General features: G+C 61.1%; 36 protein-coding genes and 4 pseudogenes. 26 read left to right on the forward strand and 14 right to left on the reverse strand.

Features of this window, described 5'->3' with window-relative positions:
* Positions 1 to 107: 107 nt before the first annotated feature.
* Positions 108 to 275 (reverse strand): annotated as a pseudogene (locus tag AC3WLT_RS31930) (ATP-binding protein); the annotation flags it as partial.
* 123 nt (positions 276 to 398) lie between these two features.
* Here AC3WLT_RS31930 and AC3WLT_RS31935 point away from each other — a divergent pair.
* From AC3WLT_RS31935 to AC3WLT_RS31990, 12 genes are all read left to right on the forward strand, one after another.
* Complete coding sequence (locus AC3WLT_RS31935) at positions 399 to 1,094, forward strand: DNA alkylation repair protein (protein WP_492595619.1); 696 nt, start codon at positions 399 to 401, stop codon at positions 1,092 to 1,094.
* 427 nt (positions 1,095 to 1,521) lie between these two features.
* A complete protein-coding gene (locus AC3WLT_RS31940) occupies positions 1,522 to 3,909 on the forward strand; it encodes a HAMP domain-containing protein (protein ID WP_492595620.1) in 2,388 nt (795 codons plus the stop codon).
* Positions 3,910 to 3,939: 30 nt separating this feature from the next.
* Positions 3,940 to 4,674: a methyl-accepting chemotaxis protein gene (locus AC3WLT_RS31945; protein WP_492595621.1), complete on the forward strand. Its 735-nt coding sequence runs from the start codon at positions 3,940 to 3,942 to the stop codon at positions 4,672 to 4,674.
* On the forward strand, positions 4,671 to 5,210 hold the full coding sequence (locus tag AC3WLT_RS31950) for a hypothetical protein (protein WP_492595622.1): 540 nt from the start codon (positions 4,671 to 4,673) through the stop codon (positions 5,208 to 5,210). The genes AC3WLT_RS31945 and AC3WLT_RS31950 overlap by 4 nt, the downstream gene beginning before the upstream one ends.
* 37 nt (positions 5,211 to 5,247) lie before the next feature.
* Complete coding sequence (locus AC3WLT_RS31955) at positions 5,248 to 6,219, forward strand: chemotaxis protein CheX (protein ID WP_492595623.1); 972 nt, start codon at positions 5,248 to 5,250, stop codon at positions 6,217 to 6,219.
* Between the two features lie 21 nt (positions 6,220 to 6,240).
* The gene (locus AC3WLT_RS31960) at positions 6,241 to 6,606 is read left to right on the forward strand and encodes a response regulator (RefSeq protein ID WP_492595624.1); all 366 of its coding nucleotides are present in this window, start codon (positions 6,241 to 6,243) and stop codon (positions 6,604 to 6,606) included.
* 778 nt (positions 6,607 to 7,384) lie between these two features.
* Entirely contained in the window at positions 7,385 to 8,326 is a 942-nt protein-coding gene (locus tag AC3WLT_RS31965; RefSeq protein ID WP_492595625.1) for a LysR family transcriptional regulator, read from the forward strand.
* Between the two features lie 105 nt (positions 8,327 to 8,431).
* Positions 8,432 to 9,625, forward strand: coding sequence for a CaiB/BaiF CoA transferase family protein (locus tag AC3WLT_RS31970; RefSeq protein ID WP_492595626.1), 1,194 nt, complete (start codon positions 8,432 to 8,434; stop codon positions 9,623 to 9,625).
* Complete coding sequence (locus AC3WLT_RS31975) at positions 9,622 to 10,575, forward strand: hydroxymethylglutaryl-CoA lyase (protein ID WP_492595627.1); 954 nt, start codon at positions 9,622 to 9,624, stop codon at positions 10,573 to 10,575. Before AC3WLT_RS31970 ends, AC3WLT_RS31975 begins: the two co-directional genes overlap by 4 nt.
* A gap of 60 nt (positions 10,576 to 10,635) precedes the next feature.
* Complete coding sequence (locus AC3WLT_RS31980; RefSeq protein WP_492595628.1) at positions 10,636 to 11,967, forward strand: MFS transporter; 1,332 nt, start codon at positions 10,636 to 10,638, stop codon at positions 11,965 to 11,967.
* Positions 11,968 to 12,212: 245 nt separating this feature from the next.
* Complete coding sequence (locus AC3WLT_RS31985; RefSeq protein WP_492595629.1) at positions 12,213 to 12,506, forward strand: hypothetical protein; 294 nt, start codon at positions 12,213 to 12,215, stop codon at positions 12,504 to 12,506.
* A 213-nt stretch (positions 12,507 to 12,719) separates the two neighbouring features.
* The gene (locus AC3WLT_RS31990; RefSeq protein ID WP_492595630.1) at positions 12,720 to 13,634 is read left to right on the forward strand and encodes a patatin-like phospholipase family protein; all 915 of its coding nucleotides are present in this window, start codon (positions 12,720 to 12,722) and stop codon (positions 13,632 to 13,634) included.
* 93 nt (positions 13,635 to 13,727) lie between these two features.
* Here the strand turns inward: AC3WLT_RS31990 and AC3WLT_RS31995 are convergent, their stop codons facing one another.
* The gene (locus tag AC3WLT_RS31995) at positions 13,728 to 14,621 is read right to left on the reverse strand and encodes a helix-turn-helix domain-containing protein (RefSeq protein WP_492595631.1); all 894 of its coding nucleotides are present in this window, start codon (positions 14,619 to 14,621) and stop codon (positions 13,728 to 13,730) included.
* 188 nt (positions 14,622 to 14,809) lie between these two features.
* On the opposite strand from AC3WLT_RS31995, the gene AC3WLT_RS32000 reads away from it, so the two are divergent.
* Positions 14,810 to 15,709 (forward strand): DMT family transporter, encoded by a 900-nt coding sequence (locus AC3WLT_RS32000; protein ID WP_492595632.1) that lies wholly within the window; start codon positions 14,810 to 14,812, stop codon positions 15,707 to 15,709.
* A 37-nt stretch (positions 15,710 to 15,746) separates the two neighbouring features.
* On the opposite strand, the gene AC3WLT_RS32005 is transcribed toward AC3WLT_RS32000, so the two are convergent.
* A complete protein-coding gene (locus AC3WLT_RS32005) occupies positions 15,747 to 16,346 on the reverse strand; it encodes a hypothetical protein (protein ID WP_492595653.1) in 600 nt (199 codons plus the stop codon).
* A gap of 151 nt (positions 16,347 to 16,497) precedes the next feature.
* On the opposite strand from AC3WLT_RS32005, the gene AC3WLT_RS32010 reads away from it, so the two are divergent.
* From AC3WLT_RS32010 to AC3WLT_RS32030, 5 genes and pseudogenes are all read left to right on the forward strand, one after another.
* Complete coding sequence (locus AC3WLT_RS32010) at positions 16,498 to 17,196, forward strand: PAAR domain-containing protein (protein WP_492595633.1); 699 nt, start codon at positions 16,498 to 16,500, stop codon at positions 17,194 to 17,196.
* A gap of 4 nt (positions 17,197 to 17,200) precedes the next feature.
* Entirely contained in the window at positions 17,201 to 17,785 is a 585-nt protein-coding gene (locus tag AC3WLT_RS32015) for a PAAR domain-containing protein (protein WP_492595634.1), read from the forward strand.
* On the forward strand, positions 17,778 to 18,452 hold the full coding sequence (locus AC3WLT_RS32020) for a M35 family metalloendopeptidase (RefSeq protein ID WP_492595635.1): 675 nt from the start codon (positions 17,778 to 17,780) through the stop codon (positions 18,450 to 18,452). Before AC3WLT_RS32015 ends, AC3WLT_RS32020 begins: the two co-directional genes overlap by 8 nt.
* A complete protein-coding gene (locus tag AC3WLT_RS32025) occupies positions 18,445 to 18,864 on the forward strand; it encodes a hypothetical protein (protein WP_492595636.1) in 420 nt (139 codons plus the stop codon). The genes AC3WLT_RS32020 and AC3WLT_RS32025 overlap by 8 nt, the downstream gene beginning before the upstream one ends.
* Positions 18,865 to 18,908: 44 nt before the next feature.
* Positions 18,909 to 19,234: pseudogene (locus AC3WLT_RS32030) on the forward strand (CBS domain-containing protein); the annotation flags it as partial.
* On the opposite strand, the gene AC3WLT_RS32035 reads toward AC3WLT_RS32030, so the two are convergent.
* The gene (locus tag AC3WLT_RS32035) at positions 19,231 to 20,658 is read right to left on the reverse strand and encodes a DHA2 family efflux MFS transporter permease subunit (protein ID WP_492595637.1); all 1,428 of its coding nucleotides are present in this window, start codon (positions 20,656 to 20,658) and stop codon (positions 19,231 to 19,233) included. The pseudogene AC3WLT_RS32030 and the gene AC3WLT_RS32035 overlap by 4 nt on opposite strands.
* 125 nt (positions 20,659 to 20,783) lie before the next feature.
* Here AC3WLT_RS32035 and AC3WLT_RS32040 point away from each other — a divergent pair, with 125 nt between their 5' ends.
* The 4 genes from AC3WLT_RS32040 to AC3WLT_RS32055 all read left to right on the forward strand — a co-directional run bounded on the left by AC3WLT_RS32040 (position 20,784) and on the right by AC3WLT_RS32055 (position 25,282).
* Complete coding sequence (locus AC3WLT_RS32040) at positions 20,784 to 21,653, forward strand: LysR family transcriptional regulator (protein WP_492595652.1); 870 nt, start codon at positions 20,784 to 20,786, stop codon at positions 21,651 to 21,653.
* A gap of 338 nt (positions 21,654 to 21,991) precedes the next feature.
* Complete coding sequence (locus AC3WLT_RS32045; protein WP_492595638.1) at positions 21,992 to 24,175, forward strand: NHL repeat-containing protein; 2,184 nt, start codon at positions 21,992 to 21,994, stop codon at positions 24,173 to 24,175.
* 110 nt (positions 24,176 to 24,285) lie between these two features.
* Complete coding sequence (locus AC3WLT_RS32050; protein ID WP_492595639.1) at positions 24,286 to 24,543, forward strand: hypothetical protein; 258 nt, start codon at positions 24,286 to 24,288, stop codon at positions 24,541 to 24,543.
* A gap of 139 nt (positions 24,544 to 24,682) precedes the next feature.
* Positions 24,683 to 25,282 (forward strand): LysE family translocator, encoded by a 600-nt coding sequence (locus tag AC3WLT_RS32055; RefSeq protein WP_492595640.1) that lies wholly within the window; start codon positions 24,683 to 24,685, stop codon positions 25,280 to 25,282.
* 22 nt (positions 25,283 to 25,304) lie between these two features.
* On the opposite strand, the gene AC3WLT_RS32060 is transcribed toward AC3WLT_RS32055, so the two are convergent.
* From AC3WLT_RS32060 to AC3WLT_RS32095, 8 genes are all read right to left on the reverse strand, one after another.
* On the reverse strand, positions 25,305 to 26,528 hold the full coding sequence (locus tag AC3WLT_RS32060; protein ID WP_492595641.1) for a winged helix-turn-helix domain-containing protein: 1,224 nt from the start codon (positions 26,526 to 26,528) through the stop codon (positions 25,305 to 25,307).
* 189 nt (positions 26,529 to 26,717) lie between these two features.
* Positions 26,718 to 28,430 carry an FAD-dependent oxidoreductase gene (locus AC3WLT_RS32065; RefSeq protein WP_492595642.1) on the reverse strand — a complete coding sequence of 571 codons (1,713 nt, stop codon included), beginning with the start codon at positions 28,428 to 28,430 and terminating at the stop codon, positions 26,718 to 26,720.
* 93 nt (positions 28,431 to 28,523) lie between these two features.
* Positions 28,524 to 29,516 (reverse strand): DedA family protein/thiosulfate sulfurtransferase GlpE, encoded by a 993-nt coding sequence (locus AC3WLT_RS32070; protein ID WP_492595643.1) that lies wholly within the window; start codon positions 29,514 to 29,516, stop codon positions 28,524 to 28,526.
* A 412-nt stretch (positions 29,517 to 29,928) separates the two neighbouring features.
* Positions 29,929 to 30,180, reverse strand: coding sequence for a hypothetical protein (locus AC3WLT_RS32075; RefSeq protein WP_007178686.1), 252 nt, complete (start codon positions 30,178 to 30,180; stop codon positions 29,929 to 29,931).
* A gap of 294 nt (positions 30,181 to 30,474) precedes the next feature.
* Positions 30,475 to 31,068: a DinB family protein gene (locus tag AC3WLT_RS32080; protein WP_492595644.1), complete on the reverse strand. Its 594-nt coding sequence runs from the start codon at positions 31,066 to 31,068 to the stop codon at positions 30,475 to 30,477.
* 512 nt (positions 31,069 to 31,580) lie between these two features.
* The gene (locus AC3WLT_RS32085) at positions 31,581 to 33,278 is read right to left on the reverse strand and encodes a methyl-accepting chemotaxis protein (RefSeq protein ID WP_492595645.1); all 1,698 of its coding nucleotides are present in this window, start codon (positions 33,276 to 33,278) and stop codon (positions 31,581 to 31,583) included.
* A 234-nt stretch (positions 33,279 to 33,512) separates the two neighbouring features.
* A complete protein-coding gene (locus tag AC3WLT_RS32090) occupies positions 33,513 to 34,121 on the reverse strand; it encodes a ParB-like protein (RefSeq protein ID WP_492595646.1) in 609 nt (202 codons plus the stop codon).
* Between the two features lie 723 nt (positions 34,122 to 34,844).
* The gene (locus tag AC3WLT_RS32095) at positions 34,845 to 36,530 is read right to left on the reverse strand and encodes a Mu transposase C-terminal domain-containing protein (protein WP_492595647.1); all 1,686 of its coding nucleotides are present in this window, start codon (positions 36,528 to 36,530) and stop codon (positions 34,845 to 34,847) included.
* A gap of 47 nt (positions 36,531 to 36,577) precedes the next feature.
* Between AC3WLT_RS32095 and AC3WLT_RS32100 the strand changes: the two are divergent.
* A pseudogene (locus tag AC3WLT_RS32100) lies at positions 36,578 to 37,537 on the forward strand (DNA polymerase Y subunit UmuC family protein); the annotation flags it as partial.
* Between the two features lie 6 nt (positions 37,538 to 37,543).
* Positions 37,544 to 40,680 (forward strand): annotated as a pseudogene (locus tag AC3WLT_RS32105) (error-prone DNA polymerase).
* A 535-nt stretch (positions 40,681 to 41,215) separates the two neighbouring features.
* On the opposite strand, the gene AC3WLT_RS32110 reads toward AC3WLT_RS32105, so the two are convergent.
* Positions 41,216 to 42,214: a dienelactone hydrolase family protein gene (locus AC3WLT_RS32110; protein WP_492595648.1), complete on the reverse strand. Its 999-nt coding sequence runs from the start codon at positions 42,212 to 42,214 to the stop codon at positions 41,216 to 41,218.
* Between the two features lie 546 nt (positions 42,215 to 42,760).
* On the opposite strand from AC3WLT_RS32110, the gene AC3WLT_RS32115 reads away from it, so the two are divergent.
* On the forward strand, positions 42,761 to 43,885 hold the full coding sequence (locus tag AC3WLT_RS32115; RefSeq protein ID WP_492595649.1) for an NHL repeat-containing protein: 1,125 nt from the start codon (positions 42,761 to 42,763) through the stop codon (positions 43,883 to 43,885).
* Positions 43,886 to 45,925: 2,040 nt separating this feature from the next.
* The gene (locus AC3WLT_RS32120) at positions 45,926 to 46,441 is read left to right on the forward strand and encodes a hypothetical protein (protein WP_492595650.1); all 516 of its coding nucleotides are present in this window, start codon (positions 45,926 to 45,928) and stop codon (positions 46,439 to 46,441) included.
* Between the two features lie 1,290 nt (positions 46,442 to 47,731).
* Here the strand turns inward: AC3WLT_RS32120 and AC3WLT_RS32125 are convergent.
* Positions 47,732 to 48,475: a hypothetical protein gene (locus AC3WLT_RS32125; protein ID WP_492595651.1), complete on the reverse strand. Its 744-nt coding sequence runs from the start codon at positions 48,473 to 48,475 to the stop codon at positions 47,732 to 47,734.
* Positions 48,476 to 49,135: the final 660 nt, after the last annotated feature.

Raw genomic sequence — 49,135 nt, forward strand, 5'->3', positions numbered from 1 at the left:
GTCCGGGTGGTGGCGGGCCCGGCGGCGGTGGTCCTGGCGGCGGTGGCGGCGGCGGGCCGTACGGCGCGATCGTCGTTCCTAACAATGCTGCGCAAGGCTAACCGAGGCTAACCCGGAAACGTAAGCGACACGACGAAACCGCCATCGCTTGCGTTACCGGCATGAAAAACGCCGCCGTTATATCGCACGAGGCGCCGCACGATTGCGAGGCCCAGTCCGCAGTGAGCATCGCCGCTGCGCGCTTCGTCGAGCCGCACGAACGGCTGCAGCGCGCGAGGTGCCAGGCGAAGCACGGGAATGAGGCGAACAGCCGATAGGTGAGAAGATTCGGGAGTACACGCGGTGAGAATAACGCTACCTGTCGCCGGACTTCAAACTCAAAGGTGAGGATATTCGGGATGACACCCAACGCTTTCCGCGGCGAGATCAAGGCGGCGCTCGCACAACAGGCCGACGCCCAGCGCGCACTCGCGATGCGCGCTTACATGCGGAACCAGTTCGAGTTCACCGGAGTGCCGACGCCGCTGCGGCGGCAAGCGACATTGCCGGTCTTCAAGCGGCTCCCGGTCGAGAACGCGGAGCATCTCCTGGCATGCGCACGCGTCTTATGGTCCATGCCGCAACGCGAGTATCAATACGCCGCCACCGATCTGCTGGCGCGCAAGTGGAAGGTCCTCGGTCTTGCGGACATCGAGCATCTGCTTTCGATAGCGCAACGTAGCGCGTGGTGGGACTCGATCGATCCGCTGGCGGGCGTGGTCGGCGACGTTCTGAAATCCGCGCGGGAGCAAATCCCGAATGCGCAAATCTGCATGGACGCCGCGCTCGAGCATGAGTCGCTGTGGATTCGCCGCATCGCAATGACTCACCAACTCGGCTGGCGCGACCGTACCGATGAGGAGCGTCTATTCGGTTATGCCCGCTCACTGGCCGCGGAAACGGACTTCTTTATCCGCAAGGCCATCGGTTGGGCTTTGCGTGACTACGCGTGGCATGCGCCTCACGCAGTGAGCGGTTTTCTATCCGCTACGCGAGACGTGATCTCGCCGCTCACACTGCGCGAAGCCGCGAAGCATCTTTCAGCGATTCGCTGACGAGTGTGCTCTTATGACTTTGGTCTTTCCTTGTTTCGTTATTGGTTTATTAGCGTTGCTCCGCACAGAGGCAACGCTAATAAACCAATAAGAAAAAGAAAAGAACGGCCAAAGAAGTCAGAGCAAGGAGGCCAACGCCGCAGGCACACAGACAGAAAGCGCCGCGCACGCAAACCAGAACAGGCGCTGCCACTTCCCGCTTTAAAGCCAAATTTAAACGGACTTTATATAACGGCATTGCCGAGAAAAACTTTAGAAAAAAATTAACGCCTCGGGCCGCCGCCCCCCTTTTTTATCAGCAATTAGTCATCGCTTGGTAACATGCGCCCGGAATAATTCCCAGTGCTGCTACATCACCAGATTCCGCGAAAAAAGCGCGCGCCCCATCAGAGGGCCGACGCAAAAGGCCACACCCTCGGGGGTTCAAATGACTATCCGTCATCGCATCACGCTATTGGTTGTCTTGATGTTCGTCGCTCTATCGGCGATCGGCGGCTACGCCGTCTATCAGACCCGCGGCAGCGCGGGCGAAGTGCGGCAGGTGACCGAGGGTGTCGTGCCCAGCGCGCTCGCGTCCGCCGACCTCGTGTCGCAAGTCAAAGACGTCCAGATCGCCACAATGACGCTCGTCTACGCGCCGGACGACAACATGGTCGCCCAGGCACAGGACGAACTGAAGAAGAAAAAGGCCTCGCTGCAACAGGCGCTCGCGCTGCAAGCGAAAGATGCCGCGAGCCACGCGCAAAAAGGCCTGGTGTCGCAAGCCAGGGACAGCCTGGAAAACTACTTCTCCGCTATCGCCGAAACGGCGAAGATGAAGGCTGCTGGCAAGAACGAACTCGCGCAGGCCTATCTGTTCGCCAACGTCGCGCAGTATCGCGACGAACTCGAAGGCATCGTCGAAACCCTGCGTGTCGAAAAGAACCGCGAGAAAGACGAAGCGATCACTACGCTGAACGCCACGCTCGCCACCACCACGACGGCTATCGCCATCGTCACCGGCATCGCCATCATTCTCCTGACCTCGATCGGCTCGCTGCTCTACCGCCAGATCACGCGCCCGCTCAGCCGCATGCAGGCGATGATGAGCGAGATCGCCTCGAGCCAGGACTTCACGCGCCGCGTGCCGGTGGGCCGCCTCGACGAAATCGGCCATTCGATCGCCGCCTTCAACGGGATGATCGAAAAGATCCAGGAAAGCTCGGCGCAGCTCAAACAGAAGACCGCCGACATTCAGGCGATGTTGCAGAACATGCAGCAGGGCATTCTGACGGTGATCGATGGCGCCGTGGTTCACGCAGAATACTCGGCGTATCTGGAAGACATCTTCGAAACGAAGGATATCGCCGGCCGCAGTCTGATGAACCTGGTGTTTTCGGAAACCGATCTCGGTTCGGACGTCCTCTCGCAAGTCGATGCGGCGACGCACGCGTGCCTCGGCGAAGACTGCATCAACTTCGCTTTCAATCAGCATCTGCTGGTGGGCGAGATTTCGAAGCGCATGCCCGATGGCCGCGTGAAGATTCTCGACCTGAGCTGGTCGGCGATCACCGACGAAAACGACGTCATCGTGCGCCTGATGCTGTGCGTGCGCGACGTCACCGAGCTGCGCAAGCTCGCTGCCGAAGCCAGCGAACAACGCCGCCGCCTCGACATGATCGGCGAGATTCTCGCTGTCAGCGAAGAGAAGTTCCATCATTTCATCGAAAGCTCCGCTGGGTTCGTCAGCGAAAACGAGCGGATCATTCGCAAGCATTCCGAAGCGGACCACGCAGCGATCGCCGAGCTGTTCCGCAACATGCACACCATCAAGGGCAACGCGCGGACCTACAACCTCCAGCATCTGACCAACGTCGTCCACGAAACGGAGCAGAGCTATCACGAACTGCGCCAGCCGGACGCGGACCGTTCGTGGGATCAGGAGCATCTGATGCAGGAGTTGACACGCGTGCGCGAGGCCATTGAGAGCTACGCGAAGATCAACGAACAGAGTCTCGGCCGCAAAGGCAAGGGCCGCGTGAACGACGCCGGCAACGCGGGCCGCTACGTGATGGTCGAGAAGGAACACATCCAGCAGACCCTGAGCCTGCTGGATAAGGCGAACGCAAGCGAGCTCCAGGAATTGCAGTCGATGCGCGACACCGTGCGCCGAACCTTGCGGGCTCTGGGCAGCGAAAGCGTGCGCGATGCGCTGTCCGGCGTGCTCGACTCGCTGCCGTCGCTCGCGCACGAACTGGGCAAGCAGGCGCCGAACGTGCGCATCGACGACAACGGCTATCGCCTGCGCGGCCAGGCAGGCGGCACGCTGAACAATGTGTTCATGCATCTGCTGCGCAATTCGATGGACCACGGCATCGAAACCGCCGAGGCGCGTACCGCGCAAGGCAAGACGCCGGCCGGCACGATCGATATCGAAGCCGGGGTGGACAGCGGCGCGTTGCAGATCACGCTCAGCGACGACGGCCGCGGTCTCGCGCTCGAACGGATTCGCGGCATCGCCGTCGAGCGCGGCTGGATCGGTCGGGACGAATCGCTCAGCGACGAAGCCATCGCCGATTTCATTTTCCGGCCGGGCTTCTCGACGGCGGAAACGGTCACGGAAGTGTCGGGCCGCGGTGTCGGTATGGATGCCGTGCGCGATTTTCTCAAGCGCGAAAACGGCAGCATCGAGCTGCGTTTCACCGACGATCACAAGGGCGCATCGTTCCGCCAGTTCCAGACGATCGTGTGCCTGCCGGACAGCGTCGCGGTCGATACGTTAGGTGTGCAGGCGCGCGGCGATGCCGGCGAACTGCGACTCGACGCAATGGCGTGAGCCGGGCAAGGGTTTTTGGAAGGATCGGTTGTGATTCCACAGTATCTGATAGCAGCGGTGGCAGGCGGCGCAATCACTGCGCTGCTGGCGTTCGCCGTGCACAAGTTGCAAAGCAGGAAGACCATCGCACGGTTGCGCGCTAAAAGCGAAGCGCGAATCGACACGCTGCTGTCCGAGCACGCGGGTCATGTCGAAACGCTCCGTGAGCGCGAGCAGTTCGCGCAAGACCTGGAGGCATCGCTCACACAATTGCGCGAGGAACTGGCGCGGCAATCGGCGGCATCTGAAGATCTGCGCGCGGCGTTGCAAGCCGCCACCGACGACAAAGACCAGTGGGCACATCACGCGCAACAGATCGCGAGCGAAGCCGCGCGGCTGAAGAGCCTCGGCGCGACGTTCGAGCGTTGGCACGATCAGATGATTTCGCTGATGACGCAAAACCACGACATGCACGCAAAAAACCAGGAGCTTTCGTCGATTGTCCGGCACGTGGTGATCGTTTCGCTGAACGCTTCGATCGAAGCCGCACGAGCGGGTCCGGCCGGGCGCGGCTTCGCGGTGGTGGCGAGCGAGGTTCGCGCGCTTGCGGCGCGCTCCGAAGAACTGTCGAAGAGCTATCGCGACAGCCTGCACCGCAACGACCTGACCACGACCTCGACGTTTCAGGACATCCAGGCAGGCGGCAAGATGATCGCCGCGTCGCTGAGCAGCGTCGAGTCGCTGGCCAATCAGTTCCAGGCGAAGCTTCACCAGGTGTCGACGTGATCACCGGCCACGCGAAGGATAGCTTCGAACGCATTTTCCGCAGGGCTGTGCAAGCGCGCTTGCCGCTGCAATCGAGCGATACGTGCGAGATCGTGCCGGTCGCGCAAGCCGGCATGGGCGCGACGAGCGACACCCAGGTGGTCGTACTGACCATCTCGTCGATTGTGTTCAGACTGCTGCTGATCCTTCAGTTCGATGACAACGACAGCACCTGCAACTACTTTCTGAAAGACACCGCGGACCGGTCGTTCCAGGAAGCGTTTCTGGAAATCTGCAACCTGTGCTGCGGCGCGATGAATCACGAACTGCTGCGCTATTTCCCGGACCTCGGCATGTCGACGCCTTACGTGCTGGGCGCTCGCTGCCTGTCGCATTTGCAGGAACTGAAACCGGATTTTCTGTCTTCGTATTCGATCACGATCGAGGGTTCGGTACAGCTTGCCGCGACGATTTGCGTCTGCGCAGATGCGCCGGTCGACTTCGTGGCGGATACGAGCGCCGTCGAAGAGACCAGCGGCGAGCTGGAGATGTTTTGAACGTTATGTCGATATCGGCAATGAGCAGGAACCCGAAATGAACGTGAACAAGCCGGTCAGCAAGGTGCTGGTGCTGGATGACTGCCCGGTGCATAAAGACGCGCTGAAGCGCTTCTGCGACGAAAACAATCTGGTCGGCGTGAAGGTCGGCAAGAGCCGTCTGCCTTCGGTGTTGCGCTCGAATATCGATCTGGGCGCGATTCTGTTTGGCGAAGGATACGGCGGTTCGGCCGAGGCGAGCGCCGAGATCGCGATCAGGATCAATGCCGTGCGGCCCGAACTGCCGATCATCATGCGCCGCGAATCCGATCCGACTTTGGAGGGTCTGCCGGAGAGTCTGCGGAGGGTGGTCTGCGCTGCCTACGTCGGGCACGACATGGCGCCGCTGCGCAAGGTAATCGACGAATACATCTTCAGCCTGGATTACCCGAACGCGCTGGTGCGCGGCATCGCGGAGATGACGCAGGCGATCCTCGGCGACGTCTTCAAGGACCTGGTCGTCGCCTGCGAGACGCCCTACATCGTGCGCGACCGGATCATCTTCGGTGAGGTGTTCAGCCTGATTCCGCTGGAGAGTGCGTGGTGTCGCGGCTACATGATGATGCAGGCCGAGGAGGCGCCGATTCTCGAATTGCTGGATCGCTTCCAGATGACCCATGGCGCGCATGACGGCGAGGCCGACTTTCGCGATCTGAACGGCGTACTGGGTGAAGTGACCAACCTGATCTGGGGCTCCTTTCGGAACCGCTATGTCGGCGACGCGGACGCGTGGCTGCGCAGTCAGGTGCAGGTGCCGCTGCTGGTGAATCACAAGCACAAGTACATCTCGTTCGGCAGCGGCAATCCGCAACTGTGTTTCATGTATCGGCTGACGGACCCGCAGTCGGGGCGGTCGGTCAAGCTGCATCAACGTTTTGTGTTCAGCCTGAGCTGGTCGCCCGAGGATTTCAAGGAAGTCGAGGAAGACGTCGGCGCGATGGTCGATGCGGGCGAACTCGAGCTGTTCTGATTGTTGTCATAGGAAAAAATCATGTCGAAGATTCTCGTGGTGGACGACTCGAGCACGGTGCGCGATGAAGTGGCCGGCTTTCTGAAGAAGAACGGTCTGGACGTCGACACCGCCGTGGACGGTAAAGACGGTCTCGCCAAACTGAAGACCAACCCCGGCATCAAACTGGTGATCAGCGACGTCAACATGCCGAACATGGACGGCCTGACGATGGTCGAAAAGATTCGCGGCGAACTCGCGAACACGACCGTCAACGTGATCATGCTGACCACCGAAAGCAGCCCGGCGATGAAGGAGCGCGGCAAGGCGGCCGGCGTGAAAGGCTGGATCGTCAAGCCTTTCAAGGGCGACGCGGTGCTGGAAACGTTCCGCAAGCTGGCAGGCTGAGCGGTACGGACGCGGCAGCACGAACGCCGCGGTTCCGGCCAAAGGTGAGAACTTTCGGGAGCCGCGTGCAAAAAGTCAGGCAATGGTGGTCGTGGGCATCCTTCACACGTTGTGATTGTCGAGGCCGCGAGTGGCTGCAGGCGGCTCCCAGATGCGATCGCCGGAGCAAAGGTGAGAATATTCGGGAGCCGCGCATATGGCCACGAGCCGTAGCGGATTTTGGACCGAATTCGGTGAGCGGCAAGATCAATCCGCGTTCATCCGGCTGATGAAAGTCTGCCCCGGCGCACCGCCTCTTACCTGGGTATGCAAATTACCTGAAACACACTCAAAGGTGAGGGTTTGCGGGAGTGGCCGGTCCGGAACCACGGGTGCCCCGCCCAGCATGCCTTTGCAGCCCGCACGCAAGCGTCTGAGGTGAGCTTTTTCGGGAGCTGGCCGATGCGCATCTTGCGTCTCGCTGATGTCTGATGCGCCATCACCCGTATGGGTTTCGGGAGAAGCGTCGGGCGCGACGCGATAGCGGCGCCCGACGTGTGATTCATCGGCGTGTCAGCCGAAAGGTGAGGGTTTTCGGGAGCAGAGACAACATTGCATGCTTGCGGCGGCGCCGGTCAGCGGGCCTTCGTCAGGCGGAGCGAAAGCGCTCCCGATACTGCATCGGCGTCACGATGATTCTTGGCTCGGCGTGGACGGATTAGAGGTTTGGCGGGGGCGTACCTATTTTCCGTGTCTGGCGTCAGAATAGGCGCATTGCTCAACGACGCGGCGCCCCGTCATGGTAATCAAAAACCTTCTACGAAGGCTCGACCTCACCACGCTCCAACTCTTTCTCGCCGTCTATGAAGAAGGCACGCTCACGCGTGCCGCCGAGCGCGAGGCGATTGCCGTATCGGCGGCGAGCAAACGTCTGCTCGAACTCGAACAGGCGATCGGCGCCACCTTGTTCCAGCGCAACGCGCGCGGCATGACGCTCACGCCGGCCGGCGAAACGCTGCTGCATCACGCGCGCCGCGTGATGCGCGACATCGAAAACATCGGCATCGAATTGGCTGGGCACGCGAGCGGCGTGCGCGGCTACGTGCGCATGATGGCCAACCTGTCGGCGATCGTCGAATTCCTGCCTGAAGATTTACGCGCGTTCCAGTTGCAGCACGAGCGCGTCAAACTCGATCTCGAGGAGCGGCCGAGCGGCGGCGTGGTCGAAGCCGTCGACGACAGCCTCGCCGACCTCGGCATCTGTTCCGGCGACGCCGACACGCGCGATCTGCACGTCGCGCACTATCGGCACGACTCGCTGGTGCTCGTGATGCGCGACGATCATCCGCTGGCCGGCCGCAGCAGTATCGTTTTTGCCGAAACGCTCGACGGCGATCACGTCGGCCTGCACGCAGCCAGTTCGATCAATGCCCGCACGCACATGGCCGCGCGCCAGGCCGGCAAGCCCTTGCGCTTGCGTATCCACGTGCCGGGCTTCGACGCGGTGTGCCGGATGGTGCAGGCCGGCATGGGCGTCGGCGTTCTGCCGCTCAAGGTCTATCAGATCATGGGCCGCCCGCTCGGCCTCGTCGGCGTGCCGCTGGAAGACGAATGGTCCGAGCGCAGCCTGGTGCTGGTGGTGCGCGACGTCGACGCGCTGTCGCCGGTGAGCCGTCTGCTGTTCGACCACCTGCGCTCGATCGAGGCGTCGGAAGCCCCGCTGGCCGCGGCCGGGACCTGAGCGTTCGCCGTTCGCGAACGGTCGTTGGCGAATTGCGGTTGGACGCCGCCGCGGCGCCGCTTCTAAGCTGTCTCCCAACACGAAACCCGCTTCGGAGACAGCATCATGGGTGGTCCCCTGCAGGGTATCCGCGTCGTCGAGATCGGAACCCTCATCGCCGCGCCGTTTGCCGCGCGCCTTATGGCCGAGTTCGGCGCCGAGGTCATCAAGATCGAGGCGCCGGAAACCGGCGATCCCCTGCGCAAATGGCGCAAGCTGCATGAGGGCACCTCGCTCTGGTGGTATCTGCAGTCGCGCAACAAGAAATCCATCTGCGTGAATCTGAAGTCGGCGGACGGGATCGATATCGTCAAACGGCTCGCCGCCGACGCCGACGTCGTGATCGAAAATCTCCGTCCCGGCGCGCTCGAAAAGCTCGGCCTCGGCTGGGACGTGCTGCACGCGATCAACCCCAAGCTGACGATGGTCCGCATCTCCGGCTACGGCCAGTCCGGCCCGTACCGCGACCGGCCGGGCTTCGGCGCAATCGGCGAAGCGATGGGCGGCATCCGCTATACGACCGGCGAAGTGGACGGCGCACCGGCGCGCGTCGGCGTGAGTCTTGGCGATTCGCTCGCTTCGCTGCACGGCGTGATCGGCGCGTTGATGTCGCTGCTGCGCGTGAAAACTGGGCAGGGCGAGGGCCAGGTCGTCGATGTTTCGCTAGTCGAAAGCGTATTCAATCTGATGGAGAGCCTCGTGCCCGAATACGATCTGCTCGGTCATGTGCGTGAGCGCAGCGGCGGCGCGTTGCCGGGCATCGCGCCATCGAATACCTATCCGACCGAAGACGATGGCTATGTCGTGATCGCTGGCAACAGCGATCCGATCTTCAAACGCCTGATGCAGGTGATCGGCCGCGCCGATCTTGCCGACGACCCCGCTCTCGCCCGCAACGACGGCCGCGCGAAGCAATGCGCGCTGCTCGATCAGGCGATCGCCGCGTGGACCTCGCACCATTCCACCGACGACGTGCTGGCCGCGCTCGAACGCGCCGAAGTGCCGGCCGGACGCATCTATTCAGTGGCCGATATCGTCGCCGATCCGCACTACCAGGCGCGTGGCATGTTGCTGCAAGCGAACCTGCCTGGCGGCGCCTCGGTGAAGATGCCGGGCATCGTGCCGAAGCTCTCGGACACGCCGGGCGAAGTGCGCTGGCAAGGTCCGGCGCTGGGCGAGCATACGGGCAGCGTGCTGCGCGAACTGGGTTTTGCCAACGACGATATCGAGCGGCTGCGCCGCGAAGGAGCAGTGCAATGAGCGAGCCGAACTTTGACAAGCTGATCGTGCAGGAAGTCGCGCCGCGCGACGGCTTGCAGATCGAACCCACATGGGTCGAAACCGCCGACAAGATCGCGTTGATCAACGCGCTTTCGACCGCGGGTTTCACACGCATCGAGGCGGGTTCGTTCGTCTCACCGAAAGCGATTCCGGCATTGCGTGACGGCGAGGCCGTTTTCCAGCAGATCGAGCGGCATCCGGGCGTGATCTACGTCGCGCTCGTGCCGAACCTGAAGGGCGCTGAACGCGCGCTGGCCTCGCGCGCCGATGAGCTGAATCTGGTGATGTCGGCGAGCCAGACGCACAACCGCGCCAACATGCGCATGCGCTGCGAGGCGTCGTTGATGGCGTTCGGCGACATCGTGCGGTTTTTACAGCACTCGCATGAGGGTAGCCAGGTCACGCTGAACGCGACTGTAGCGACCGCGTTCGGTTGTCCGTTCGAAGGCAGGATCGACGAAGACCGCGTGATCGGCATTGTCGATACGTATCGCGAGATGGGCATGCAGGGCATCACGCTGGCCGACACGACCGGCATGGCGAATCCGCGCCAGGTCGCGCGGCTCGTGACGCGCGTGCTCGAACGTCTGCCGGCTGCCGCGCTGACGCTGCACTTTCACGACACGCGCGGCCTGGGCCTCGCCAACGTGCTGGCCGCGTACGAAGCCGGCGCGCGCCGCTTCGACGCGGCGCTGGGCGGCCTCGGCGGGTGCCCGTTCGCGCCGGGCGCGTCCGGCAACATCTGCACGGAAGACCTCGTGAACATGTGCGACGAAATGGGTATTCCGACGGAGATCGAGCTGGAAAAGCTGCTCGCGTTGTCGCGCGGGTTGCCTGCTTTGCTCGGTCACGAAGTGCCCGGGCAACTGGCGAAGGCCGGCCGCAATCGCGACCTGCATCCCGTGCCGGAATACGTTCTGCAAATCTGATACCCCCTTGACCGACTATACGACCGGACGGCACTGCCGAATCCGGCATCGGAGACAACCATGAGTGACCTCGGCGCAGTCGCAACCGGCAGCCGTCAGCACAGCGGGCACGACGCCGCGACCCTCATCCGCAAAGTGGCGTGGCGGTTGATGCCGCTGATCATGATCTGCTACCTGTTCGCGTTTTTCGACCGCATCAATATCAGCTTCGCGAAGTTTCAGCTGCAGAGCGACCTTGGCTTGTCCGATACCGCATACGGCCTTGGCGCGAGTCTGTTTGTGATCGGCTACGTGTTGTTCGAAGTACCAAGCAACCTGTTTTTGTACAAGGTCGGTGCGCGCCGCTGGATTGCCCGGATCATGATTTCATGGGGGTTGGCGACGGCGGCGATGGTATTCGTCCATAACGAATGGCAGTTCTATGGGCTGCGATTCCTGATCGGCGCGATGGAAGCGGGCTTTGCGCCGGGCGTGCTGTATTACCTGACGCTGTGGTTTCCGCCGAGCTACCGCGGGCGCATCACTTCGATGCTGTTTCTCGCCTCCGCGTTTTCGGGCCTGGTCGGGGCGCCGGTTGCGGGTCTGGTGATCGGGCATATGAACGGCGTGCTCGGCATGCCGGGCTGGCATTGGCTGTTTCTGCTGGGCGGCTTGCCGTGCGTCGCGCTTGGCTTTCTCGTGATGAAGCTGCTGAAGGATCGTATCGAGGACGCAGGATGGCTGTCGGCGGCGGAGAAGTCGTATCTGTCGAGCCAGATCGCACAACAGAGCCGGCAGCCCAGCACCGGACATTCGCTGGCGGGTGCAATCAGAACGCCTGGCTTTCTGACGCTCGCGCTGGTCTACTTCATGATTCAGGTTGCGTCGTACGGACTCAACTTCTGGGCGCCGCATCTGATCCGCGTCGCCGGCACCCACAATCCGACGGTAATCGGCCTGCTCACGGCAGTGCCTTATATCGCCGGTGCGATCTGCATGGTGGCGGTGGGCCGGATGTCGGATGCCACGGGCGAACGGCGCAAGTTCGTCTGCGGTCTGCTCGTGATGGCGGCGCTCGGCTTCTTTGCCGCAGGCTTGTTCGACAGGCAAACCGCGCTGCTGGTCGTTGCGCTGGCCGTGATGGGCGCGGGCGTGGTCGCTTCCATTCCGGCGTTCTGGGCGCTGCCGCCGAAACTCCTGACCGGCGCGGGCGCGGCAGGCGGGATCGCGTTGATCAACACGCTCGGGCAGGTCGGCGGCATTGTGAGTCCGGTGATGGTTGGCCGCGTGCGCGACCTGACCGGCAGCACCACGCCGGCGCTGTATGTGATCGGCGCAATGAGCCTCGTGTGCGCGCTGATCGTGTTGTACGGTCTGCCGGAATCCTTGCGTCAGAAGGATGCATCGCAATGATGCGCGTCTTTAGGTAAACGAAAGACCGCCAAGGCTATTTTCACCCCGCCTGTCATTTCCAGTCAGCGTTTGCGACTAAGTCCATGAAACACCTGGCCGGCCTTCTCGAGCGCCGGTCCGGGTGTTGTGTTCCCAGAGCCGGCGTGTGTGCGACGGATCCCCCGAAGCCAGCCATTCTGAGTGCTTGAACGTCGCTTACCTGGCGCGCCTCGACGGCCCGCTACTCGCGTAAAAGTGGAGATGACATGAAATCGATTCGAACCATCATTCTGTGCGGACTGCTGCCGTTGGCGCTCGCAGCAGGCTCGGTGCAGGCGCAGGGAATCGGGCGCGCCGGCACCTACGTCATGCCGCCGAACTACAGCATGATGATGGACAAGCTCACGCCCGAACAACGCACGCAGGCCATCGGTATTCAACAGAAGATGATGCAGATGGAAATGGAGTATCAGGACACGATGGCGCAGATGGAAATGAAGCATTCGCACGAGATGATGGCGATGCAGAACCAGTTGCTCGATCTGTTCAAGGGGCATTGAGGGGGACCGTGGCTGACGGAGACAGCGCCTGGCGAGCGTTCTGACGCCTGGGTGGGGCGCAGCTTCGTCAGCCCGCCGCGGTCAGCCCGCCGCGGTTTGAGCAGGCAGAACCCGTCAGGCATGATCCGCATTGAGCCGTCTGCCGTTTCGTGCGACTCTGCGTCAAGCAGTATCGGCGTGCGAATTCCGCGTTGTCCGGCAGGAGCGACCAACATGTCCTTCCATCATTGCGCGTTATCCGATTTATCGGTTGCGTCGGCTCGCACCGGGTTGACCGCATTTGTGTTCGCCGGCGGCGGCAGTCTGGGCGCGATCGAGGTCGGCATGTTGCGCGAACTGCTCCGCCGGGGCGAACGTCCGGGCATCGTGGTCGGCGCATCCGCCGGCGCAATCAACGCCGCCTATTTCGCGGGCCGCCCTGACGGCGACGGTGTGGCGATGCTCGAAGCGCTGTGGTGCCGTATCCGTCGGCGGGACATCATGCCGTTGACGATGTTCGGGTTTCTCGACATGGTGCTGCGGCGCCGGCCGCACCTCTTCCAGGCGACTGCGCTGCGTGTGCTGCTGGAAAAAAACTTGTCGTACGCGCGCGTGGAGCAGGCGGCGCTACCGCTGCACGTCGTGGCCACCGACATGCTGACCGGCAACGAAATCATCCTGTCGTCCGGGCCGGTGGTGGAAGCGGTGCTGGCGAGCGCGGCGATTCCTGGCGTGTTCCCGCCGGTGCGGATCGGCGGACTCGATCTGGTCGACGGCGGTGTGGCCAACAACACACCCATCTCGGTGGCGGTCGGGCTCGGCGCCACGCGCGTGATCGTGCTGCCGGCCGGCTTTGCCTGTGCGCTGCGGAAGCCGCCTTCCAGCGCGATCGCCCAGGCGATGCATGCGCTGACGCTCGTCATCGCGCGGCAACTCGTCCGCGACCTCGAGTTCTATTCGGCCCGCGCGGAGATCTTCGTCGTGCCGCCGCTGTGCCCGCTGGATGTCTCACCGTACGACTACACTCAATGCGATCGCTTGATCGACCGGGCAGCTGAAACAACGCGAACATGGTTAAACGAAGGAGGGCTTGAGAAGGCGTTTATTCCGGGCGAACTGCGTGAGCATGAACATGACGTGGTGTATTAACGTATGCGTTCTCGCAGCGGGAGGCCTCGGCGGCGCGTCCTCTGCATTTTGTTGAGTACGGCCAGCCGCGTCATCCGTGCCCATGCAACGCCGCTATGACTCGCCGACGGCCTGACGATATGCCGTCGGCGCGACGCCGACGCTTTCGCGAAACCGGTGGCTGAAATGGCTGGCGTTCGCATACCCGCAGCGCTCGGCGACTTGCGTGAGCGGCAGCGAGGTGGTGCGCAGCAGCGTGCGCGCGCGTTCGAGTCGCTGCTGCGCGATCCACGCAGCGGGCGGCAACCCGAACGACGTGCGGAACATACGCGCCAGATGAAATTCCGATAACGACGCGACGCCGGCCAGTTCGCCGAGCGTCAGCGTCTGCGCGAGATGGTTCTCGATGTAGTCACGCAAGCGCCGCCGCGTGGCGACCGACAAACCGCCTTTGAGCGACGTGTCGGTGCGGCGCACGCCTTGCGCGCGCAACAGCAGACTCAGCACCTGGTGCGCGGTTTCATTGGTGCGCAGCAGACCGTCGGGATCCTGCCAGTTTTCATTGGCAAGCGATCGGCACAGGGTGGCGATGCGCGGGTCTTCGAAATAGGTGCGATCGGCGAGCGTCAGCTCGCGGGGCTCGCGGTCGAGTTCCTGCACGGCGCGTTGCGTGAAGTGCTCCGGCAGGAAGTACAGATGCATGAAATGCATGTGGCCGCGTACCCACCAGCGCGATTCATGATCGCCGGGCAACGCGCAAAGCCGCGCCGGCGCACCGTAGCGGCCGGGCATTTTCTGTCTTTCGGTTCGATAGCCGCCATCCAGATAGCACGACAGCGTGTGATGGCCGGGCCGCTCGTAGACGGTCTCGGCTTCCTCGGTGTCGCGCGTCCACACGGCGATAGCCAATTTATCGCCGAGCCACGCGAACCGGTCGAGATTCGCGTTGGCATTGCGCAGCGTGTGGCACACCGAGTGAAGGCCGAACGGCGTTTCGGAGGAGTCCATCGCGGCGGCGGGCGGATTGGCGTTCACGGAACGAGCGGCATGCGTCTGATGAGTGGGGAAGCGTCAGTATAGGGCGAGCCATGCACCGTGGCTTGCCGCGACGAAAAAGTGCGCAATCCTGGACAAGTGCGCTCACGCGTGCCGCCGCATAGTTGAGCTTCCGCTCCACTTAATGCAGCAGGCTTGCCATGAATTTGTCGCTGTACGCCGTCACCGTTCTGATCTGGGGCACCACCTGGATCGCAATCAAGTGGCAATTGGGGGCCGTGCCGCCGCCGGTCTCCATCGCCTGGCGCTTCTGGATCGCCGCGCTGGTGCTGTTCGCGTTGCTGCGCCTGATGCGCCGCCCGATCTGGCTACCACGCGCCGCCTGGCGCTTTCTGGCCGCGCAGGGGTTGGCGCTCTTTTGCGTCAATTTCTTGTGCTTTTACTACGCCGAGCAGGTCGTGCCGAGCGGACTGGTAGCGGTGGTCTTTTCGACCGCGCCGCTGTTGAACTCGATCAACGGCCGGCTCTTCATGGGCCGTCCGCTGCAGCCTTCGGCGATTGCGGGCGCGTTGCTCGGTCTGGTCGGTATCGTGTGCCTGTTTGTCCAGCAGATGGCGGGACACCTGGGCGATCATGCTGCATGGCTGGGCCTCGCAGTCGCCTTCCTCGGAACCTTGTGTTTCTCGGCGGGTAATCTGCTGTCGAGCCGGATGCAATCGATGGGCTTGCACCCGTTCGCCACCAATAGCTGGGCGATGCTGATCGGCGCCAGCGTATTGACGGTCGGTAGCGCGTTGGCGGGCTTTTCCTTCGCCATCGAGCCGTCCGCGCGTTATCTCGGCGCGCTCGCTTACCTCGCGATATTCGGCTCGGTGATCGGCTTTACCGCGTACCTGATGCTGGTGGGGCGCATCGGGCCGGAACGCGCGGCTTACTGCACCGTGCTGTTTCCGATCGTGGCGCTGGCGGCGTCGACGGTATTCGAAGGCTATCAATGGTCAGCACTGTCCGTGGTCGGACTCGTGCTGGTGCTGGCCGGCAATCTGGTGGCGTTCGATTTGACGCGGCGCATTTTCGTGCGGCGGGTGCGCACTTCCTGAGTGCGGCGGCCGGCGGCGGCGGCTTATTGTGCGCCGCCTACTCCGGTCGTTTGCCGAGGCTGTCGAACAGTTCGAGGATGGTTGTCTTGGCCTTCTGCACGGCATTGCTGAGCAGTGCCGTGTCGTGAGGTGAGTGTTTTCGGGATCCAAAATAGCTTGAAGAAATCACCGGTGAGCTTTTCCGGGAGCCAAAGAAAGAGCGCCCAAACCGGCAGGCGGTTTTGTGAAGTACCGTTTCAGCGAGCGCGCAGCGCGAGAAGGGGTGGATGATTGCCTTGTCACGGGCACTAGTGGACCACAGTGTGGTCCAGCAGGTTTCCACTACCGGTGGTTGGCCGAGGTGCCCGCTCAAGTCCACGCGGGCAATTAGTACTTTTTTGGGGAGCCGTGGGGGAATTTCGACGGCAATCCCAAAACTGGCATGCAGGATAACTGGCGCTTCAGGGTGCGCGCGCTCCACGGTGACGATGCGTTTTGGCCGCTCAATGCGGTGAAGTTCTCGAAGGCCACGAAGTCGCCGCACCGCGCTATAAGCGGACTGCATCCGCACAGCCCTTAACATCGAGTGACAATTCCCAGGGCTCGCCATGTGCGGGCCATTTTTTACGTGCACCGCGTTTCCCATCGTTGTAGACATCACTTTCACCAGTGCTGGATAGGCGGGGCGTGATGCCAATGTCACGGACATCAACGCCCCACACATTTTTCAGATATCTCCGATTTACGTCAGTAACAGACAAAGCCAATCTCCCTTCAGAAGTTTGTTCAACCCTGAAGGAGACTGGCGCATGAAAGATAACGCACCGAACGAAACAACCTATCTGTTCGCGACAATCGGTTCGCTGACCACTCGAGGCGGACGGGTTACGACCGCAACCGGTGGCTACGCTATCGCCGGTCTGAATGTCGCACGGGTCGGAGATGTCGTGACATACCCGGACGGCAGTGAGGCGGTGATTGTGGACGGGGCAGGTTTCGCGCTGGTGATCGGCAACTGCCCTGCCGCACTGGTCGGCAGCAGCCTGAGCAATGGCGACCGGATCATCGAGACGCTGGTGAAGGACCACGGCATCGTCGTGCGTGCAGGCGAAACAATCGACGGGCTTTTCGATGCCAGCTATGTGCCGCCGCCATACATCAGGACGACATATCGTTTTGCTGTCAAAGGAGCGACAACGCGGCTCGGCGGTGTGCTGCGGGAAGCAACGAGCGACCACCCTATCCGCGAGATTCACCGTAATGCGGCCTGTGTCGGCGATTTCGTCGAATACACAGACGGCACGCGGGCGCAAATCGTCACGGGCGTTGGCCTGCCCGACAGGCCAGGTTTCCGGCCACTTGCTGTCGTTGGCAGCCTGCTCGATAACGGCGATGCGATTACCGATAGCCCCGATCGCGAAAACCAAGCCCTGAGCCTCGTTCCAGTCCGGCTCGATGTTCCGGTTCACGGATCTGACGACGCTTTAGCACGACATGCGGGAGCCTGACCCAATGGCGATTTTCTATAGCGTCGTTGAAGATGATCCGCTCGACAGTGGAGAAAATAGCCGCGTCATAGATGGGCTCGCTAACTGCACGATCGAAGGTCAGGACGGGCGCCACAGACGAATGACGTTTCTTGGCCATATGGCGTGGTGCGACCGGTGCAAGAGTGCCGGTGAGATCGTTGCGGCTGCCGGATGCCTGGACAACCGGCGCATGTTCGATGCCACCTTGGGTCGATACCAGGCGCTAGGCGGCGATAAGGTGCTCTGCAAATGCGCGACGCCCCCGCGCATCATTCCGGTCTATGGCCGTAGCTGGATGGTCTTCGACGACATGGGCGGCGTCAGCCATGCAGCCGCCGCGTTTCCGTCCGGTGCATCGTCCCAGATGGCAGGAAGCTTTGACGAGCAATACGTGTTGCGCGATGCCATGACGTCCCGCCCTCTGGCAAACATGCGCTATCGGATACGCACGACGGCTGGCAGAACGTTTGACGGTGTGACCGATGCTGAGGGTCATACGCAGCGTGTGACGACAGACGGAACGGAAACTCTCAAACTCGAAGTGAAGGAGACGAACGGAGATGCCTGATTCAGAATATGTATTGGTTCATGAAGGCGCGGTGACGAACACGACGCCGGGTTCAAAGGTATACGTAGACCTCACGCTCAACGGGCCGCCTATATGCGAGAACATGACGGACACCGAGTTTCGGAAGCGTGCGTTGCGCTTGCGGGACATTGCCATCTCCCTTATCGACAAGCGACTTGCAGAGCTAACGGTCTGGTCAAACCAAGCGCAAGACCGCGTAAGTGACTGGTTCGGAAGATGCGATGCCGTAACGCGTAACCGCTTGATGACATCCCTGCCAGAGCTAAGGCGCGTACTGTCTGGCTTGCAGCCAAAAAATTTCTTGCGTGCAACGCCGGAGCTGGATCGTTATCTCGGATGTACGCCTAACACGAAAAACATTGAACGCGAAATGGCGCATGTCTGCGCACCGAACACAGCAACGCATACCATATGCATTTCCCCCGCTTTCTGTACGGCACGAGACGTCAATATGTTCGGCGAGTCGAAACTTGCGACGATCATCCACGAAGCAACACATTTCACCGATACGTTCGGGAGCCTCGATAACATGTATGGATTCAATTCGTATATGAAGATTTGGGCTCACGACCACCCTGATCTCGCCATCGCAAATGCCGATAGTATTGCGCTATACATTGTCTATGCGGAGGATGTTCGTGCTTAAGATTCTTGCATTAATTGCCTTATTGTTCTCCGCTTCTTCATTCGCATGCGTAGGCCCACAAAATAGACCAACGCAAATCATTTCTGTACCGTTTGAACGGAATTCTGCAGAGTTGACTTCGAAGGAGACTATCCGGCTCGCATCATGGGCAATTGACATGAAGTCGAGTTTCCCAATTCAGCTGTGGACAAACATTGTCGCAACGTCGGCGCCAGATGAGAGGGAAGCCGCTCAGCTCTCGGCGCAACGAGCTGCATTAATGAAGAAGTTGGCCGTTCAATTTGGCTTGGCAAACGGCGGCTTCGAAGTGCACAGCTACGTGGACAACGCATCCAGTCTGAACGGCAGCTTCTCAATGTCCGGTCAAATCGATCTTTCTCCGGGTTGCCCGAATAATTGCTGCGATGGTTAGTAACGCTTACCCGCGGAGACTGAGTGTCGTTGCCCGTTGGATACCAGCAGGCGCTCGGTTACGTAACGCGCCGTGCGGCGCGCGCGGGGCAGGGCGCGTGCGGCGAGCATCTGAGCGTGTTCAAGGCAACGGCGAACGCCGACGACCATCTGTGCATCGTGTTGTCGAAGATGTATCGGTTCAACTCGTCGTGGATGCCGGTGCTGGACGGCGACAGACGCTATGTCGGCGAAGTCACGCAGGATTCGATCGCCGACTATCTGAGCCCGGGCCGCTCGCGTCAGCAGTCCGGCCAGCCATCATGTCGCCGGCCGGTGCCGCGGCAGCCGCGCAAGCTGCTGCGTACGCTCGAGGTCCACAAGCTGGTTAAACCGCCCGCCGGCCTTCGCGCCATTGCGGAGCGAAGGCCGCGAACGTCGCCAAAGCCGCCGCGATCGCGTACGTCGCCAACCCCAATCCGGCGATAACCCACAACGCAATCGACACATGCGGCGCCAGAATCGTCGCCGCGCCCGCCATCGCAACGCCGAGCAGGCCGCCCGCCTGCCGCAACGCATTCAACACACCCGAGGCCACGCCGGCCAACTCGCCGGGCACCTGTTCCAGCACCGTCGAGATCATCGGCGGAACCGACAAGGCCGTGCCGCCGCCGAACACCACCATGGCCGCATACGTGACGACCCACGGCGCGCGCCATTCCAGACTCATTGCCATCGCCGGCACGGCAAGGGCAGCGAGTGCGAGTCCGGTTGTCATGAACTGCGTGGCAGTGAAACGTCCATGCAACTTGCCCACTAGCACGTTGCCGAGCGACAGGCTGCCGGCGAGCGGTAACAGCGTGAGACCGATCTGCCGCGCGTTGAAGCCGAACTCGCCGTGCAGATAGAGGCTCAGCATGAACAGCAAACCGAAGTAGCCGACGTAGACAAGCGTGCCCATCACGTTCATCGCGACGAACAGGCGGTTGCTGAACCATGCAACCGGCACCATAGGATCATGTGCGCGGCGCTCGACGGCGACCAGTGCGAACGTTGCCAATACCGCGAGCAGCGCGGCGCCCCACACTTCTCGCGCCGCGATACCGCGCGACGGCAGTTCGATCGCCGCGAAGCAGAGCGCACCCAGCGCGACGATACTCGCCAACTGCCCACCCCAATCGAAGCGGCGTCCGACGCTGCGCAACGAATGACGCACGACGATTCCCGCACCCGCGAAGGCAATCAAGCCGGTCGGCAGGTTGATCAGAAACGCGCTGCGCCAGCCGAACCCTTCCACGAGCATGCCGCCGAGCACCGGCCCGACCGCCGCCGCCACCGATGCAATCCCTGCCCACAGCGCGATGGCGCGACCACGTTCGACGGGGTCGTCGAAGGTGCTGCGCACGATCGCCAGCGACGCCGGCAGAAATAGCGCTGCGCCGCTGCCTTGCACGAAGCGCGCGGCCACCAGTGCGCCGACGTTCGGCGCCAGCCCACAAGCCGCCGAGGCTGCCACGAACAACGCCAGCCCCCACAAATACACCGCCTTCGCGCCGAAACGGTCGGACGCGATGCCGCCCGCGAGGATCAGCGCGGCGAAGCTCAGCGTGTACGCGTCGACGATCCACGCAAGGCCGCCCACGGACGCGCCCAGGGTAGCGTGCATCGCCGGCAAGGCCACGTTGACGATAGTGGTGTCGAGCACGGCCATGAACATGCCGCTCGCCACCAGCGCCAGCGTCAGACGCGGCCGCTTCGCGGACCGCGTCTCGTCGGCCTGAGCCGCCGGTGGCTGTTCAACGGTGCATTCGGTCATCAGGTTCCTCTGGCTCAATCTGCAATCGGTAGATCGGCGAAGTCTAGTCACGCAAGCAGCTGCAATAAAGCAGTGATTTCGCATCTGTCTGATGCAAAATTGCATCACGGAGGAATCGACCGATGATGAACTGGGACAACGCCCGATTTTTTCTCGCCGTGGCGCGCGCCGGCACCTTGCGCGGCGCGGCGATGCGACTCGACGTCGATCAGGCGACGGTCGGCCGGCGGATCGCCGCGCTGGAAGAAACGCTCTCGGCCACGCTGTTTCTGCGTACGCCGGCCATGTATGTACTGACGCCCGCAGGCGAAGCGCTGCTTGGGCCGGCCGAGACGATGGAGCAAGCGGCGTTGTCGATCGAACGGCGGATTGCCGGGCTCGACGATCAGCTGGCCGGCACGATCCGCGTCGCTACCACCGATTCGCTCGGCAAACGCTTTGTGGTGCCGGCCATCGCCAAGGTGCGGCGCGCGCATCCGGGCATCGAGATTGTCTGCGTGACGTCCGCGCAGATCACCAATCTGACCCGGCGCGAAGCCGACGTGGCGATCCGCACGCTGCGGCCCGATGCGCCCGATCTGATTGCGCGCAAGCTGGCGCAGCTGGAGGTCGGCATTTACGCGTCGCGCGAGTATGTGGCGGCGCGTGGCGAGCCGCGCGACGGCGAGGCGTTCGACGGTCACGACCTGGTGATGTATCAGCAGCAGGTCTCGCCGTCGCTATGGGCGCCGTTGTGTGGCGAGCCGACGTCGCGCGGACGTCTCGTGTTCCAGACGCAATCGACCGCGATGCTGTTCGAGGCGGCCCTCGCCGGTTTCGGTGTCGCCGAGCTGCCGTGCTTCCGGGCGGATTACGAGCCGGAACTGGTGCGTGTCATGCCGCATCGAGCGGAGCCATTCAACGTGTGGCTGGTCGCGCACGCGGATCTGTACAAGACGGCGCGGATGCAGGTGCTGATTGCGGCAGTGGCGGAGGAATTCGCGGACGCGCGTTAATCGTCAATGGTCAATGCGAGGCCGTGTCGAACCCGTGCGCATGCTGCGAATCCAGTATCGGCCACGTCGGCGGATTGACCCGCGGCGGCGCTGTGCGTATCGCGTGCAGCTGAAAAGCAAATAGCAGCGCGTTGCCGCGCAAACTCATGCACATCGAATTATTTGAAGTTCACGCAAGCCCGCAGGTAATTTTTTACGAATAAATTTCCGCCTTTTCTATGCGAGGATCGAACGCCAACGTTCACGTATGCGCGATAGCCATCGATCCGCATACACGCTGAAGCGCGCCGGACACGCCGGCTGTGCGCGCTTCGCACCTCGCAAGGAAACACACAGTCGTGAAATTCTCTTCTCGCCTTGGCGCCGCTGTTCTTCTCTTCCATAGCCTCGTCCCGGTCGGCGCACTCGCCCAAGCTCAACTGAACTACACCACCTCCTGGATCGGCAACAGTTTCGGCTTTGGCGACGGCAAATGGATGCAGCAGGACATCCAGGCGATCAGTGTGGGTGCGGACGGCACCGTCTACACCAATGCGCCCTGGGACGAAAGCGGTAGCGAGATCGCCGCGTATCGCGCGGGCGACAAGCTTGCCGTGGCCGGCTCGACGCACGGCTGGGGCAACACCGGAGGCGATGCGGTCGCGACGAACCATACCTACCTGTACGCGGCGATGTCGATCGGCAACGAGAGCAACAGACTGGTCGGCGCGGACTATCCGCCGGCCAATCAGACGTGGTTCGGCATCACGCGCCGCACGCTCGCCAATCTCGCGACCGGCGCGCCGTTCAGCGGCGGTATCGGCAACAGCGCGAATGCGACGAAGAACAGTTTTCTGCTGCTCAACGCCGTGGCGACCGGCAACGATGCGGGCGTTCGCGGCATGGCCGCCACCGATAGCGAAGTGTATGTCGCGGATACGTACAACAGCCGGATCCTCGTCCTCGACGCAGCCTCGATGCAGCGCTTGCGCTCGTGGAACGTGCCGTCGCCGGGACGTATCGCGGTGGATACCGATTCAACGCTATGGGTGATGAGCGGCGTCTCGTCGGGCAGCCTGAGCATCCTGCACTACGCCGCCAACGGCACCGCCCTTTCCGGCACATTGGCCTTGCCTGCCGGTACGGTGCCGACCGACATCGCGGTCACGCCGTCAGGGCAGATCCTTGTCGCCGACAATGGACCGACGCAGCAGATCCTCGTCTTCAACAAGGACGCCAGCGGTCAGCCGCAAGCCGCCGCGCCGATCGGCACGCGCAATGGCATCTTCCACGTGACCAAGGGCGTGCCGGGCAACTGGCGCTTCAACGGCATCACGGGTATCGGTGTCGATCCGGCCGGCAATCTGTACGTCGCGCAAAACGGCGAAGGTCCGCGGCCGCTCGGCTCGGCATCGGTCGGTCAAGGCGCGGTGCTCGAGAGCTATGTTTTCAGCACGCATGCTTTCAACTGGCGTCTGTACGGGCTCACCTTTGTCGATAGCGCCGCGTTCGATCCCGCGACGCCGAATTCGGTCTACACCGGCTCGAAGCGCTTCACGCTCGATTACAGCCAGCCGGTCGGCCACGAATGGTCGTACGCGGCCTTCACGCTCGACCGTTTCGATTATCCCGACGACCCGGCCTTTCACCAGCCGCGCGGCGTGCGCGGCGAGCCGATGGTGCGGCGAATCAACGGTCAGCCGTTTCTCTACACGCTCGATCCGGGCGCGCATTACCTGAACGTGTATCGCTTCGACGCGGCGCATGGCGAAATGGCGATTCCGTCCGGCTTGCTGGCGCAGAATCCGCTTCCCGGCACGTGGCCGAGCGGGCAACCCACGTATGGCGAATGGCTGTGGCGCGACAGCAATGGCAACGGCACCGTCGACGCCAGCGAGATCACCGGCAATCCGTCTACCGGCAGCACGGTCGGCGACGGCTTCTGGTGGGTCGATACGCCAGGCAACGTATGGCTCGCCACGCCGACGAGCGGCATCCGCGAGATGCCGTTGCAAGGCCTCGATTCCGTCGGCAATCCGATCTACACCTACGCGAGTTCGAAGATGTTCGCGATGCCGCAACCGTTCACGCGGATCGCGCGGATCGTCTACATTGCGGCGACCGACACGATGTATATATCCGGATTCACGAGCGCAATTCCATGGGATTCCACGCACTGGAAAGAAGCCGGCCCGGTGCTCGCGCGCTACGACAACTGGAGCTCCGGTACGCCGACGCAGCAGTACGCGATCTCGCTGCCGTGGAATACGCAGAGCAATCCGCAGACAACAACGGTCGGCGTCGCGGTGGCGGGCAATTACGTCTTCGTTGCGGAGTTGTACACCGCGAAGGTGGACGTGTACGACGCGCGTACCGGCCAGGCGGTCGGCTATATGATGCCGGGCGCGAGTGTCGGCAACACCACCGGCTGGGTCGATGTGTACCTCGGCATCAGCGCGGTGCAGCGCGCCAATGGCGAATACGTCGTGCTGCTGGAAGACGACGCGCGCGCGAAAATCCTGATGTATCGGTGGACGCCTTAACGTGGATCGTGCTGGGTCCCTTCACGAATGGACGGCGGCACACGATCGGTATATAACAACGTGAAAGGATGGCTTGTTCACCGGTGCTTCAACAGGAGAGATGTTTCATCATGACGCAAGACGCAACGCCTAAGCCGCCCACAGACGATAAGCCGGATCTGGAACACCTCGATGCAGCGCTCACGCATGTCGATCAGCAAGTATCGTCGGGCAGCATTGCTTCGGGTGCTGCAAAGGGCATTCTGTACAGCCTGATCGAAACGCTCGGCGCGTTAGTCGGCGATCCCGATCTGCCGGCGCATGCGCGTTCGGGTTACGAAGGGCTGCTGGAAACCGCTCGCGAATTGCGAGCGAGGCTCGATCACTGAAAGTAGCGGTTCGCCGCCTGCGGGCGGCGTGGTTTGCATCGGCTCGAGCATCGGTGCGGACTCTGCATTGGCCGTCGTATTTCGGCGGCTCGGTTCTCTATGATAAAAAGGTGCACTGTTCCCAACAGTGCACCTTTTTATGCTCTCCACGTCCGTTATCGCGTTGCTGGCCGTCGGCATTGTCGTCGTGCTGATTACGCCGGGTCCCACCAACACGCTGCTTGCCGCGGCGGGTTTGCGTCAGGGCGTGCGACGCTCGTTGCCGTTGATCGCCGCCGAACTGGCGGGCTATCTCGTGTCGATTTCCGTGTGGGGACGTTTTCTCGCGCAAGCGGCGCATGCGCTGCCGTGGTTGCCGTCGCTGCTGCGCGTGGCGAGCGGCATGTACATCGCGTATCTCGCTGTCGATATGTGGCGCGCTGCCGTGGCGTTGCCTGTATCGGCGCAGCGCGCGAGCGGCATGCGCACGCTATTCGTCGCGACGCTGCTCAATCCGAAGGGCTTGCTATTCGCTGGCACGATCTTTCCCGCGATCGCGTTTACCCAGGCTTCGGCATACGCCTTGGCGATGCTGATGTTCGCATGCCTGCTGGCGCCGATTGCGCTCGCGTGGATCGCGTTCGGCGCCGCGCTCGGCAGCGGCAAACTCGCGAGGCTGAACCCGGTGAAGCTACAGCGCGGCGCATCGATCGTGCTGGGCGTGTTTTCCTTGTCGCTCGCGTGGGCGGCGTTTCATTGAGCGCGCGTTTCGTGCAGCGCGTTCACGCTGCCACGCTGCTGTCGACGCTCAACGCTTCGAGCCACTCCGGCGGCGCGGAGGTGATTTCCAGTTGCGGCGTGCCGTGCCAATCCGCGCAACGCTGCAACGCGCGGCGCAGATCGCCCGCAAGACGCACACTCAGGCGCACGCCGGGTTCGATGTGCAGCGACTTCAGTTCGAACACGCCGCTGGTCCGATGCGCCTTGGCATCCACGCGGCCGACCAGACGGCCGCGGCTCAACAGCGGCAGAACGAAGTAACCGTATTTGCGTTTCGCCGCCGGCGTATAGCATTCGATCGCGTAGTCGAAGTCGAATAGCGCGGCGGCGCGCTTGCGGTCCCACACCACAGGATCGAACGGCGACAGCACCGTGGTGACGCTCGAAGCGAGTTTGCCGTTGGCCGCGTCGTCGATCATCGACGCGAATTCGCGGTGGACGTAGCTGTCCTGCTTCCAGCCTTCCACTTGCACCGGAATCAGCTCGCCCTGATCGGCGAGCGCATGCAGTTCGTCGCGGTAGGGACGGCGCGGCAGCCGGTAGTAATCGGCGACCCAATCGGCGCGCGCGACGCCGAGCGCACGGCAGCTGCGGCGCAACACTTCCTGGGTGACGGTTTCCGGCGGCGGCAGATCGCGCGCGTCGTCCCAGTCCGGCAGCACACGCTCGGTCAGATCGTAGACGCGATGAAAATTGCGCCGCTCCGCCACCATCAATTGCCCAATGGCGAACAGCACTTCCAGGTGGCGCTTCTCTGGCTTCCAGTCCCACCAGCCGTTGCCCTTACCGGCCTCGCGAGCGAAATCGGCTGAACGCACCGGGCCAGTCTCGCGAATATGCGCGAGCAGGCGCTCGATGTCCTTACGATGCTTCTTGTGCCACTCGGCTGCGTATTTCCAGCCCATGCCGCTCGGATCGAGCATGCGGTGACGCAGCAGACCGTAATCTTCGGTCGGCACGAAACAGGCCTCGTGCGACCAGTACTCGAACAGCTTGCCTTCGGCGAGATGCTCGTCGAGCCATTGCTGCGGATACGCGCCGAGCCGGCTGAACAGTACGAGGTACGGGCTGCGGGCGACGACGTGGATCGTGTCGATCTGCAATTGCGCCATCCGGCGAATCGCGTCGACCACGTCGGACTTGACGGCCTTGCGGCGCGGCGGCGTCAGCAAACCTTGCGCGGCCAGATGCAAGGTGCGGGCTGCGGATAGCGGAAGAGTCTTCACGCGAGCGTCGTTCAGTGAGTGACTGCGTTGGGGAGCGGACGCGAGGTCCGGCGTCGGGATCGGCAGTCGCTACTTTAGCGTGAAAGATTACCCGCCGGCCGGTGGTGAGCCGGACGGCGGATTAGGAGTGCAAGCGGGGAAGTGAGCCGAAAAAGCGGCAAAAAACCGAGCCGAAGCCCGCAAGACGGTTCAGGCGCCCAAAGCGACCGCTTCGCCCGCCGATGCCGCCAGAAGCTGATGAATCTGCGAGACCACCGCCGCGCCTTCCCCGACCGCTGCCGCGACCCGTTTGGTCGACCCGGCGCGCGCGTCGCCGATCGCGTACACGCCTTCGACGGTCGTGCCGAGATCGCAGGTCGACGTGCCGTCGGCACTGGTGCCGGTCAGCACGAAGCCCTTGGCGTCCAGTTCCACACCGCAGGTGCGCAGCCAGTCGGTATTCGGGTCCGCACCGGTGAAGAGGAACAGGTGCCGCGTGTCGAAATGATCGGTGCCGTCCGGCAGCGGGTTTTTCAACGCGACCGACGCGAGGCCGCTTTCGTCCGCGTCGAGCCGGCCTATCTCCGAGTTCGGATGCACGAACACATTCGGCAGCGAACGGATGCGGTCGATCAGGTAGCGCGACATTGTGGCTTCAAAGCCGCTCCGGCGGATCAGTACATGGACTTTGGCCGCATGCGTCGCCAGATAGACGATGGCCTGGCCGGCCGAGTTGCCGCCGCCCACCAGCACGATCTCCGCGCGCTTGCACAGCTTGGCTTCGACCGGCGACGCCCAGTAATAGACGCCGCGTCCGTCGAGGCGCTCGAGGCCTTCGAGCGCGGGGCGCCGGTACACCGCGCCGCTGGCGATCACGATCGTGCGGGCGCTGATATGACCGCTGCACTTGAGTTCCAGCCGATACGGCGATTCCGCGCAATGCAGCGCCTTCACGTGGACCGGAATCGCGACGTGGGCGCCGAATTTCTGCGCCTGCACGAACGCGCGGCCTGCCAGCGCCTGCCCGGAGATACCGGTCGGAAAGCCGAGATAGTTTTCGATCCGCGCACTGGCGCCCGCCTGCCCACCCGGCGCGCGGCTGTCCAGCACGATCACCGACAGTCCTTCGGACGCCGCATACACCGCGGTGGCGAGGCCTGCCGGACCGGCGCCGACGATCGCCACGTCGTACACAACCGAATCGTCGAGATCGGGCAGCAAGCCGAGACAGGTGGCGAGTTCCGGCGTGCTCGGGTGACGCAGCACCGAGCCGTCCGGGCAGATCACCAGCGGCAGGTCCTCTTTCTGCGCGGCGAATTGTTCGATCAGACGCAGCGCGTCTTCGTCGCGCTCGTCGATCACCGAATGAGGATGGCCGTTGCGCGACAGGAAGCCTTGCAACGTAACGAGCCGCGCGTCGCTGCTGTTGCCGATCAGAATCGGGCCGCCCGCGCCCTTTTCGATCAGCGCCACGCGCCGCAGGATCAGCGCTCGCATGATGCGCTCGCCGAGTTCGGCTTCGGCGACGATCAGTGCGCGCAGCTTGACCGGCGGGATCAGCAGCGCGTCGACCGGACTGAGCGCCAAGCCGTTGACCAGCGCGGGCCGTCCCGACAGTTGACCGACTTCGGCGAGAAATTGCCCCGCGCCATGTTCGGCGATCAAGACTTCGCGTCCGATGCCGTCGCGCTGATATACCTTCACGCGCCCGTCCAGCAATACGAACATGCCGGGGCCGGTGTGGCCGGTCTCGAACAGCAGATCGCCGGCTTCCCAATGGTGCTCCTCGCCGAACCGCCGCAGACGCTTGATCTCCTCACACGTGAGTTCGGGGAACATCTGATGACGACGCGTCGAGAGCGACGAAAACGGCGCATCGGCGACTACTGCTTGTTGCCCTTCAGCTTCTTGAGTCGAAAGCATTGAACCGCTCCTTCTGTCTTCATCCTGATTGTTCGACGGCGAAGCGGGCGTGGGCGCGGGCGCGCGATGGCGCTGATGCTGGGGCGCGCTGCGCTACACGGCCTTCGGCGCGATATCGTCGACCGCCACTTCCGGCGGCAACATGTCGGGCAACGCTTCCACCGTTTTGCCCGAGTCGCGCCAGGCTTCCATGCCGCCACGCAGCGGCAGCACGTCGGAAAAGCCGGCTTCGTTCAACTGCTTGGCCATCCATGCCGCGGAAATCTCATTCGGGCACGAACAGTAAATCACTACCTTCTGATCGCGCGGATACTTCGCGACAATCTCGTCGAGTTGCCGCTCGTCGGCGAATTGCGAGCCCGGAATCACGAACGGATCGAGCTTGCGCTTTTCCTGCGAACGGATATCGAACAGCACCGGCGTATCGCCGGCCGCGACCAGTTTTGCCAACTCGTCGACCTCGATCCGTGCGGACGCGAGCTTCGAAATCAGCTGGCGGCGGCGTACCCAGCGATAACCGGCGTACAGCAGCAGCAATCCGACGGCTACCAGCGCGGCCGTGCGCCCGAGGCGTCCGGCGGCGGCGAACACCATGTCGATCTGCCGCGCGAACAGCGCACCGAGGATCAGGCCCGTGCCGGACCACAAAGCGGCGCCGACGCTGTCGTACGTGAGGAACGTGCGGTAGCGCGTACCCATTGCGCCGGCCATCGGGATCGACACGATCGACAGGCCCGGGACAAACTTTGCCACCGCCAGCACGCGCACGCCCCAACGTCCGAAAAAGCGTTCGGTCTTCTTCACGCAAGTGTCGCGCGACAACGAAAGGCGGCAGATCGTCTTCAGCGTGTTGCCGCCGTACAGACGCCCGGCGAGATACCACGCGCTGTCGCCGATCAGCGTGGCGAATATCGACAGCACCAGCACTGGCACCAATTGCGTGCCCACCGAGCCAGGGTGCATGGCGGCCATTGCGCCGAACAGAACGAGCGACGGCATGGCCGGTACCGGCAGCCCAAGGGAGGCGGCCAGCACATTGGCGAAAATGAGCGCCGGCCCGTATTGCTCGACGAGGTCATGTAGCATTGGCTTACATCCGCAGCCTTTTCAGGAACGGAGTAGATGGGGAAGTCGGAAGAGAATGCAAGGATTATGGACGCATTTTCAATACGTGCAAACGCCCAGCCAGGATGCCCGCTATTCGGCTCTATGAAGCGCCGCCACGGCTCGCGGATTAACCGTCCGTTCGGCCGGACGCCGTCAATTAGAAGGTATTCAAAAGGCGAATAATTTGAGTCACGGCTTACACAGAACGCGTGCACGACGGTACCGAAAGCCGGCCGCTAAAACTAAAGACAAAAGCGAATTGAAAGCGCGCCCGGAATGGATCGATAGAATTGAAATGTACAGCGGCACAGGGCCGCCGGACGGTGACAGTGCAAACACGACACGCTTCACCCGGCATCCGCGAGAGAACGCAATGCCGGGCGCTCGCGCTTTATTGACGATGATTGTGCTGTTCGCCAGGCAATTCCGCCCCGTGCGCGCGAATCGCCGCGATCAGTTCCGCAGGCGTGATTTCGTAGCGCACTTCGCGGTGAATGCCCGGCTTGCGCTCATCGACCTCGATCAGAAGAATGCCTTTGCCGTCTTCTGTCGATTCGAGGCGCAGCGAGCGAAGTTCGCGCGCCGTTGCGTCGTCGTATTCGGTGAGCAGGGCCATTGACCCGGAAGACCCGGTAGTGCGCATCGAAGTTGTCCTTGTTCCGTTGTTGATCAAACGATTGTACGGGCAGGATGGAGCCGCCGTCTGTCGCGCCGCGCTCACATCTGGGTATCCGCCCGTTCATTCATATGCCTGCTGCATTCCGTCTCGCCGCGTCGCCGTGTGCGTGCTGCGCCGCACGACGATGACAGCCAGTTTAACGCGACTCTCCGCGGCGACGGACGCATTTTTCGTGCCCCGCGGCGGTGCAATCCTTCCTCCCGGCTGTCATGTTGTTGACGCGTGCTTCGGTTAAGAACCTTGCGTCCCCGTTTGGGCTTATCGCGTCAATCCGGGCGGCCGCTGAAGGTTAGCCAGCTCATGCAGGTCGAGTTCGCGCAGCGGCGCGTCGGCGGCGAGGAAGAACTCGTCGAGCTGAGGCGGGGCGGCGGTAGTGCCGCTCATCATCGCGTGCGCCTGGCCGCGATGATGGATCTGATGCACGAAAACATGCGGCAATACGCTGCCGATGTTTTCATGCTGCACGCCGACAGCCGGGCCGCGGTCGATCCGTACGTCGCGTTGCAAAGCATCGTCGGTCAGCGATTCGCAGAAGGCCAGCAGTTGCCGGTCGCTCTCTGCTTGTGCATCCCACAGGTCTGCTGCGCGCGGATAGGGCAATTCGTTGTCGAAAATGGTGAGCCCTTTGCCGCCGTCGACCAGTGCGTCGAAGTAATATCGGTCGACCAGAAGAATGTGATTCAACGTGAGCTGCAACGACGGAAAGAAACTCACCCTTCGCTCGGCGAAGGCCTCGTCGGTCAAGGTGAGGCAGACGCGGTACAGGCGCAGATTCGACCACGCGTTGTTGCGCGCCATGGCGGTGTAGTGCGAAGAGAGCGGATTGATGTGCGGCGCGTCGGAAGCGGTCACGTCAGTCTCCGGTGATGGTGGATCGTGTTGCTTGCGCGAGGCGAGGTGAACTCAGGCGCAGGCGCAGGCGCAGGCGCAGGCGCAGTTCGCTTAGCGTAGCATCGCTTGGGGCGTGGCGCGCCATTGGTGCCGCGTTGCGCTGTGCCGGGGTGCAGTCGCGTGCTGGTTTCACGTCGACCGCTCCCGTATTTCCTCACCTTTCGCACGGCGGCCCCGCGGCGGTTCCTGCTAACGGCAAGGTGGACGGCGACGCCGGGCAACGAGCGCGGCCTCGACGTTCGCCGTTTCGAAGATCGCCGTTTCGACGTTCGCCGCTTCGAAGATCGCCGCCGGCGAACAACCGGAAAACCATCGGAAAACAACCGGCAAAAAAATAGCCCGTCCGCAAAGGGACGGGCTGCTAAACGCCGTTGTTACTCGGGTCAGCCAGCCCACACAATCAACCGGGCGCTGACGGTCTCCATCCTGATGCGTCAATACCTGGCTGTCGAGGTGGGAGTAACGCCGATCTATCAGATCAATGTCATTTCTTCCTGCTCGATATCGCGTGCTACTGCATGTGCAGCATGCGCAACGTCACGCGTCACTTCTCGCGCCTGATCGTGCGCAGCGGCCTGCCGCTTCGGCGTGGCCGCGCGCTGCGCGGGCGCTGCATCGGCGACGGTGAACAGGCGCACCGCCTCGTCCAGCACGTCGGCCTGCTCCGCGAGACGTTGCGCCGTGGCCGCCGCCTGCTCGACCAGCGTGGCGTTCTGCTGCGTGGCGCCGTCGAGATGCGAAACCGCCTGATTCACCTGGCGAATGCCTTCGGCCTGCTCGCTGCTTGCATTCGCCACCTCGACGATGATCGACGACACGCGGCTCACCGCTTCATCGATCACGCGCATCTGGGCGGTTGTGCGTGCAACCAGCTCGGTGCCCAGCGCAACTTCGGTTGCACTCGCTTCGACCACCGATTTGATTTCCTTTGACGACGCCGCGCAACGTTGCGCCAGCATGCGCACCTCGCTGGCGACGACCGCGAACGAGCGGCCCGCTTCGCCCGCGCGCGCCGCTTCGACGGCGGCGTTCAGCGCGAGGATGTTGGTCTGGAACGCGATGCCGTCGATCACGCCGGTGATGTCCGCAATGCGTTTCGACGCGGCCGTGATGCCGGCCATGGTCTGCTCGACCTGGCCGGCGATCTTGCCGCCGACCGCCGCCGCCGCTTGCGCGTCTTTCGCCAGATCGAGCGCGCGCACGGTGGCATCGGCGTTAGCCTGCACGGTGGTGGTCAGCTCTTCCATGGTGGCGGCGGTTTCCTCGAGCGACGCAGCCTGCAGTTCCGTGCGGCGCGCGAGATCGACATTGCCGCTGGAAATTTCACGCGCGTTGTCGAGCATGCCGGTGATCTGCGCGCGCACGTCGTAGACGATCGCTGCGAGATTCGCCTTCAGTTGATTCAACGCCTGCAGCACGTCGCCGAGATCGTCATGGCGCTGGATCACCAGATCGGCGGTCAGGTCGCCGGCCGCGAGGCGGGTCGCAAAGCCGGACATGTCGAGGATCGGCTCGGCGAGTTGCCGCTTCAGGATCTGCCAGGACACGACGCTGAACGCCGTGGTGACGCCGAACGCAATCCAGAACGGCGCCGGCGGCGTGCCGCTCCATGCGGCGAAGCCGGTGAGCAGCAGTGCCAGCAGCGTGAGCGCATAGCCGATCGCCGCGCGCGTCGCAACCGGCAGGCGCATCAGTGCTTGCAAACGGCCGAGCACACCGGTGCGCACCACCTCGCCGCGGCGCAACTTGAACGCGCGCGATTCGCCGGTGCGGATTCGCGCATACAGCGCGTCGGCGGCGCGCACCGCGTCGCGTTCCGGCTTCACGCGCACGCTCAGATAGCCGACCACCGCGCCTTTGTCGACCACCGGCGTGACGCTCGCATACACCCAGTAATGGTCGCCGTTCTTGCGGCGGTTCTTGACGAGCGCGGTCCATGGACGGCCGTCGCGGATCGTCGTCCACATGTCGGCGAAGGCTTCGCGCGGCATGTCCGGATGACGGATCAGGTTATGCGGCTGGCCGATCAGTTCATCGCGCGTAAAGCCCGAGACGGCGATGAACGCCGGGTTGCAATACTGGATGCGGCCGGTCAGGTCGGTCGCGGAAACCAGCATCTGCGACGAAGGGAATTCGTATTCGTGCCCGGTGACAGGCTGATTGTTGCGCATGGCTTTCCTTGCAGGGCGGACGCGCGTTCGAGCGGTCCTTACGTCAATGCAAGGATTAACGGCATTAACCCCGCGCTCTTGAGGGTTTCCCAGTAAACCACTCAGGTTTATGCTGCGCCGAGCCGTTATTGCAGGGTTGGGTTTATGCGTGCCGAGTAGCCGTTGCGCAACCACGCGCCGGGGGAGGCGGCGATGCCTGAGTGCACATGAACTGGCGACGCTCCTAGTGCTACTTCAAACTTTACCGCGCCGCGACTTGAAGCCGGGGAGGGTCCTCGCGTCAGGGCTCCACGCAAGGTGGACCCCTTGCTCGACGGCTGCATTGAACTGCAATTCACTCGTCCACATCGGGATACGTGTCCGATAGAAGTCCGCCCACTGAAATTCGGCGAAGGGCTCAGGCGTTTTTACATAACCACCCCCGTCGCGCACAAAGGCTGCGAGGCTGCGGTACGGGTCGTCGGTGAGCCCCGACACCTCATCTGGAATTGCGGAAATGGCTCGCAGGATACCTCGCTCATCCTGGGGATGAACCCACCGTCTCTCGATAACAGTGTCCCAGAACTTCATGTCGGCAAGACGCGAGAGGTCCTCTACGACTTCGACGAAAGCCTTCCCGATGCCTCCATCCAGGAGCGCACGCGCGAGATGATGGTGGTCGACGATGTAGTGCCGGTCGTGCTTGCCTATCACTGTTGGAATCGGTGCGCCTTTCAGGAATTCCTTCAACGCCTTTTCGTTCATGGCCAAAAGGCGTTTTCGTTTTGCGTCTACCTCGATCATTCCGACCGTCGCCTGCAGCGGACGGAGCTGTTCGATGCTGACATTCGCTATCTTTGCCATAAGCTGCCCTCCGTGTCCCTGAGTTGTGCCATCTTGCAGTGTCTCGACCACAGAACGCTCCCGAGGCCAGAGCAGGCAGCATACTTCGAGCCGACTGACTTGTGTGAATCACGGGTTGTGCAATGGCTTTTGAGGGCGAACTCAAACTCGGGCGTTGCCAGCATCAGCGAGCCGCGGTGCTGAGAACACCAAAGTGGAAGTTTGGAGGAGCGTCAAGTTTGGCTGGTTGTACGCGGAAATTTTACCGAATCGGCGCGAAACCTGAAGTCAGTCGCATGAAGTTTGGGTGCTTGCACAATTTCGAGGGAAGTTTGACGCTCGCACGTTATCGCGCTCTTCCACTGCGTTGCCCGATAACGGTTCCGACGCTTTCCACCGTACAACCGCCTCCGTCAGCCATTTTTACCCAAAGCGTCGCAGGAAGTCGTTTTGAACGTGGGGGCATGGCAGCGCCGTCAATTTAGAGAAAACACCGCCAAATCGGGCGAGCTTCCGAAGAAACAATGGAAGAATGGTGCATCGGTCTTTCCCGTAAATGCATACTTTGTTGCCTTCATTTGCCGCTTGCACGCTCGACGGTTGCCGACGCCGTCGCAATCTTCAATGGCGTCAACGCTTCCTGAAAAGTCTCACCTTTCGTAGCATAAAAAAGCCAACGCGTTTTCAGGTGCGTTGGCTAAAATCGAATGCGGCCTCGGACGGCTATGCACCGCCGGGGACGCCTTAGTATTGCCGCATTTCTTCTGCTTCTTTTTCGACGTCCGCGACGCTGACATTTTGACCAGACGAGGTGTGTCGACGCGGCAGGTCGACTTCCACAACGTCATTGATGACGCTGAAACCGGGGAATCCGTGGGCGTTCTCCCGGGCGACTTCATGCATATGGATGAGAATCTTCGACTGTTTTGCTCGCTCGAGCACTTCCGCAATTGCTTCGGCGCGGTTGCGCCGCTTCTCAACTTTCGAAGCACAGCCTTGGTCTCGGAGATAAGCCATATATTCATCCAGCTCCGCCGGCGTGAATTGTGACAACACCTCGTAGGCGTTGCAACGACACTCTACCCATCCCCTCGTCCGTTCGAGCCATGCGAAGACATGCCCAACGTTGTCGGGGTCATAGCGGACAACAACAGGTTTGCCTATGACTCCCGGTTGCTGGAGGGCCGTTGAGAAATACTCGAGGGTATTGCACTCTACGCTTCCCTGTGCCGTAACTACGCGCTCCCCGCTCCGACCGACCACAGAGGGCATGCAGAGAATGCGCAGGTTGCTGCTGTAAGGAACCCTCGGAATGTGCGATTTCCCAACTTCTCTGAGTAGCCGCGTCTCGTAATCTTGCAGATTTTCGCCGTTAGTGCGTGACGTCGGGTGTTGCGGCTCAATGTTGAAATAGATTTGTTCGAACGCTTCGCGGATAGCCCCGAGAGAAAGCACCGCATTATCTTCGGGCCGGAACCCTCGGCCTAGCATCCGAAAGTCCGGGAGGTCCAGTCTGTTGCCAGGCAGGTTGCTGACAATTTCCACATCATCTTTCCGATTTCCGGATTCCGCAGGTTGGCCCGCGCGCGGGGTCTTCGCCGGACGATTCAGCTTGCAGACTCCATATTCCGTTAGTGTAGTTTCCCACTGAGCCGCGAGAAACTCTAAACCCCTGTCAGAGATGATGTATTGGGGGAGCATTCCAAACCGGCGAGAAACATCGAGAATTAGCCGGTAGAGGGTGACGTAAGAAGGCGCGCCATAGAAGACCACGAGGCCCAAGACCCTGAAAGTACAGCTGTCTCTCAGAACTGTTCGCCAAATAGGTCGCTTCATGAGCTCTCCGGTGATGCAAGAACGGCTCTCAACCTCAATTTTGGCATGGTCAACGTGCGCGACCTCCCACGGGATGCGGCCCTTGACCAGGTTGTTCGATTTATCGAGCGGGGTGAACTTGCCTCTCTGATAAGCAACAAACTCTCCGCTTCGCGCTTCGACAATTACTGCTTTGTCCTCTAACTTGAGGCGCTTGCGGGCCGTAGTCTCGCTGATAGGTACAACGCCTGCCGCCTTGCATCGATTCCGATACCGCGGATAGGCGGACGCATAGCGCGGCCGATGAATCTGTTTGTAATCTTCGTTGAGGCTTTCGCGCCAAATGGTCATTTCGCCATCAACGCGTGCGGTATGGTCGCCGCAGTTGTCGTAACCGTTGGTGAGTGCAAGCAGACGCGACGTTCCAGCCGAATCCGCCTTTGCAACGGCCGCCTTGATTCGATTGAACGTCGACTCAGAAACCGGCTTTCCCCGTTTGGGGCCCGATGACCAAAATCGTTGACCGGGCGGCTTCGACAGAAGAGCCAGCTTCTGGGCGGCTTCCTCGCGGCGTTTCGGCGATGTATTGCTTAGCAGCGGTTCGGGCTCAGGCACGAATTGCCAGGCTCTAGAATCGCAAAGCCTTTGAGCTTCCAGTACGGGTATCAGTGCCGGAAGTGCGGCCGTTCGCCGATTGGTTTACAGGCCTTGGCTGCGAGACCATAGCGGATGTCCGGCGGCTGCCGCGCGCGGGCCTGCAGCGCCGTTGCGGCGAGCACCTGCTCGATTCGCTGGACCGCGCTTTCGGCACGGCGCCGGAGCTGTTTGAATGGCTGGAACTGCCGCCAACATTTTCTGCCCGCATTGAAATGCCGGACCGCATCGAGCATGCGGAAGCGGCGCTTTTCGGCGCCCATCGCCTTGTTGTGCAGCTTTGTGGCTGGCTTTGTGCGAAGCATCTGGCACTTACAGGCGCGAGGCTTCTGCTTGAACATGAGCGCGGCAGGCAGGCGATTGAGCCTACGCCCATCGAGATTGCGCTGGGCGAGCCCACATGGCGCGAGGACCATCTTGTCCGGCTCATCAAGGAGCGGCTTGCCCGCGTAGAACTGACCGCGCCTGTCATAGCGCTGCGACTTGATGCGTTGAACGTACAACCGGCGGCGCCGGTGTCCGACACACTCTTTCCTGAGCCCGGTGGCTCCGCAGAGGACCATGCCCGTCTCGTCGAACTGCTGGTCGCAAGGCTTGGCGAAGAAAACGTACTCAGGCCCGCGCCGACGGCAGACTACCGACCGGAAATCGCGAATCGATGGGTGCCGGTCGGCAGCGCGTCGAAAAGCACGATGCTTCCAGAGGGGCTCCCACGGCCGACCTGGCTGCTTGAGAAGCCGGTGCGTCTGCTCATGCGCAAGCACCGACCGCTTTACGGTTCACCGCTGCGGATGGTGTCGCCGGGCGAGCGTATCGAAGCCGGGTGGTTTGATGGAGAGCTGGCTACGCGCGATTATTTCGTCGCTCAGGCGGAAGACCAGAGCTGTTTCTGGATATATCGTGAGCGCATAAGCAGCCGCGACGCAGAAGAAGAGCCGCGCTGGTTCCTCCATGGACTGTTCGGATGAAACGCCATGGACGCGACCTTCAACGTTCTGCCGGCGTACGCCGAGCTGTTCTGCTTTTCAAATTTCACGTTCCTGCATGGCGCTTCGCACGCGGAGGAACTGGCCAAACGCGCGGCGCAACTCGGCTACTCGGGTCTGGCGATAACTGACGAATGCTCGCTTGCGGGTATCGTGCGGGCGCACGTCGCGGCCAAGGAAGCGAAACTTCCGCTCGTCATCGGCTCATACTTCAGGCTCGTCAATGCCGACGGCTCACCGGCGTTCGGCCTCATCCTCCTCGCCCAGAACCGCGCGGGATACGGGAACCTCTGCGAGCTGATTACGCGTGCGCCCAAAGGCCAGTACCGGCTGACGCCACAGGACCTGTCGCGGCCTGACCGGGAAAACAGCCACCTGCGCGGCATGCCCGACTGCCTTGCAATACTGGTTCCCAACTTTCCCGCGAAAGAGGATGTGCTCGATGCGCAGCTTGAGTGGCTCGACCAGGCATTTCCGGGGCGCGCATGGTGCGGGCTCGTGCTGCATCAGCGGGCAATGGATGACATCCACCGCGGCGCCGTTGAATACGTTGCCGACAGGCACGGCATACCCGTCGTCGCGCTCGGCCACGTGGTGATGCACGTGCGCTCGCGCAAGCCGTTGCAGGACACCTTGACGGCCATCCGTGTCGGCAGGCCGGTGCACGAATGTGGGTACGACCTCGCGCCTAACGCGGAGCAGCATCTTCGTTCCCGACTGAGGCTTGCAAACCTCTATCCGGAGTACGCGCTCAACGAAACTACGAACATCCTCGCACATTGCACGTTCTCGCTAGACGAACTCCGGTACGAGTATCCCGACGAACTGGTGCCGAAAGGATTCACGCCAGCCGCCTATCTGCGGCAGGAGACGTACATCGGTGCCCAGCGGCGTTTTCCTTCAGGAATTCCGCACAACGTTCAGGAGCAGATTGAACACGAACTTGAGCTGATTGCGGACCTGCAGTACGAGCGGTACTTCCTTACCGTATATGACATCGTGCGTTTTGCGCGCGGCCAGCACATCCTGTGTCAGGGGCGTGGCTCTGCCGCAAATTCGGCGGTTTGCTACTGCCTCGGTATTACTGAAGTCGACCCCGCACGTGGCAGCATGCTTTTCGAACGTTTCATTTCGAAGGAACGCGGCGAGCCGCCGGACATCGATGTCGATTTCGAGCATCAACGGCGCGAAGAAGTCATCCAGTACATTTACAAAAATACGGTCGAGACCGGGCTGCGATTGCTGCCGCCGTTTCGACGTATCGACCCCGCGGCGCTCTTCGCGAAACTGGCAAGGCGTTGGGCGTTGACCCGCAAATTGTCGATGCTGTGGCCAAGGGGCATCAATGGTTTGATGGCAAACAGGACCTCCTCAAACGCTTTACGGAGTCCGGCCTGAACGCAGAGACTCCGCTGATTCAGGCTTGGGCATCGCTTGCGTCCCAGTTGCTTGGTTTCCCGCGACATCTGTCCCAACACTCCGGCGGGTTTGTTATTAGCCGGAGCAAACTTACACGCCTCGTGCCGGTTGAGAATGCCGCAATGGTGGACAGGTCGGTCATCGAGTGGGACAAGGATGACCTCGAATCATTGAGCCTACTGAAGATTGATGTGCTGGCACTCGGGATGCTGTCAGCAATCCGCCGCACGCTTGACCTTGTCTCGGAGCAGCGAGGCGAGTGGTTCGAGATGCAGGACATACCAGCAGAAGACCCGCAGACCTACGCGATGATTTCGCGCGCGGACACTGTTGGCGTTTTCCAGATTGAATCACGAGCGCAGATGAGCATGCTGCCAAGGCTCAAGCCTCGTACTTTTTACGACCTCGTTATTGAGGTTGCGATTGTTCGCCCGGGACCCATTCAGGGTGGCGCCGTTCACCCGTATCTGCAGCGCCGACAGGGATTCGAGCCGGTGACTTACCCCAGCAAGGCGCTTGAGACCGCATTGGGCCGCACGCTGGGCGTTCCGATTTTTCAGGAACAGGTGATGCAAGTGGCCATCCTGGCGGCCGGCTTCACTGCCGGAGAAGCGGACCAGTTGCGAAGAGCGATGGCAGCCTGGAAGCGCAAAGGTGGTCTGGATAAATACTACGACCGTATCGTCAACGGCATGCTCGAGCGCGGGTACGACAAGACATTCGCGGATGGCATCTTTCAACAGATTCTCGGCTTCGGCGAGTATGGTTTTCCAGAAAGCCATGCTGCCAGCTTCGCGCTGCTGGTGTACGCAAGCAGCTGGCTCAAGTGTCACGAGCCGGAAGCGTTTCTCGCGGCGATGCTAAATAGCCAGCCGATGGGTTTTTACTCGCCATCGCAACTCGTTCAGGATGCGAAACGGCATGAAGTCCAGGTACTGCCGGTGGACGTCACGATAAGTGGCTGGGACTCATCGCTTGAGCACATAGACGGCGCAGAGAAGCCTGCTGTCAGGCTTGGTTTGTCGTTGCTCCGGGGGATGCGAGACGGCGCTGCGGAACGAATTGAGAACGCACGAGCCGTGCGGCAGTTCACGACTGTGACCGACCTCGCGCGACGTGCGCAGTTGGACCGTCACGACCTGCAGGTACTTGCCGCGGCGAACGCACTGTCATCTCTTGCGGGCAATCGGCGCGAAGCGTTGTGGCAGTCGGTTGCCTCCGTGCCTGACAAAGACATGCTCTCGGTTGCCACGGTTGAAGACGAAACACCAGAGCTGGGTACGCCTTCCGAAGCGGAGGATATCGTTGGTGACTACCGGTCGACGGGGCTAACACTTGGACGACATCCTCTTGCACTTCTGCGGCCGCAGTTGCTTGCCAACAAACTGATGCCGGCCTCAACGCTGCAGACTTATCGGAACGGCCGGCTGGCCCGTGCCTGTGGCATCGTCACCGTGCGTCAACGGCCAGAGACCGCAAAGGGCGTCATCTTCATCACTATTGAAGACGAGACCGGCAATGTGAACGTCATCATTTGGCCCAAGGTGCTTGAGCAGCAGCGTAAGGAAGTCCTTGCCGCATCTTTACTCGGAGTGCTTGGCGTATGGCAGTGTGAAGGCGAGGTACGACATCTCGTGGCGCAACGTCTCATGGACATGTCGTATCTGCTTGGCGAGCTGCCATCAATGAGCCGCAACTTTCACTGATGCGCTATCTCCGCTGCATCACTGGCACCCGACGTGGCTCACCATTTCATCTGACCTCAAGACACAGTGGCGACAGCTATCTCTATCAAAGGACGGTCACGAACGACGCTCCGTCTTTAACGGCCTTTGGGAAATCAGCGGAGCAACCGGAAAATCAAGGGACTGCAGGGCGCTGGCACGCGCAGAATCAACTGGCTATTCGCTAGCGAGCGCCAATGGATTTTGGATGGGGAAATAAGCCAACCCTAGCTACGCAAGCGAACGAAGCTTTGATTTTCAGGCCTGATGACTCCTTGGTTGTGCACGGGCCACAGGCTCGCATCTGTGCGTAGCTATGCGCGATGTCTCGAGCTCAATCCTTCTTGCGCGAGAGAGCATCGTAACTTCGGCTTGCTCCGGGACAGGCGTGGCGACAAGCAAAGGCTCGAGCATCACGTCAGCGTCAATCGCCGGCTCAACAGCTGACTTGCGACGCACAGGCAGACGGGGGTCCGCGCCGACCGGGCAGCCGTCCATCGAGGGGATTTCAGCAGCTTCAAGGCGACCTGGCGCCGGTCGCGGTCACGAGTTCCTTTACCGCCATCCGAGCTTGCGTGGACGCTTCCTGGTTATAGGCGATTGTCGGACCGAGTTCGACACAGGGGTCCTGGTAAGTGAAAGGCTGATTTGTTTTCGAATTGAAGATTTCTCCGTTTGCTGCCTCGGCGAGCTGGCAGTTCCGTAGCGTCTGCGCTTGCGCGAGCTTCATTGGCTCTTTGAGCGCCTTCCAGTCAAACACGTGCTGTGCTCCGGGGTATTCGGTGAGCTGGACATCTTTGCCGCCCGCCTTCAGACGATTCACGTAATCTCGACATGGCGCAACGGGGACGTAGTTGTCGGCGCTTCCATGGAATATACGCACCGGCTTTGCGACGACATCCGAGTCCTCTCGGTATGCGATATTGCAACTCGGATAGAACGCGATGTACGCAGCGAACTCGCGCCCCGACACCGGACCATGCAACCGTTGGAAACGCTTCAGGCTTGCATAGAGTGCGGCGTGGCCGCCCCGGGAGAATCCCATCAGCGTCACCCTTGTGGGGTCTATTCGAGGATGTTTTTCCAGGACTTCAAGCGCGCGGTATGCATCCTCGACCTGAGCAAGCCGTCCGAGCTGAGACTGGTCATTGTTGGTGCTGACGATGCCACGACTCGCGAAACTGTCGATGACAAAGGTGGCGACGCCCATGGCAAGCAAATCCTGCTCCCAATCCGTCACGTAGCTTGATATTCCGCCTGAGCCGTGCAGCAGAACGACGACCGGGAATCGCTCCGTGCCCGCGCGCGGTAGACGCAGTTCACCGGCGATGATGACGGGCTTGCCCGGCCTGCCGTCCAGAAATTCCGCGTCTGTCAACGTGGTGGATTGGAACGGAATGACCTCCATGCGTGCGACCTGCGCATGCCCGATACCTGACAGGCTCGTGACGAAGACGAAGAACGCCACGGGAATGACGTGACGGAAATATGTACTGCAGCTTTCGCGCGTAAGCATGGCTACCTCCTTATCCATCACGTGTTATTTGACGACAGGATACAGCCAGATTAGCCCACCCTTTGGGAATTGCCCCTCGCCGCTTCCCCCTAAAGAACGGTGGGCTATTTCACGTGTCCAGAAACTGGTAAAAACCGCCAAGTTTTTGTCCGGCACTCCTTTTAACGCAGGTCTATAAACATTAAAGCAACCTAATATTAATGCCGTTGCAGGCCCAAAGTCGCGCAGATTTCGGTGTGCTTTTTCAGCGTCTACCTACCAGGCACTAAGCCGCAAAAAAATAGCTTGGTTGCCAAGGGACTCTCATTCATGACGTCGGACTCGGTCGTGACAGTCAGGAAGGCCTTGCAGGCATCGGCAATGGCCATCTTCTTGGTCGCAACCTCATTGACCGCATGTGGCGGTGACAACCCAGGTTCCGTCGGTCCGGGAGTCAACAATTCGGCTTCGCCGACGTCAGCAAACGGAGGATAGGACACCTTACGTACCGGGCTGGTCTTCCCTAATTGTCCGCACGAAGTGGTTAATACCAAATGGAGGTATCAAATGTTTGCATGTTCTGGTGTTTCTTCACGCTTTGGCGCCCCGCGCACAAAACGTCGTTCAACGTATCGCGCGGCATTAAGCTCTCTCTTGCTGTCAGGGGTGGCGTTCAGTGCGTTCTCGGTCGGCCCCGCCGCATGGGCGCAAGCTTTATTCATTGGCGACGCGGGGGACAATTCTGTCAAACAGTTCGATGCAAGCGGGACTTACATTGGGCCCTTTGTCGCCTCTGGGGCTGCGGCTGCCGGGCTGCACGGGCCCCGGGGAATGATTTTCACGGACGGGCAACTCGTCGTCGTCAATCAGAATGTAAACACTCCATATCCTGGGGAGGTTCTTCGCTTTGACGGTACGACCGGCACATTTGTCGGCAAACTGGTCGCTTCAAGCGACCTACACGCACCTTTTGCGCCGCGCGGTATCGTGCGCGGAGGTCCCGGTAACCAATTTTACGTGGCCGATATGGTCGGCGAAGCCAGCGGGTGCGCGGCGGGCAACGTGAAAGAATATAACGATAATGGTGCGTTTCTAGGCAGTCTCACTCCGGACCCTCGGGTGTTCACAGACGTGTTTCATCCACGCGGCGTTGTGTTTGGTCCTGACGGTCTCTTGTACGTCTCGGCATCGGGCTGCCTCGACACCCCGACCGACCCGCTCTTCAATCCGGTAACCGGATACATCCTGCGTTTCAATGCCACCACCGGCAAATTCGTTGATGTTTTTGCCTCCATTGCCACCGTTCCGAACCTCCACCGTCCTGAGGGCCTAGGCTTCGACAGTGCGGGAAATCTGTGGGTGACGAGTTTCCAAGCGGATAAAAGCGACACCGACAAAATTCTCAAGCTCAACGGCAAAACGGGTGCCCTCCTCGATGAACTCGTGCTATCAGAACCCCCGAGCGGCCCCAGGTCCTATGCACAGGCAATCATCTTTGGGCCCGGCGGCTATCTGTACGTCCCTATCACTGGCAATGACCAGAAGACAACAGGTGAGGTGCGGCGGTGCAACCCCACAACCAAAGCGTGCGACGTCATTGTTCCGGCCAACTCAGCTGGCGGCCCGCTGCAACAGCCGTGGTATCCAATCTTCAGGAACAGCAACCCCGGGACACTTAACTACCAGAACTAGAAAGGGCGAGGACGCATGGCAAGGCCGGGCTTGGCAGCTCGCCGGGCCTTGCTTGTTGATAGCAAGAGTAGGCTTGGCGATGGCAGCCCGGTGCTGACCTGACAGCATTAGCCCGCACGACTTGGTTGCAATCGCAGCGTTGGCGCCCCGCAACGTCCGTGCCCTGACGCTGACCAACCGTGCGCGCACTTCGTGCTCACGCCCTGCCTCTAGGAAACGAGCGGCTCTGATATGCGTGTGAGCCGAGCACAACGACGACGTTGCCTTGGACCTTACCAGTGAGCGAGGCCGCTACGACAGTAGAGGGGCAGCCACGTGTGCACGCCGCACCGCCTATCTCCGCTTTTTGTCCGTTTTCGGTTGCTGCGTTCCCTCGTACGCGGCGACGTCCGGCGGCGACCCTTTTTCCACGAGTCAAGAGAGCATTGCAGGCATTTGCAATCGTCATATCGATTGCGGCAGCGTTAATCCGGATGTGGGGGAGGTGGCAGCGACAGTGCGGCTGGTTCGGCAGTCGCCCATGACGCCGCCCAGCCGGCGGGTTCCGTTAATCCGAAGGTTATCCCGTTCAATGCCACCTATCGAGGCAAAAGGTACAGCCAGTGCGTGGTCTCTTTCTGGCAGTGGGCGCTGGCTTTGCCGGCCAACGACCCGAACCTTCCGCATCCGTTTAACGACTGCACTCGCCCAATCTCGGCGGGGCAAACCGGCAAGTGTTCCAAGAATTGCCCGATTTAAGCGGTGCCCATGTCGTCAGCATCGTGACGCTGGGGGACTCCCTGAATCTTGAGAATTTCGATGTCCAAGTGGACGTCGCGTGGACTGGTGCGGGGAGGCTATCGGAGACGACGGTGGCTCAACATACGTCTTCATGCCCCGGTGGGGTATTCAATTCTCACTTTACCGGCTTTTCGCGTCCCGCCATCGCGTCAGGAACCGTTATTTCCACCATAACTTGTGACCAATTCGTATGCCAGCCCGGCACGACCAATTACACACCCGCCGCCTCCGTCTTTGGCGAACTGGACCAGGGGAATGCTGGCGAGATTGATATCACACCCGTAGCGAGCAGTACGAGCGCAAGCACGACGCCGTAGAGAGTCTTGAGGGTGTTCGTACCGGGCCGTGAGTGGACGCCAGTCTCAAAATTTCAACGGAAAGCGTCCGCTCCCGCCTTGAGGCATTTAACCGGTCTCACCGACCTTCCGATGTTGGCCGAAGCGAGCGCGCGAGATTCGGTAGAGGCCAACGCTCGGCACCTTTCAGACGAAGCCTGAGCCGAAGTCGTACGCGTTGAAGGCGGCTCAGGTAAGGTGAGCAGCGCTTCGGCCGCCCTGCGCCACTAGCGGCTCTTCTGACCTGTCCGCGCCGTCATTTGTCAAGGGGTAACTCCGTCATAAAGCCGTTGCCCGCATAAAAAAGCCCGCACGGTTGCGGGGCTCGCTGTTAAGCGTCGGTTACTGACGCTTCCGGTGCCATTCGACCGTTATAGCAGGAATACCGTCGCTACTAGGCGCGGCCATGCTTTTCTCAACCGTAACGGCACAAGATAAGGGGCACCAGGTATGTCAGCGACTGACTTCGCCCGGTATTGCTCAGACTACAGAAACTTGAAACACACGGCGTCCCTATTCCGTAAGGGTGTCAGCCATATTTTCGTTGCCTGACTTCAATGGGCCGTTTTCCCAGTAGTGGTTTGCAATCCATCAAATGCTCGTCTATCGTTTATCAACAATCAAATAGAAGTACTGCTCACCTCATCGTGGGCTTGCTCGGTGTCCGGGGCGGTGTAGTGAACTAAGACTAAGCGGCGACTATGGACACGTGCTTCCAGCACACACTCTCGATACCTCGTCAGTAGCGCCCTACCGCGCGCCATCTCCGGCGTACGGACGCGCTGTCTCTACGGCTTCAGAAGCCCCGAGGCAGCCCGCCTGTGCGTTTGTACGTCCTTTGATTCATCCGGAGAGACGCGTGACACGGCACGCCGTGCCAAAAGTGACCTCAAAGGATGTGAAGCATTCAAGCAAGGAGAGACTCATGGGCAAACGTAGCAAGCTTTTAGCGCTGCTGTGCGGCGCAGCGTTTTCGGTCGCGGTGATACCCACAGCGCAGGCGCAGAACGTCGTGGACGCCCGAAATACCGTTATCGGGCGAGCCTACCCTTGGCAGGGAGGGGGTGGGGTGGTTTTTCGCGTCCAGCAGATACCCGTTTATGTGATTCTGGAGCATGTCGGAGTCAATACTGCTGGCAATGTTTCCCCGACAGACCTTGAATGGGCCCGCACTAACGTCGAGTTCACCAGCACCGATTGCTCGGGAACTCCCTTGATTTCCGCTAGTGCTTCGAGTAACCCGTTCAGGCCGAGCGCCGTGGTGCGAAACGGCAACACGGCCACGCTATACATCGCAGGGACGGCGCCGGCAATCCCGCAGCAAATTCACTCAAGCCTGGGGCTGAGTTGCGCTGCTCTCAATATTGTTGACCCGGTGTACAGCGTCGTGACAACCGTCGACCTGACCCATCTCCACCCAGAGCCGCTTCGCGTCCCGTGACATCGAGATGCGAGCACCGGTCCGTTAAGGGGGAGCCACCACAAGTACGACCCCTGGCCGGACAGCTGCGAAAGGCGCTTTTCACTGCGCCGGACACTGTGAGCCGGATTGGTCACCATCATCGGCTGGCGAAGGGTAATGCTTCAAAGGGTAACTCCGTGATAATGCCGGCCCGTATATGAAAAAGCCCCGCGGTTGCGAGGGCTCGCTGTTAGGCATCGGTTATTGACTCTTTCGCTGTCATGCGGCGGCTAGAGCAGGAAGACAGTCGCTACTAAGCGCGGCCATGCCTTTCTCAATCTTAACGGCAGAAGATAAGGGGCATCAGGTATGTCGCCTTCGGCCACTTCCGAAGACGTCGGTTCGGGGTAATGCCAGAGGTCGCGTTAGAGAAGTACATGCTCGTATAACAGCGCCCATCGCCCACGAAGGACCTCAGGTGTGGAAGTGGCCACTTGCGCAAAGAGGTCAGCGGCTTGGGCAGACCACGGCGCGGCACCTTCGGGGTGGTCGTCAACAATCATGTTCGCAACGGCGCGGTCCATCCACTCGCGAAGCGACATTTGCCTTCGTTGAGCCGACATGCAGGCCGAAGCAATAACAGCCGGAGAGAGATGAAGAATTGTTCTTACGCCCGCTGACTTGGTATCAAGACATCTGTATCCACCTATGGTCTCCACGATGTAGTTCGGTGAGTTGAAGCATGGCGTAGCCGTATAAAAAGCACATCAACTTTTGGTTACGAAAATCGTCGGTGGCTACACGCAGTGATTCCAGCTGTTTCGCTGGATACATTGCGAGGTCATTTATGAGAGGAAGGAAAGGCGTTACGGCCGCCGATGTTGTCCGAGCTTGTGTGTCGCTCCGACGGCAAAAAAGGCGACTGAGGCCGAGGAACGTGCGGCTTGAGTTGGGTACAGGAAGCTACGGCACCATTGTCCGGCATCTGCGAATGCTCGCGTTCCGTGAGCACTACAATTATTGACGGGGAGGCCCGCATGCGCGAGCCTCCCTGATAAGCCTAGGCAGGACGCCACTTCCTGGAAATGGTGGCCCGCCTTCCCGTGCGCGTCGCAGTCTTAACGAATTCTTCGGCGTACTGCGCCTCGCGTAAGCTCATGGCGAATACCCGACTCGAAATCTTCTCGAATCGGCCTACCACAGCAGCCAGCGCTCCGGTCCTATCAACAAGCCCATCACTTCTCGTTAGTTGTTGTTCATGCAATGAGGTAAAGCCGCAGCGTCGCCGCAGCTTCCCCAAAGAACCGTACCGCAATTTTCCTCTCAGGTTTATTGGACGTTGAGGTAGTACAGATTGTTGATTTCGGGTGAGCCGGTGGTGGAAAAAATCAGGATATGCTGCCCTACAGGCAATGGCTTGATTGCAATCCAATAGCCATCCGAGACGGAAATCGGTGTGCCGCCGGGGGGCGAATTGATATTTGAATAAAAAACAAAGTTGCTGACTGGTACAGGTGGCTCGAAAGAGAAGACTGGCGATTCAAAATGGAACTCGTTCAAAAAGCTAATGCTCACGCCATCGAGCGATACGTTCAGAGTGCTCGATTTTGGCAAAGCTTTTTTCGACGATGCCGGCGGGCATGGGAAGGGGTTGTTGCAAAGCACAGCACGGAGGTCGGCACCGCTCGGGTTGTTTAGGACGGCCTCGTTCGGATTGCTTGGAATTTCCAGATTGGACCATTCGGCATTCGCAACGGGAAATAAAATCGGGCTGCCCGCTGGCACAGTGCAATGTCGAACGACTTGCGTTGTGGAGATAACGCCCGCCAGGAAGTAAACGGGCGCCGCCGGCTGCGTGCCGTTATGACAGTCAGTATCGGAGGTGTTGGGCAAAAACGGGTGATTTTGGCTCGGGATTTGCAAATAAAATTGCCACCAAGCGGCTGACCAGTCGCCGTAGGTCATGCCGAAAATATGCTCGTTCGGCGCGTAGATGCGGCTGTCGGTTTGGGCGTGGGCGATAATAATATTGGTGCATAAAGCGATTCCCAATGCGATTGTGCGTGCCTTCATGATGTCGCCTCCTGATTAGTGTTTCAGACCATGCAACATAAGCCCGTCAATGGCTAAAACTCAGGCCATTGAAGCATGACAGCTTCCAATGCGGCCCCTCAGGGCGGCGCGCAAGTTTCTGGGGCAGTCGCCTCTAGTCAGGCGTAGCAAAGCTCCGTATTCGACTTCATTCCGAACGTTTTGACCGGGAGCGACTTTATGAGGAGCTCGCTACATTACTAGGCCGTTTGTCCGTGAATACTTAGTTCTGGCAGATGGGTGCGGAATCGTCGCACGAAAGTCTGCGCGTGGTGACCTTGGGGCTCTGCATCCGCGTTAAAGATTGCTAACAATGGTCGTTATAGGCTTGCTCTCACGGACGTGGCCGACAAAAGTAAGGTGGAATTTGCCACCATTTGGAAGGGGTGACGACATCGTCGGAAGCGCTTGCACGGCATGTCATTTTTCGGACACAATTCCTCTGCTTCCCATCGGCTCGATTCAACCTCAGGCGAACGTGCCTGAAGCTCTGCTTGGCCAGAACATCCACTATCCGGTGTGTCGTACCGGGCGTGTCTTTAGACTCAAGCGAACTGATTTTTTCTGCCTCTTTTGAATTTTGAGTGGGTAGGTTTGGCGGGTCAAGGACGGGCGTAAGCCCGGCGTAGCGAATCCTTGAGG

It is taken from the genome of Paraburkholderia sp. FW306-2-2C-D06C (assembly GCF_058781505.1).

Bases quoted from the DNA above. Each gene is read 5' to 3' on its own strand.
- AC3WLT_RS31970 (WP_492595626.1), top strand. From the start codon at position 8,432: ATGGGTGGTCCCCTGCAGGGTATCCGCGTCGTCGAGATCGGAACCCTC.
- AC3WLT_RS31980 (WP_492595628.1), top strand. From the start codon at position 10,636: ATGAGTGACCTCGGCGCAGTCGCAACCGGCAGCCGTCAGCACAGCGGG.
- AC3WLT_RS32020 (WP_492595635.1), top strand. From the start codon at position 17,778: ATGCCTGATTCAGAATATGTATTGGTTCATGAAGGCGCGGTGACGAAC.
- AC3WLT_RS32125 (WP_492595651.1), bottom strand. From the start codon at position 48,475: ATGAAGGCACGCACAATCGCATTGGGAATCGCTTTATGCACCAATATT.
- AC3WLT_RS31975 (WP_492595627.1), top strand. From the start codon at position 9,622: ATGAGCGAGCCGAACTTTGACAAGCTGATCGTGCAGGAAGTCGCGCCG.
- AC3WLT_RS31955 (WP_492595623.1), top strand. From the start codon at position 5,248: ATGAACGTGAACAAGCCGGTCAGCAAGGTGCTGGTGCTGGATGACTGC.
- AC3WLT_RS32005 (WP_492595653.1), bottom strand. From the start codon at position 16,346: ATGTCTACAACGATGGGAAACGCGGTGCACGTAAAAAATGGCCCGCAC.
- AC3WLT_RS32065 (WP_492595642.1), bottom strand. From the start codon at position 28,430: ATGCTTTCGACTCAAGAAGCTGAAGGGCAACAAGCAGTAGTCGCCGAT.
- AC3WLT_RS31985 (WP_492595629.1), top strand. From the start codon at position 12,213: ATGAAATCGATTCGAACCATCATTCTGTGCGGACTGCTGCCGTTGGCG.
- AC3WLT_RS32015 (WP_492595634.1), top strand. From the start codon at position 17,201: ATGGCGATTTTCTATAGCGTCGTTGAAGATGATCCGCTCGACAGTGGA.
- AC3WLT_RS31935 (WP_492595619.1), top strand. From the start codon at position 399: ATGACACCCAACGCTTTCCGCGGCGAGATCAAGGCGGCGCTCGCACAA.
- AC3WLT_RS31940 (WP_492595620.1), top strand. From the start codon at position 1,522: ATGACTATCCGTCATCGCATCACGCTATTGGTTGTCTTGATGTTCGTC.
- AC3WLT_RS32040 (WP_492595652.1), top strand. From the start codon at position 20,784: ATGAACTGGGACAACGCCCGATTTTTTCTCGCCGTGGCGCGCGCCGGC.
- AC3WLT_RS32050 (WP_492595639.1), top strand. From the start codon at position 24,286: ATGACGCAAGACGCAACGCCTAAGCCGCCCACAGACGATAAGCCGGAT.
- AC3WLT_RS32115 (WP_492595649.1), top strand. From the start codon at position 42,761: ATGTTTGCATGTTCTGGTGTTTCTTCACGCTTTGGCGCCCCGCGCACA.
- AC3WLT_RS32070 (WP_492595643.1), bottom strand. From the start codon at position 29,516: ATGCTACATGACCTCGTCGAGCAATACGGGCCGGCGCTCATTTTCGCC.
- AC3WLT_RS32075 (WP_007178686.1), bottom strand. From the start codon at position 30,180: ATGCGCACTACCGGGTCTTCCGGGTCAATGGCCCTGCTCACCGAATAC.
- AC3WLT_RS32110 (WP_492595648.1), bottom strand. From the start codon at position 42,214: ATGCTTACGCGCGAAAGCTGCAGTACATATTTCCGTCACGTCATTCCC.
- AC3WLT_RS32000 (WP_492595632.1), top strand. From the start codon at position 14,810: ATGAATTTGTCGCTGTACGCCGTCACCGTTCTGATCTGGGGCACCACC.
- AC3WLT_RS32010 (WP_492595633.1), top strand. From the start codon at position 16,498: ATGAAAGATAACGCACCGAACGAAACAACCTATCTGTTCGCGACAATC.
- AC3WLT_RS31995 (WP_492595631.1), bottom strand. From the start codon at position 14,621: ATGGACTCCTCCGAAACGCCGTTCGGCCTTCACTCGGTGTGCCACACG.
- AC3WLT_RS31990 (WP_492595630.1), top strand. From the start codon at position 12,720: ATGTCCTTCCATCATTGCGCGTTATCCGATTTATCGGTTGCGTCGGCT.
- AC3WLT_RS32085 (WP_492595645.1), bottom strand. From the start codon at position 33,278: ATGCGCAACAATCAGCCTGTCACCGGGCACGAATACGAATTCCCTTCG.
- AC3WLT_RS32090 (WP_492595646.1), bottom strand. From the start codon at position 34,121: ATGGCAAAGATAGCGAATGTCAGCATCGAACAGCTCCGTCCGCTGCAG.
- AC3WLT_RS31965 (WP_492595625.1), top strand. From the start codon at position 7,385: ATGGTAATCAAAAACCTTCTACGAAGGCTCGACCTCACCACGCTCCAA.
- AC3WLT_RS32035 (WP_492595637.1), bottom strand. From the start codon at position 20,658: ATGACCGAATGCACCGTTGAACAGCCACCGGCGGCTCAGGCCGACGAG.
- AC3WLT_RS32055 (WP_492595640.1), top strand. From the start codon at position 24,683: ATGCTCTCCACGTCCGTTATCGCGTTGCTGGCCGTCGGCATTGTCGTC.
- AC3WLT_RS32120 (WP_492595650.1), top strand. From the start codon at position 45,926: ATGGGCAAACGTAGCAAGCTTTTAGCGCTGCTGTGCGGCGCAGCGTTT.
- AC3WLT_RS31960 (WP_492595624.1), top strand. From the start codon at position 6,241: ATGTCGAAGATTCTCGTGGTGGACGACTCGAGCACGGTGCGCGATGAA.